Here is a 55810-nt window from a genome sequence, read left to right as displayed (position 1 = left end):
GGTATTTCGCCATTACGACGACGAGCATTACGCGTTGCAGGCGGTGCTGCATGGGCAGGGCATCGCGCTGCTCAGCTCCGTGCTGGCAGCCGAGCACGTCGCACAGGGGGCACTCACGCCGATCGAGCCGTCGGTGCGGCTCGATGGCGCACGTTTCGTCGCGCTGTGCAGGCCGGGGCGGGAGCGCGAGCCGCAGGTCAGGTCGTTTCTCGACTGGATCGAAGCGGAGATTGCGCAGACGCGGGAGGCAGTGGCGGGGATCCCGGGCGACGGACACGCGTGAGAAGGTTCGCGCGGATGACGTGGCCGGTTCGGAACTTGTGGTGCAGGCCCCCCGGCCCCTCCACCTGCGTGTTGGCGGAGCACGGCGCGAACGTGCATACCGACGCGTTGAAGACGGGGTCGCCGTTGCCGAGCGGCTTGCCGTTGTTGCTCTGGTTGTTGACGGAGGCGATCGACCTGTCGATCAGGCCGTCCTGCGTGACGCTGCTTTGCGCTTGCACACCGTCTGCGGTCGCCATGCCGACGAGCATCGATGCGACGAGTGATCCTGTCCGGGTGAAACTTGGTTTCGTCGTGTCTGGTAGTCGAGAGTGCGGCATGGCGTGGCGAAGGTGTCGGCCGGTGCTGCGGATCCGGCCGACGACGATCGCCACGCGCGATGGCTTTCAGTAACGCGCATCCAGGGGCTTGCCGCCCTTCGGCCAGTCGTGGATCTTGTCCGGGAAGTCCGGGCGCGGCCGAGTCGTAAACCACGCCGCCACATCGACTGCATCCTGGTCACTCAATCCGCCTTGTCCAAGCGGGAACCGGTTGTGCGAACCGATCGCCATGTTTTGCTTCACGAACGCGGCGGCGGTGTAGAGGCGCGCCATGCCGGCCCCGATGTTGAACGACTGGTCGCCCCACAGCGGTGGATAGATCGCGGTACCGTCGGCGCGTTGCATCCCGGCACCGCCCGTGCCGTGACACGATGCGCACTGCGCGGCATACACGTCCTTGCCGTGCGCGAGATCGGGTTTCAGCGCGGTATCGATCTTGCCGACCCCGCGGCCCGGAATCCGGTCCTTCGGATGTGCGCCGTTTCGCATCCAGTCGAAGTACGCGACCATCGCTTTCATGTCGTCCGAGTCGACCGGGAGCGGCTTGCCGTTCATCGAGCGCCGGAAACACCCGTTGATGCGATCCGCCAGCGACAGCACCTTGCCGGATCGCGGCGCGTAGCTCGGGAACTGGGACGACAGGCCGGCATACGGCGACGCGAGTGCCACGGTGCCGCCGCTCAGATGGCAGCTTGCACAGTTGAGCGAATTGCCGACGTTGTGCGGCAGCAGCGCCTTCGTCTCGAGATTCAGCCGCATGCCGCGCACCAGTTGCGCCGCGTTCGGCTGGTCCAGCAGCGCGGAGAAGCGGGGCGTCCTGAACGCGGCCGTTTCGCCGCCGGCGGCCAGCGACCTGCGCATCTTGCGGACGTCCATCGCGAGTACGGGGTCGTTGCGGCCGCCCCATGACGCGCGGACGAAGGTCAGTATCTCGGCCAGTTCCCGATCGGACAGCTGGTTGAACGCCGGCATCGTGTAGATGCGCGGATGGGTACCGGTCTGCGGCGTTTGCCAGCCGGTCAGCGCAATATGGATCAGCGAGTCGGTTTGCTTCGACAGCACGGCGGGATTGCCGGACAACGGCGGAAAGACTGGCGAGAAGCCGCGGCCGTCGACCTGGTGGCATGAGCTGCAGAACTGCACGTAGCCGAGTCCGCCCTTCGACGTGTACAGCGCCTCGGGGATATCGCGCGCCGGCTGGCCACCGGAGGCGGGTGCTGCCGCGGCCGGCCCGTTCGCGGTAGCGGCCGCGTTCGCGTTCGGCAGCGAATTCAGGTACACGCCGATCGCGGCGAGATCCGCGTCGCTGAAGTACTGGGTACTGTGGTGAACTACGTCCGACATGCCGCCGGCCGCGGTCGTGTAGCGATTGCGGCCGGTCTTGAGCAACGTGACCAGATCGTCGACGGGCCAGAGTGCGCGCAGATTGACGGCCCGCCATGATTCGACCGTCGCGCCGGACAGATACAGCGGCCCGCTGCTGCCCGACTCCGACATGGCCTTTTCCTGGAAGAAGATCCCGCGTGGCGTATGGCAGGCGCCGCAATGTCCGGCGGCTTGCGTCAGGTACGCGCCGCGATTCCAGGTCGCATCCTTGTCAGGGTTGGGCACGTAACGGGTGTCGTCGAGGAACAGGGCGTTCCAGAATGCGAGGCCCCAGCGCATGTTGAACGGCCATTTGATGCCGAGCGGTTTGTTCTCCAGTTTCACCGGCGCGACGCCGTCCTTCAGATACGCGAAGAGGGCGCGCATGTCGTCTTCGTCGAGTTTGGCGAAGGACGGGTAAGGCATGGCCGGATACAGGTGATGCCCGTCCGCCGCGATGCCTTTGCGCATGGCCCGGTCGAACTGCTCGAACGTATAGCGGCCGATGCCGGTAGCCTCGTCGGGTGTGATGTTGGTCGAATAGACCGCACCGAACGGCGTGCTCAACGCGAGGCCACCCGCGAGAGGCGGGCCGTTCGCCGAGGTGTGGCACGCGACACAGTCGCCGGCGCGTGCGACGTAGGCCCCTTTCCTGACCAGCTCGGTTGCGTCGACTTGCACCGGGGACGTCGCCGCTGCCGCGACGACGGGCAGCAACGCGGCGATCGACAGTGCGGCTTTGAGGCAGAACTGCGACAGACTGCGGATCGATGATCTCATTGCGCGTGATGGTTATTCTGGGGAGAGATGAGTCATCGTCCCCTTATTGGCCGTCCCCCGGTCTGACGGGAATCAACCGGCCATCACTCGATCACATAATTCATTTCTACGGCAACGGAGATTTCCGGATGCAGTCCGCGTGGCGCCGTGGCTTCCGACGTCCGGTTGCTTCGGAAGCGGGGCCGGTGCGGCGGCTGCGCAGAGGCGGGCACTCGATTCGCGCGATGGGCGGATGTCGTGTCGCGGGTCATCCGCCGACCACCGTCACCCGAACCTGACGCAATAAACCGGCGGTAAATGCGCCGACACCAGCCGCCAGTTTTCCCCGCCGTCGTCGGACGTCCACAACCCGCCGGTCGTCGACGCCATCGCGAGACGCGTGCCCGAATCGTCCACCGCGAGCCCGTGCCGATACACGAGGTCGTACGCCGGCGCGGGCGGCAACCCGTTCGTGAATGGCTCGAAACTGCGCCCGCCGTCGCGGGTGCGCGTGACGACGAAGCGGCCGTCCACCGGAATTCGGCACGCGTCCTTCACGGCCGGCACGAACCACGCGGTGTCCGGCTCGCGCGGATGCACGGCCACCGCGAAACCGAAGCTCGACGGCTGCGCCTCGATGCGCCGCCAGTGTTCGGCGCCGTCGGTCGAGCGGAAGATCGCGCAGTGATGTTGGGTCCACAGCACGTCCGGATTGGCCGCGCACTGCACGACGCGGTGCGGGTCCTGCGCGTTGGGTTCACCGCGCCGCTCGGGCGGCATGTAGTCGGCTTCCATGCCGTCGGCCGTCACGCGCCACGTCGCGCCGCCGTCGGCGGTCTGCCAGACGCCGCCGCACGAGATGCCGATCGTCACGTGCCGGCTGTCGCGCGGATCGACCATCACCGAATGGATGCCCGGCGCATCGTATCCTCCGCCGCCCCATTCGGCGCGTTCGGGGCGATCCCACAATGGCCGGTTGAGCACCCACGAACTGCCGGCGTCGCCGGAGCGGAACAGCCCGCCGGGAATCGTGCCGGCCCACAGCACGCCCGGCTCGTCGGCGCCGCCGGCTTCGAGCGACCAGATCTGCTGGAGCGTCCACGGTGGCGTCGGCGGGCCGGGCGGCGCGTCGCCCGTGTCGCCTGCGGCGCCCGCGCCCGCAGGCGCGCCGGCGGGCGGGACGTCGGCAGGCTGCGGCGGATACACGGGCACCGCGCATTCTTCCCAATCGGTGGCACCGGCGCGCCTGCGGTGCAGCTTGACGCCGAAATGACCGAGGTTCAGCGCGGCATACAGCGTGCCGTCGCGCGGGTCGGCGAGCGCCATGCTGACCGGCTCCCCGGCGAACTGCGGCTCACCGAGCGCCCAGCCGCCGTCGTGGTTGGGCTGCAGCACGAACAGGCCCTTGCGGGTGGCGACGAGCAGTCGATCGTTCATGTGCGATGTCTCCTGATGGCCCGGCCTGGCGTTCCGGTACGTGGCCTGCGCCGATGCATACGTCCCCTTATCCGCCCGTCAGCGCCTGGACGACATACACCCGGCTGGTGTCGCCGAGCCCGTCGGACAGGCGCTGACGGTCGCGTATCGGCTGGCCGTCGATGAATACCGACAGGTGTTTGCGCAGCGCACCCTGGTCGTCGAGGATGTAGCCGCGCAGTCGCGGCTGCTCGCTGAAAACGGTGTCGAATGCTTCGCCGAGCGTGTGGGCGTCGATTTCGCGCTCGGGCGTATCGACATGTCGCTGGATCGATGCGGCGAAGAAGAGGTGCGCCATGGCGGTGGCTGGCAGGAGCCGCGCGGAGGGGACGGTCTGTAGTTTAGGCGATCCGTCGCGGGCGCAAAGGTGGCGTCTCGTAGTCGCGGTGCGACGGCGAGCCCGATCCGTCCCGGTCGACACGGTCAGGCGAATCGGCAACAATCCTGCCCGTACCGTCATCGCGTGCCGGATTCGGTTGCCATGCCGATCGACGGTCGCGCGCGCTCCACTTGCCGATGAAGGAAAACCTTGCCATGCCGCGCTCCGCGTTATCGATCGTCAAGCCCGCCGTCGACGATATCGTCGCGGGCCGCAAGCGCGTGGAAATCCGCTCATGGGCGCCGCCGGCCATACCGTTGCGTGACCTCGTGCTGGTGCAGAACACGATCTTCCTGCGACAGGACGGGCAGGAGGATCCCGACGGGATCGCGCTCGCGTTGGTCGATGTCGTGGGCGTGCACGACTGGACACATGACGAAGCCCGCTGGCAAGGCAAGCAATGGTGTGCCGGATACGTGTGCTGGGAACTGACGAACGTGCGGGCGATCGATCCGCCTTTTCCATGTGTCGCGAGGCGCGGCATCTATGCGTTGGCGGATGATTTCGCGAAGGTATCCTGACGATTTTGCATGCATCCGGGGCAGGCAGAACTCGCTTTCGACACGCGAGAGGCTGGTCGAAACGATCGACCTCCCGGCATGCGCCGGCCGCCTGCGCTAAACCGGAATCGATCGCCCGCGAATCCTGATTCCAAGCCGTACCACGCCGATCACCGCATTCGACAGCCACGTGAGCAAGCGCGGCATCCCGCGCCGGCGGATATCGAGCAGCAGCACGATCCGCACGGCATCGCTGTCGTTCCACACCTCGTGCATGAACGTGTCGTCCCACAGCAGGAAACGGCCTTCCTCGAGCCGGTATTCGTGGCCGTCCACTTTCAGCACGGCGGCTGGCGTGCCGTCGGCGCGCTTCGGCATCGACAGCACGAGATAGCCGCGCAGGATGCCGCGGAACGGCCCGCGATGCGGTGGAATGTGCTTGCCGGGAGCGAGGAACGACAGCGAGGCGGACAGCACGTCCGGCGACGCCGCGACGATCGACGCGATCGTCGGGCAGCGCGACAGGTTGCGCGGAAACGGCTGGCCGTAGGCCTGCATGATGAACATGCGCCAGTCGCGGGCGTCGTTGGCCGAGATGTCGTACTGCTCGCGCATGATTTCGTGGAAGCGCGGAATGCGCGGCATGTCGCGCGCGACGTCGAATGCCTCTGCCTGGATGTCGGGCCACGCGCGGACGAAGCGCTCGGCGTCGGGAAACGCGGCCGTGTCGAGCACGGCGCCGCCGTCGATGTGGCGGTCGTACAGCGTGCGCAGCAGGCCGGCTGCATAGTCGTAAGCGACGGACATGGTCGATCGAAAGGCGATCCGTAAAGGGTGACATCAGTCTGCCCGAACCGCGGCGGGTGCTGCGTTACGTCAGGTTACGCCGACTGACGAAAGAATGACAGTTCAATGAACGCCCTGCCGTGCGGGAATAAACGCACACGCTCCGTCGTCATACGGGTGTAGCAAGTCGTTTCGTTGACTGATCGAGGAGTGGAACATGAACACGTACAGGCTGATGGCCGCCGCCGTGGCGGCGATTTCTCTCGCAGGTGTCGCGACGCAAGCGTCGGCGCAGGCGCTCACGCGCGCCCAGGTCACGCAGCAACTGATCGACGCCGAAAACCAGGGGCTGCGCTTCGTGACCGATACGTCGTATCCGGACGTGAGCCCGCTGTTCCGGCGGCAGGTCGAACAGATGCCGCAGCGTCAGGCCGGCACGGCGGTCGGCCGCGATCCGGCCGCGTCGTCCGAAGCGGGCAAGCCGGCGGCGATGGCGACGCACCCGCGCGCCGGCGCATGCGTCGGCCCGGCCAGCTTCTGCGCGATCTACTTCGGAAGCTGACGCAGCGGCCTGCGTTCGCCGGTCGGGCATTCACCACGGTCGGTCGATACGGAACATGGATGGGGTTCATCATGAAGATATATATCGCAGTCCTGATAATGATCGGAGCGATTGCCGGTCAACCGGCGTTCGCGCAATCGGACGCGCCGCTGACGCGTGCGCAGGTTCGCGACGAACTGATGCGCATGGAAGCGGCCGGGTACGACCCGGCGAAGGGGGACGACGCCGTGTATCCGGCGGACATCCAGGCGGCGCAAGCGCGGCTCGCCATGCAGGAGCGGGCGCGGATGGCGGCGTCCGACGCGCATGCGCCGATGCCCGGTACGTCGGCGCAGACCCGATGCCAGGTGTCGCCATGGTCGTGTGCGCCCTGACGCGGCCGTGTTCGCGGCCGGGCCGCGCGCGGGGCCTTCGCGCGGTGCGGCCCGGCGCGAGTGCGCCGGCCGCGCTGCCCGTCGTCGCGCGCCGCTTCGCGCGGCGGCGCGATCGTCTTGCCGGCCGGTCGCGGACAGCCGGCAGATCGATCGCACGATGATCCGGATATGGACGGCGATGGCGCGCAACGGCGCAATCCGGTTCGCGGAGGGATCGTCGCGCGGGCCGGCATCGTCATCGGGCGTTTCGCGCCGGTTTCGTTGTTTGCGCGGCGCTTACCCGACACATTTTTCACGACGATGACGTTTCGCATTCCGCTCGTCGTCGCGGTTGCCGCCGCGATCCTGTCGGTCCGCAAGCTTGCCGGTCCGGCATGCCGCGCCGCGCGGGCCAGCGGGAGGCGATGCACGTGCGACCCGAATCGATCGCGGCACGATAGTAGTGTCATCTGACTGGCGTACCGTCCGTGAGTCGTCCTTCATGTCCGGCTCAACGGGAATCGCTTCCGCTGCGCGCACGGGTGAGCCCGCCTTCGCGCGTGGCAGCCCCGGCGCTGCCGCGGCCCGACCGGGCCACCACCGGGGAGTTGCATGGTCTTGCTGCATCTGCTGCACGCGCTGGCCGGCGCGCTGTCGATCGTCTGCACGCTGGGCGTGTTGCTGGGCATCGCATACACGGTCGCGGCCAGCGTGCTGGTCGGCCGGTTCTTCTCCCGTCCGGCGGCGCGGCCGCGCGACTATCCGGGCGTCACCGTCGCGAAGCCGCTGCACGGCGACGAGTGGCAGCTCGTACAGCATCTCGAAAGCTTCTTCGTGCAGAATTATCCGGGGCCGGTCCAGCACCTGTTCGGCGTGCACGACGCGGACGACGCGGCGCTCGCCGCCGTCGAGACGCTGCGCGCGCGCTACCCCGACGCGAACATCAAGGTCGTCGCCGACGCGCGGCTGTACGGGCCGAACCGCAAGATCGGCAATCTCGTGAACATGCTCGAACACGCGGAGTACTCGGTGCTGTGTTTCGCCGACAGCGACGTGCTGGTCGGGCGCGAGTATCTGCGCGCCGTCGTCGGCGCGCTGCAGCAGCCGGATGTCGGCATCGTGACGAGCGTGTATCGCGGCGTCGCGGCGCCCGGTTTCTGGCCCGGCGTCGCCGTCGCGATGACGAACTACCATTTCCTGCCGGGCGTGATCACCGGGCTGTTCATCGGGCGCGCGCGGCCGTGCTTCGGCCAGACGATCGCGATCACGCGCGCGACGCTGGAGCGCATCGGCGGGCTCACACGCTTCGCGCATCACCTCGCCGAGGATCACGCGCTCGGCGAAGCGGTGCGGCAGGCGGGCGCGCAGGTCGTCATTCCGCCGTTCGTGGTCGGGCACGCATCCGTCGAGAAGACGTTCGCGCAGCTTTACGCACACGAATTGCGCTGGAGCCGCACGATCCGCGCGGCGGACCGGCTCGGTCACGCCGGCTCGGTGCTGATGCACCCGCTGCCGCTCGCGCTGCTGGCGCTGCTGTTCTCCGGCGGCACGGCCGTCGCGTGCGGGCTGGTGGTCGCGGCGCTCGGCGCGCGGGCGCTGCTGATGCTGAAGACGAGCCGGGCGACGGGCGCCGGCCTGCGCGGCGCGCTCTGGCTGCCGTTCGTCGATCTCCTGCAGTTCCTCGTCTTCGTGTCGAGCTTCTTCTCGTCGCATGTCGTGTGGCGCGGCACGCGTTTTCGCGTCGACCGGGAAGGGCTGCTGTCGCCCGCGAACGAAGCATGACGAAGGAGACGACTCCGGCCGACGACGCGGCGCGCAACGCCGCGAGAGGCGAGGCGCGGCTACGGCATGCGGGGCAGGCGGCCGCGCTGGGCGGGCTGGCGCTCGCCGTATGGCTGATCTGGCGCGAGCATCCGCTCGACATCCTGCACCGCCTGCAGATCGCCGGCGCCGGGTTGCTGGTCGCCGCGCTGGCGCACCTCCTGCCGATGCTCGCGAATGCGTGGGACTGGCGGATGCTGATCCGCGGCCCGCGCCGGCCGTCGTTCGCGACGATGCTCAAGCTCGTCTGGATTCGCGAATCGATCAACGGGTTGTTGCCGGTCGCGCGGATCGGCGGCGAGATCGTGTCGTTCGGTTTGTTGCGGCAGGCGGGCGTGCGGCCGGCGACCGCCGTGGCGAGCCTCGTCGCCGATACGCAACTGACGCTGATCAGCCAGTTGGTATTCGCACTGGTCGCGATCGGCTACGTGCTCGAACACGCGTCGTCCGATGCGGCACGGGTGGCCGGGAACCTCGCGATCGGCATGGCCGCGCTGGTGCCGGTGCTGCTGCTGTTCGCGCTGGTGCAGCATGCGCGGCCGTTCGAACGCGCGATGCGCGTGCTCAACCGCGTCACGAGCGGCAAGGTGGTGGCGCTCGTCGGCGAATCGGCGCGCACCGACCAGTCGATCCGGATGATCTGGAGACGGACCGGCGTCGTCGTGCGCTATCTCGCGATCTGGCAGACGTTGCAGTTCCTGGGCTACTCGCTGGAAATCTGGCTCGCGCTGCATTTCCTCGGCGCCGCGCCGACCTTCGCGCAGGCGCTGGCGATCGAGGCGCTGATCCAGCTCGTGAGCAGCATCGCGTTCCTGATGCCGGGCGGCCTCGGGGTGCAGGAGGGCGGGTTCGTGCTGATCGGCGGGCTGCTCGGGTTCGACCCGCCGACCTGTCTCGCGCTGGCCGGCGCGCGCCGCGTGCGCGACCTGCTGTTCTATCTGCCGGGCCTGCTGGCCTGGCAATGGGCGGCCGGCTCGGCGAACCGGCCGGGCGGCCCGACGCGCGCGTCGTTGCGCATCGGGGAATCCGCCGGGCCGCGTTGACGCGACCGGGCGGGCCGCTCGCGCCTCAGCGCCGTCCGTCGGCGAGATGGCTGCGGATCACGTCCGCGAACGACGTGTCGCCCTTCAGCCCGAGCGCCTCCGCGCGCGACGTGTCCCAGCGGCCCGGCCAGCTGCCGACGATCTGCTCGACGCGTGCGTCGGGCACATGGCGGATCCGCTTCACGGCCTCGTCGCCCGCGACCTCGCGCAGCGCCTCGATCATTTCGTCGACCGACACCGACAGGCCGGGCAGGTTGATCACGCGCCGGTTGCCGAGCTTCGCGCCGTCGAGTTCGCATCCGGCGACGAGCGCCTCGATCGCGCCGCGCGGCGACAGCAGCCACAGCCGCGTCGAACCGGGCACCGGGCACACGCTTTCCTCGCCGTTCAGCGGCTCGCGGATGATGCCGCTGGCGAACGACGATGCGGCCGCGTTCGGGCGGCCCGGCCGCACGCTGATCGTCGGCAGCCGCAGCACGCGGCCGTCGACGAAGCCGCGTCGCGCGTAGTCGCACAGCAGCAGCTCGGCGATCGCCTTCTCCGCGCCGTACGACGATTGCGGGTTCAGCGCGGTGTCGTCCTGCACGACGTCGGGCAGCGCGCCGCCATAGACCGCGACGGAGCTGGTGAACACGACGCGCGGCCGATGGCCGCGTGCGCGGCATACTTCGAGCAGCGTGCGCGACGCATCGAGGTTGATCCGCATGCCGAGATCGAAATCGGCTTCGGCCTGCCCGCTGACGATTGCCGCAAGGTGGAAGATCGCGTCCGTCCGCGTGTCGATCGCGCGTTCGAGTACCGCGCGATCGGCGATGTCGCCGACGATCGACGTCACGCGCGCATCGCCGAAATCGCCGCCCTCGACGACGTCGAGCAGCACCAGTTCGTCGATCTTGCCGGTCCGGCCGTCGGGGCCGGCCAGTTCGCCGCGCTCGAGCAGCTTGCGTGCAAGGCGCTGGCCGAGAAAGCCGGCGCCGCCGGTGATCAGTACTTTCATGTGGGTTCTCTCCAGGGAATGCCGGGATTACAGATACGGTTTGAGCCAGCCGAGCCCTTCCGACGTGCCGGCCTTCGGGCGGTACTCGCAGCCGATCCAGCCGTCGTAGCCGAGCGCGTCGATCAGCTCGAACAGGTACGGGTAGTTGAGTTCGCCGAGATCCGGCTCGTGGCGCTCGGGCACGCCCGCGATCTGGATATGGCCGATGCCCGCGAAATCGCGCCTGAGCTTCATCGCGAGATCGCCTTCGACGATCTGGCAGTGGTAGCAGTCGAACTGCACCTTCAGGTTCGGCGCGCCGACGTCCGCGCAGATCGCGTGCGCGTCGTCCTGACGGTTGAGGAAATAGCCGGGCATGTCGCGCGGGTTGATCGGCTCGATCAGGATCGTGACGCCGTGCGCGGCGGCGGCCTGCGCGGCATGGCGCAGGTTCGCGACGTAGGTGTCGCGATGGCGCGCGCGGTCCGCGCCCGGCGCGACCATGCCGGCCATCACGTGCAGCTTCCGGTTGCCGATCACGCGCGCGTAATCGAGCGCCTGGTCGATACCGCGCCGGAACTCGTCCTCGCGTCCGGGCAGCGACGCGATCCCGCGCTCGCCCGCGGCCCAGTCGCCGGGCGGCGCGTTGAACAGCGCCTGTTCGAGGCCGTGCGCATCGAGGCGCGCCCGGATGTCCCCGGCGGCGAAGTCGTACGGGAACAGATACTCGACAGCCTTGAAGCCGTCGTAGGCGGCAGCGGCGAAGCGTTCGAGGAACGCGTGCTCGGTGTACATCATCGAGAGGTTGGCGGCGAAGCGTGGCATGGCAGCGGGTCCTGTGAATGAATGGGCGGGGCAGGCGGCTGCCCCGCATCGAACGAGGGGAACCGGCTCAGCGGTTCACGAGTTTCGCGGGCGTGAGCCAGACGGCGATCGCGCCGATCACGAGCATCGCCGCCAGCACGTACATGCCGGAGGCCGTGCTGTGCGTGACGTCCTTCAGGTAGCCGATCACGTACGGGCTCGCGAAGCCGGCGAGGTTGCCGACCGAGTTGATGATCGCGATCCCGGCCGCCGCCGCGGAGCCCGCGAGGAACGCGGTCGGCAGCGACCAGAACAGCGGGGCGCAGGTCAGCACGCCGCCTGCCGCGAGCGACAGGAACACGATCGACACCGCCGTATTGTGCGAGTACGACGCGGCGACCGCAAACCCGACCGCGCCCATCAGCGCCGGCACGATCAGGTGCCAGCGGCGTTCGCGGCGCTTGTCGGCGCTGTGGCCGAACAGGTTCATCACGACGATCGCGACGAGGAACGGGATCGCCGACAGCAGGCCGATCTGCAGCGTATCGGTGATGCCGGTCGATTTCACGAGCGTCGGCATCCAGAACGTGAGGCCGTACTGGCCGGTGACGAACGCGAAGTAGATCAGCGACATCCACCACATGCGCGGGTCCGCGAACACGGCCTTCAGCGAATGGCCGTGCTGCTGCTGTTCCTGCGGCTGCGCGGCGATCTCGTCCTCCAGCAACTGCTTCTCGCGTTCGTCGAGCCACTTCGCGCCGCGGATGCTGTTGTCGAGATACAGGATCGTCGCGATGCCGACCAGCACGGCCGGCACGGCCTCGATCATGAACATCCATTGCCAGCCGTGGAAACCCGAGCCGCCGTGGAAGCGCTCCATGATCCAGCCCGACAGCGGGTTGCCGAAGATGCCCGACACGGGAATCGCGGACATGAACACCGCGATGATCTTCGCGCGGCGATGCGACGGGAACCAGTAGGTGAGGTACAGGATCACGCCGGGATAGAAGCCGGCTTCCGCGAGGCCGAGCAGGAAGCGCAGCACGTAGAACTGTGTCGGCGTCTTCACGAACGCGAACAGCGCCGACAGGAGGCCCCACGTGATCATGATCCGTGCGATCCAGATGCGCGCGCCGATGCGGTGCATCAGCAGGTTGCTTGGCAGTTCGAAAAGAAAGTAGCCAAGAAAGAAGATGCCGGCGCCGAGACCGAACACCGTTTCGCTGAACGCGAGATCCTGCGACATCTGCAGCTTCGCGAAGCCGACGTTCACGCGGTCGAGATACGCGACCACGTAGCAGAGCATCAGGAACGGCACGATGCGCCAGAACACTTTCTTGTAGGTGCGGTCGAGTTCCGCGGCATGGGCGGGCGCGGCGGGCGAGCGGCCAGCGGCCGCGTCGAGAGCAGTCATCGTCGTCTCCAGGATGTTGTTAGCCGGCGGCGCGCAGGCCGCCGGTTCGTGTGTGTGCTGACGGAAGGGCCCGCGCACACGGCGGGCATGGGAATCGTTGCGTGGTGCGCCGCTACCAGCGCGCGCCGAAGGCCTGGCGCAATTCGTCGAGCGCCGCGGCGGAAAGCGGTTCGGGCTTCGGGTGCGTCATCAGCCACAGCCGCGCGGTTTCCTCGAGTTCCTCGAGCGCGTACGACGCGTGCGACACCGACGGCCCCCACATCACGGGGCCGAGGCGCTCGAGCAGCACGCCGCGCACCTCGCAGGCGAGCGCCGCGACTTCGGCGGCGACGTCCGGATCGCCGGGGCGGCGGTAACGGATCAGCGGAATGTGGCCGACCTTCATCACGTAGTACGGCGTGATCGGCGGCAGCACGTCGCTGTCGCGCCACACGCCCGCGAGCGTCAGCGCGACGAGATGCGTCGAATGCGTGTGGACGACGCCGTTCGCGTCGGGATTGCGCGCGTATATGCCGCGATGCAGCGCCAGCGTCTTCGACGGCTTGCCGCCGGATACCGGCTGGCCGTCCGCACCGACCTTCGCGAGATCGTTCGGATCGAGCCGGCCGAGGCACGCGTCGGTCGGCGTGATCAGCCAGCCGTCGGGCAGCCGCGCGCTGATGTTTCCGGCGCTGCCGACCGCGTGGCCGCGCGCATGCAGGCTCGCGCCGACCACGCAGATTTCCTCGCGCAGTTTCGCTTCGTGGCTCATCGTGCAGCTCCGTCCAGCGCGCGCAGCGCCTTGTCGAAAAAGTCCGTCGTGCCGAAGTTGCCGGATTTCAGCGCGAGGCCGAGCGGCTGCGCGCCGGGCGTGGCCGTGGCCGGCACGCCCGGATCGATCTGCGCGCCGATCTGCAGCGACGCCACGTCGAGCGCCTGCACGACCGCGCCGGACGTTTCGCCGCCGGCGACGACGAACTTGCGCACGCCGAGTTCGCGCAGGCCGCGCGCGATCGCCGCGAGCGTGCTTTCGACGAGATGGCCGGCCGCGTCGATGCCGAGCGCCTGTTGCACGGCCTTCACTTCATCAGGCGTTGCCGTCGCATGGATCAGCACGGGCTGCGGCAGGTTCGCGCGCGCGAACGCGAGCGCCTCGTCGACCACGGGCTCGCCGCGCGCCGCCGCGAGCGGATCGATGCGGAAGCTCGGCCGCGTCGCGCGCCACGCGGCGACCTGGGCCTGGGTGGCCTTCGACGCGCTGCCGGCGAGCACCGCCGACAATCCGTCGATGCGCGGCAGCGCCGCCGCGTTGTCGCGCTCGGGCAGTTGTTCCGCGCGGCGGAAATTCGCGGGCAGGCCGAGCGCGATGCCCGAGCCGCCGGTGATGAGCGGCAGGCCCGCGCACGCTTCGCCGAGCACGTAGAGGTCGCGGTCCGACAGCGCGTCCGCGATGGCGAAGCGCACGCCTTCCGCGCGCAGCTGCTCGATCCGCGTGCGCACGGCAGCCGCGCCCAGCGCGATCGTGTCGTAGCGGATCAGGCCGACCGGCGACTTCGTCTGCCGCTGCAGCACGCGCACGAGGTTCGCGTCGTGCATCGGCGTGAGCGGATGGTTTTCCATCCCGGACTGGTTCAGCAGCACGTCGCCGACGAACAGGTGGCCGCGATAGATCGTGCGGCCGTTCTCGGGAAACGCCGGGCACGCGATCGTGAAGCCGCCGCCGGCCGCGTCGAGCAGCGCGTCGGCCACCGGCCCGATGTTGCCGGCGTCGGTCGAGTCGAAGGTCGAGCAGTACTTGAAGAAGAACTGGCGGCAGCCTTGCGCGCGCAGCCATTCGTACGCGGCGAGCGACTGCGCGACGGCGTCGGGCGCGGGAATCGTGCGCGACTTCAGCGCGACGACGATCGCGTCGGCCTCGGGCGACGCGCCGTCGGCGGGCACGCCGATCGTCTGCACGGTGCGCATGCCGTTCTTGACGAGCATGTTCGCGAGATCGGTCGCGCCGGTGAAATCGTCGGCGATGCAGCCGAGCAGGGGACGGGAAGCGGAAGCGGTCATGGCAGGTGCGTCGTTCGACTCAGCGGGCGGGCGGCAGCGTGATGCCGGGGAAAGTCTTGATCACGGCGGAATCGTCCTCGCCGCCGTGGCCGGCGCTCGACGCGCTCATGAACATCTGGTGCGCGGTGGCCGACAGCGGCAGCGGGAACTTGCTGCGGCGCGCGGTATCGAGCACGAGGCCGAGGTCCTTCACGAAGATGTCGACGGCCGACAGCGGCGTGTAGTCGCCGTTCAGGATGTGCGGCACGCGGTTCTCGAACATCCACGAGTTGCCGGCGCTGTGCGTGATCACGTCGTACAGCGCGTCGGCGTCGACGCCTTCGCGCAGGCCCAGCGCCATCGCCTCGGCCGCCGCTGCGATGTGCACGCCGGCCAGCAGCTGGTTGATGATCTTCACTTTCGAGCCGACGCCGTGCGCGTCGCCGAGGCGATAGACCTTGCCGGCGATCGCGGCGAGCACGTCCTCGCATGCGGCGTACGCGGCGGCGGGGCCGGACGTCATCATCGTCATCTCGCCGGAGGCCGCGCGCGCGGCGCCGCCCGACACGGGCGCATCGAGCATCTGCAGGCCGGCCGCCTCGATGCGCGCGCCGAGTGCGACCGCGAATTCGGGCGCGACGGTCGCGCTGGCGATCACGACGCCGCCCGGCTGCATCGCCGCGACCGCGCCGTGCTCGCCGAACAGCACGGTCTCGGTTTGCGCCGCATTGACGACGAGCGTGACGACGACGTCGCACTGCGCGCCGAGTTCGGCCGGCGTCGCGCACGCGATGCCGCCTTCGGCGGCGAACGCCTGCAGCACGGTGTCGCGCACGTCGCATGCGTGCACGCGCAGGCCGGCGCGCAGCAGCGAGCGCGCGACGCCGAGGCCCATCGCGCCGAGGCCGATGACTCCAACATTTCTTGACATGGTCTACCTTGATCGATTCGGGGGCAGGGCGTGACGGACGTGGCCGCCGGGTTCAGCAGATGCCGGCTTCCGCGAGACGGCGGGCGGCGTTGTACATGTGCGTGCGCGCCGCGTTGCGCGCGGCCATCGGGTCGCGTGCACGGATCGCGTCGGCGATCGCCGCGTGTTCCTCGCGCACCTGGCGCGAGAAGTCCTCGCGCGTCGCTTCGTTGCGCCGCGTGACCTTCACGCCGGCTTCGAGGTACTGGTTCAGGAACTGCAGCGTCTTGAGGAAATACGGGTTGCCGGTGACGGCCGCGATCGTGCGGTGGAACGCGACGTCTTCCGCGACGCCGTCGCGCCCTTCCGCCACGGCGTCGTCGATCCTGCGCAGCGCTTCGTCGATGTCGGCCATGTCGTCGTCGGTGTGACGCAGCGCCGCTTCGGCCGCGACCTCGGCCTCGATCGCGCGGCGCACCGCGAGCAGGTGCGGCAGCGAGGTGGCCTCGACCGCTTCCGCGTAGTCGATCCGCAGCGGCCGGATCGCGCCGTGCTGGTTCACGTACACGCCGCTGCCCTGGCGCGGCTCGACCACGCCCTCGTTCTTCAGCCGCGAGATCGCCTCGCGGATCACGGTGCGGCTCACGCCGAATTCCTGCGCGAGCACGGCTTCCGTCGGCAGCTTGCCGGTGGCCGAGAAACTGCCGACTTCAATCTGCTTGAGCAGTTGCTGCGCGACGTGGTCGCTCATCGCGCGGGCGGGAATCTTCTCGAACATGGCGGTCTGGTTTGTAAGGTGATGTGGTCATCATACAAATTTGACGGTGATGAAGCATCCGGGATAACCCTCGGTTAACGCGAGGCAACGTCGGTCAAGTTGATTGGAACCGGTTTCACTTGACGTGAAACCGGTGCGACCGCGTGTCGGCTTTGCGTTCGATCGGGCGGGCGGCCGGCCGATGCCGGTCGCGGTCAGTCGGCGGTGTCTTCGACCGGATCGGTCGCCGCCGCGGCATCGACTTCCGCCGCTTCCCCCCCGCGCTCCCGATACGCGGCAGGCGGCACGCCGAACTGCTTGCGGAACTCGCGCCCGAGGTGCGACGCATCGGCGAACCCGCAGCTCGACGCGATGTCGGCCACCGTGCGGTCCGAACTCGTCAGCAGCCACGCGGCCGTGCGCAGCCGCACCTGCTTCGCGAACGCCTGCGGGCTCTTGCCGGTCTCGGCCTTGAACAGCCGTTCGAGCTGCCGCGTCGACAAGTCGAGCTTGCTCGCGAGCTCGTCGAGCGACAGCGCGCGCCCGACATGCTGTTCCATCAGGAGAATCGCGCGCTTGACCTTCGGGTGCGTCGCCGGTTCGAGGCCCGGCGGATGCGGCTGCGGCGCATTGCCCTTCTGCATCTCGCCGACCAGCAAAATGCGCAGCGCCTTCTGTACGGTGGCGTGATCGAAATGGCGCAGCAGGATCGCGGCGGCGACGTCGATCGACGCGCGGCCGCCCGAGCAGGTGATGCGGCGCCGGTCGATCACGAACAGCCGGTCGGCGATCAGCAGGTCGGGGTCCGCGGCCGGAAAGCGCTCGATGAAATCCCAGTAGTGGAACCAGCTCACGCAGGTGCGGTGCCCGTCGAGCACGCCCGCGCGCATCAGCGTGAACACGCCGGTGCAGATGCCGACGATCGTCGCGCCGTCGGCCGCCGCGCCGCGAATGAAGTCGAGCGTCTCGGGGCCCGCCTGCGGCCCGGAATGCAGCAACCCGCCGACCACCACCACGTAGTCGAACGGCTCGGCCGCATCGAACGTTTCCCACGGCGTGATCTGGATCCCGCAACTCGCGCGCACCGGCGCGAGGGTCTCGCCGATCACGCTCCACGAACAGCGCACCGGCTTGCTGTAGTCGCCGTCGTCGGCCGACAGCCGCAGCATGTCGACGAAGCCCGAGAAAGCCGTCAGCGTGAAGTTCGGCAGCAGCACGATGCCGAAGCGGATGCGCCGCGGCGCGGGTTCGGCGAGGGGGGAAGCGGGTACGTCGGGTGTCATCGCGGCAAATCTCGTCACGCCGGGCGGGCGGTCTCACTCAGTCGACTCGGTTGATACGGGGACGGCAGCCGGGGGCGGCCGGGCGGCGCCGATGCAGCCAGCGTCGCCGATCGGCTCCGGCCCGACTTGTGGTTTTCCGTCGCGAACCATCGCCAAAACGCACTTCCGGCCGCGCCGGGCCCGGGTTTGGCGGCGGTATCCCACGCCGATGCCGTTTTTGTTCTATCGGCCGATTTTACGCTTTGGTGTACTGGCGTCCAACGTCACCACGCGCGCTTGCACGCAGAGGCATCCAGATGAACGTCAGTGTCTTCGACCTGTTCAAGATCGGCATCGGCCCGTCCAGTTCGCATACGGTCGGCCCGATGATCGCGGCGTACCGTTTCGCGTCGCACGTCGAGGACGCGAACCTGCTCGGCTTCGTGCGCCGCGTGCGGGTCGAGCTGTACGGCTCGCTCGGCGCGACCGGCAAGGGCCACGGCACCGACAAGGCCGTGCTGCTCGGCCTCGAGGGCCATCTGCCCGACACGATCGATCCCGACCTGATCGAGCCGCGGCTCGCCGCGATCCGCGCGGAGAAGTCGCTGACGCTGCTCGGCACGCAGGCGATCCGCTTCGACGAGAAGGAGCACATCGGCTTCTATCGCAAGCTGATGAGCGGCACGACCATCGTGCACCCGAACGGAATGCGGTTCCAGGCGTTCGACGAGCACGGCCAGCTGCTGGTGGAGAAGGAGTATTACTCGATCGGCGGCGGCTTCGTCGTGAACCGCGACGGCGATCGCGTCAACGGCGTGCGCGCGGCGGTCGAGGTGCCGTACCCGTTCCGCACCGGCGACGACCTGATGCGCCAGTGCCGCGAGCACGGGCTGTCGATCGCCGGGCTGATGATGCGCAACGAATGCGCGCTGCGCTCCGCCGACGAGGTGCGCGCCGGGCTGCTCGCGATCTGGCGCACGATGGCCGCGTGCGTCGAGCGCGGCTGCAAGGTCGAGGGCGACCTGCCGGGCCCGATGCGCGTGAAGCGCCGCGCGGCCGAGCTGTACAGCCGCCTGCGCGCGCGTTCGGAGGAATCGCTGCGCGACCCGCTGTCGATGCTCGACTGGGTCAACCTGTATGCGATGGCCGTCAACGAGGAGAACGCGGCGGGCGGCCGGGTCGTGACCGCGCCGACCAACGGCGCGGCCGGCGTGATCCCCGCGGTGCTGCACTACTACGTGAAGTTCGTGCCGGGCTCGAACGAGGCGGGCATCGTCGAATTCCTGCTGACGGCCGCCGCGATCGGGATCATCTACAAGGAAACCGCGTCGATTTCCGGTGCCGAAGTCGGCTGCCAGGGCGAGGTGGGCGTCGCGTGCTCGATGGCCGCGGCCGCGCTCGCCGCCGTGATGGGCGGCACGCCCGACCAGGTCGAGAACGCGGCCGAGATCGGCATGGAGCACAACCTCGGGATGACCTGCGACCCGGTCGGCGGGCTCGTGCAGATCCCGTGCATCGAGCGCAACGCGATGGGCGCGATCAAGGCGCTGAACGCGTCGCGCATGGCGCTCAAGGGCAACGGCCAGCACTACGTGTCGCTCGATTCCGTGATCAAGACGATGCGCGAGACCGGCGCCGACATGAAGACGAAATACAAGGAAACGTCGCGCGGCGGCCTCGCCGTGAACGTCATCGAATGCTAACGAAGGACCACAACATGAGCCGCTACTCGATATTCAGCCTGTTCCGCAACGGCCTTTCGTACCACGAGAACTGGGAAAAGCAGTGGAAGAGCCCGGAGCCGAAGAAGGAATACGACGTCGTGATCGTCGGCGGCGGCGGCCACGGCCTCGCGACGGCGTACTACCTCGCGAAGGAGCACGGGATCACGAACGTCGCGATCCTCGAGAAGGGCTGGATCGGCGGCGGCAACACCGCGCGCAACACGACGATCGTGCGCTCGAACTATCTGTGGGACGAATCGGCCGCGCTGTACGAGAAGGCGATGAAGCTGTGGGAAGGGCTGTCGCAGGACCTGAACTACAACGTGATGTTCAGCCAGCGCGGCGTGATGAACCTCGCGCACACGCTGCAGGACGTGCGCGACACCGAGCGCCGCGTGAATGCGAACCGGCTGAACGGCGTCGACGCCGAATTCCTCACGCCCGCGCAGATCAAGGAAATCGAACCGACCATCAACCTGAACAGCCGCTACCCGGTGCTCGGCGCATCGATCCAGCGCCGTGCGGGCGTCGCGCGCCACGACGCGGTGGCCTGGGGCTTCGCGCGCGGCGCGGATCGCGCGGGCGTCGACATCATCCAGAACTGCCAGGTCACGGGCATTCGCCGCGAGGGCGGCGCGGTGGTCGGCGTCGATACGGTGAAGGGCTTCATCAAGGCGAAGAAGGTCGCGGTGGTCGCGGCCGGCAACACGACGACGCTCGCCGACATGGCCGGCGTGCGGCTGCCGATCGAGAGCCACCCGCTGCAGGCGCTGGTGTCCGAGCCGATCAAGCCGGTCGTCAACTCGGTGATCATGTCGAACGCGGTGCACGCGTACATCAGCCAGTCCGACAAGGGCGACCTCGTGATCGGCGCGGGCATCGACCAGTACACGGGCTTCGGCCAGCGCGGCAGCTTCCACATCATCGAAAGCACGCTGCAGGCGATCGTCGAGATGTTCCCGGTGTTCTCGCGCGTGCGGATGAACCGCCAGTGGGGCGGCATCGTCGACGTGTCGCCGGACGCGTGCCCGATCATCACCAAGACCGACGTGAAGGGCCTCTATTTCAACTGCGGCTGGGGCACCGGCGGCTTCAAGGCGACGCCCGGCTCGGGCTGGGTGTTCGCGCACACGATCGCCCGCGACGAACCGCATCCGCTGAACGCGCCGTTCGCGCTCGACCGCTTCTACACGGGCCACCTGATCGACGAGCACGGCGCCGCCGCCGTCGCGCACTGAACCGACCATTGGAGAAAGAAACATGTTGCTGATCGAATGTCCGTGGTGCGGGCCGCGCGCCGAATCCGAATTCTCGTGCGGCGGCGAAGCCGACATCGTGCGCCCGGTCAATAACGAGAACATGACCGACCGCGAATGGGGCGAATACGTGTTCATGCGCGAGAACAAGCGCGGGCTGCACAAGGAGCAATGGCTGCACGCGCAGGGCTGCCGCCGCTGGTTCAAGGCCACGCGCGACACGGTGACCTACGATATCAAGGGCTACGAAACGTTCGACGGGGCTGCCATCGGCGGCGCGGCCGCCGGCAACGCACACGAAGAGGGCACGAGCAAATGAGCCAGAAAGACCGTCTTGGCACCGGTGGCCGCATCAATCGTGCGATTCCGCTGACGTTCACGTTCAACGGCCGCACGTATCAGGGCTTCCAGGGCGACACGCTCGCGTCCGCGCTGCTCGCGAACGGCGTGCACTTCGTCGCGCGCAGCTTCAAGTACCACCGCCCGCGCGGGATCGTGACGGCGGACGTCGCGGAACCGAACGCCGTCGTGCAGCTCGAATCGGGCCCGTACACGGTGCCGAACGCGCGCGCGACCGAAATCGAGCTGTACCAGGGGCTCGTCGCGACGAGCGTGAACGCGGAGCCGACGCTCGAGAACGACAAGTACGCGATCAACCAGAAGCTGTCGCGCTTCCTGCCGGCCGGCTTCTACTACAAGACCTTCATGTGGCCGCGCAACATGTGGCCGAAGTACGAGGAGAAGATCCGCGAGGCGGCCGGCCTCGGCAAGGCGCCCGAGGCGCTCGACGCCGATCGCTACGACAAGTGCTACGCGCACTGCGACGTGCTCGTCGTCGGCGGCGGCCCGTCGGGGCTTGCCGCCGCGCATGCGGCGGCCGTGGCCGGCGCGCGCGTGATCCTCGTCGACGACCAGCGCGAGCTCGGCGGCAGCCTGCTGTCGTGCCGCGCCGAGATCGACGCGAAGCCCGCGCTGCAGTGGGTCGAGAAGGTCGAGGCCGAGCTGCGCAAGCTGCCCGACGTGACGATCCTGTCGCGCAGCACCGCGTTCGGCTACCAGGATCACAACCTCGTGACCGTCACGCAGCGCCTGACCGACCACCTGCCGGTGTCGATGCGCAAGGGTACGCGCGAACTGCTGTGGAAGGTCCGCGCGAAGCGCGTGATCCTCGCGACCGGCGCGCACGAGCGGCCGATCGTGTTCGGCAACAACGACCTGCCGGGCGTGATGCTGGCGTCGGCCGTGTCCACGTACGTGCATCGCTTCGGCGTGCTGCCGGGCCGCAACGCGGTGGTGTTCACGAACAACGACCACGCGTACCAGACCGCGCTCGACCTGAAGGCGTGCGGCGCGAAGGTGACGGTCGTCGATGCGCGCCCGTCGTCGAACGGCGCGCTGCCGGCCGCCGCCAAGCGGCAGGGCGTGACAGTGATGAGCGGCGCGGTCGTGACGGCCGCGGCGGGCAAGTGGCGCGTATCGTCGGTCGACGTCGCGTCCAGTACGAACGGCCAGGTCGGCGGCAAGCTGCAGACGCTGCCGTGCGATCTCGTCGCGATGTCGGGAGGCTTCAGCCCGGTGCTGCACCTGTTCGCGCAGTCGGGCGGCAAGGCGTGCTGGAGCGACGAGAAGGCGTGCTTCCTGCCGGGCAAGCCCGTGCAGGCGGAGGCGAGCATCGGCGCGGCGGCCGGCGAATTCGGGCTGGCGCGCGCGCTGCGTCTCGCGGTCGACGCCGGGGTGGAGGCGGCGAAGGCGGCGGGCTTCACGGCCGGGCAGCGTCCCGTCGCGCCGCAGGTCGCGGAAGCCGTCGAGGGCCCGTTGCAGCCGCTGTGGCTCGTCGGCAGCCGCGAAGCCGCGGCGCGCGGGCCGAAGCAGTTCGTCGATTTCCAGAACGACGTGTCGGCCGCCGACATCCTGCTCGCCGCGCGCGAAGGTTTCGAGTCGGTCGAGCACGTGAAGCGCTATACGGCGATGGGCTTCGGCACCGACCAGGGCAAGCTCGGCAACATCAACGGGATGGCGATTCTCGCGGGGGCGCTCGGCAAGACGATTCCGGAAACGGGCACGACGACGTTCCGCCCGAACTACACGCCCGTGTCGTTCGGCACGTTCGCGGGCCGCGAGCTGGGCGATTTCCTCGATCCGATCCGCAAGACCTGCGTGCACGAGTGGCACGTCGAGCACGGCGCGCTGTTCGAGGACGTCGGCAACTGGAAGCGGCCGTGGTACTTCCCGAAGAACGGCGAAGACCTGCACGCGGCCGTGAAGCGCGAGTGCCTCGCGGTGCGCAACAGCGTCGGCATCCTCGACGCGTCGACGCTCGGCAAGATCGACATCCAGGGCCCGGATGCCGTGAAGCTGCTGAACTGGATGTACACGAACCCGTGGAACAAGCTCGAGGTGGGCAAGTGCCGCTACGGGCTGATGCTCGACGAGAACGGGATGGTGTTCGACGACGGCGTGACGGTGCGCCTCGCCGACCAGCATTTCATGATGACGACCACGACCGGCGGCGCGGCGCGCGTGCTCACGTGGCTCGAACGCTGGCTGCAGACCGAATGGCCCGACATGAAGGTGCGGCTGTCGTCGGTCACCGATCACTGGGCGACGTTCGCGGTGGTCGGCCCGAAGAGCCGCAAGGTCGTGCAGAAGGTGTGCCAGGACATCGACTTCGGCAACGAGGCGTTCCCGTTCATGAGCTACCGGAACGGCACCGTCGCGGGCGCGAAGGCGCGCGTGATGCGGATCAGCTTCTCGGGCGAGCTGGCCTATGAAGTGAACGTGCCGGCGAACGCGGGCCGCGCGGTGTGGGAAGCGCTGATGGCGGCCGGCGCCGAGTTCGACATCACGCCGTACGGCACCGAGACGATGCACGTGCTGCGCGCGGAGAAGGGCTACATCATCGTCGGCCAGGACACCGACGGCTCGGTCACGCCGTACGACCTCGGGATGGGCGGGCTGGTCGCGAAGTCGAAGGATTGTCTCGGCAAGCGTTCGCTCGCGCGCTCCGACACCGCGAAGGAAGGCCGCAAGCAGTTCGTCGGCCTGCTGACCGAGGACGCGCAGTTCGTGCTGCCGGAAGGTGCGCAGATCGTCGCGAAGGACACGCAGGTGTCGGCGGTCGATCCGACGCCGATGATCGGCCATGTGACGTCGAGCTACTACAGCCCGATCCTGAAGCGCTCGATCGCGCTCGCGGTGGTGAAGGGCGGCCTGAACAAGATGGGCGAGAGCGTCGTGATTCCGCTGGCCAACGGCAAGCGCATCGCCGCGACGATCTCGAGCCCGGTTTTCTACGATACCGAAGGGGTGCGCCAGCATGTGGAATGAAACGAGAAACCAGACGCAGGTGGCGGGCGCGGGCGGCGTGACGCTCGAATCGCCGTTCGTCGGCGCGGCCGACGTGCTGAAGCCGCACCAGGCGCGCGCATCGAAGAAGTTCACGCTGCGCGAGCGGCCGTTCCTCGACCTCGTCAACGTGCGCGGCGAGCTGGGCGATCCGGCGTTCGTGAGCGCGTTCGAGCGCGTGGTGGGCTGCCGCCCGCCCGCGGCGCCGAACACGGTCGCGCGCGGCGCCGAATACGACGTGCTGTGGCTCGGCCCCGACGAGTGGCTCGTGCGCTCGAACGGCCCCGTGCAGGCCGGCGCGCTGGAGGCGCAGCTTGCGCAGGCCGTGCAGGGTTCGTATGCGGCGGCCGTCGACGTCGGCAGCGGCTATACCGTCGTCGAGATCGGCGGCGAACGCGTGCGCGACGTGCTCGCGCGCGGCTGCCCGCTCGATCTTCATCCGCGCGCGTTCAAGCCCGGCCAGTGCGCGCAGTCGCACTACTTCAAGGCGTCGATCGTGCTGATCCCGACCGGTGACGACGTGTTCGAGATCGTCGTGCGGCGCAGCTTCGCCGACTACTTCGTGCGCATCATGCTCGACGCGGCCGCGCCGCTCGCATCATGAAGCCGTTCGACGACCCGTTCGTGGCGATCGACGCGCCGCGCCTGGGCGGGCGCGGCTGGAGCGTGTTCGTCGAAGAACTGAAGGTGCCCGCGCGGATCGGCATTCATGCGCACGAGCATGAAGCGCCGCAGCCGATCGTGATCGATGCGCGGCTCGGGTATCGCTGCGAGCCGAGCGAGCAGAACGCGTGGATCGATTACGACGGCTATTGCACGCGCGTGGCCGCGTTCCTGTCGCACAAGCCGCATACGCGGCTGCTGGAAACGCTCGTCGCCGATATCGCGGTGCTGTCGTTTCGCGAATGGCCTGCGCTGGAGTCGCTGACGCTGTCGGCGTACAAGCCGAAGATCCGGCCGGGCACGAAGCGCGTCGGCGTGTCGCTCGACTGGACCCGCGGGGATTATGCGCGGTGGACGGGAGAGACGGAGCGGGGGTGATGGCGGCCGCGGTGCCGCCGTAGCGGTTTGTCGCGGTCGGCGCGTGTGGGCCTGCGGAAAGGATCTCGCACGACACAGGCAATCGGCCCGAAAAGAGGCCACGTCTCGCGCCCGTGATTTCGAGGGCCGACACCGGCCTTCCATGATGCGCGGCGGCACGCGAACCGGCGCCGCGACACGCGTGTTCCGCGCGTCGCGGCGTCGCGCCGTGCGGATGCGTTACGCCGCGGCCGTACCGTCCAGCGCCGGATAATCCACATACCCGCGCGCATCGCCGCCGAAGAACGTGTCGCGCTGCGCGTCGTTCATCGGCGCGCCCGTCTTCAGCCGCGTGACGAAATCCGGATTCGCGAGCACCATCTGCCCGTACGCTTCGAGATCGGCGAGGCCCGTCGCGACATCCGAGCCGATCGCGTCGCGCGCGCGGCCCGGGCGGTTCACGATCAGCGTGCCGTTCCAGCGCGCGCGCAGGTCCGCGAGCAGCGGCTCGTCGCCCTGGTGCATCACGTGCAGGTACGCGAGGCCGAGCCGGTCGAGCTGCGTCGTCAGGTAGCGATACAGGTCCGGCCCTTGCGCGCCTTCGTCGATGCCCCACAGCGTGGTGCCGGGCGACAGGCGGATCGCGGTGCGGTCCGCGCCGATCTCGGCGGCGATCGCCTCGGCCACCTCGATCGCGAAGCGTGCGCGATGTTCGATCGGGCCGCCGTACGCGTCGCCGCGCGTATTCGCGTTCGGTGCGAAGAACTGCTGGACCAGGTACCCGTTCGCGCCGTGGATCTCGACGCCGTCGGCGCCGGCCTCGATCGCGCGACGCGCGGCGAGGCGGAAGTCGTTCACGGTGTCGCGCACTTCGTCCGTCGTCAGCGCGCGCGGCGCGGGAATCGGCTGCATCCCCTTCGACGTGAACATCGGCACGCCCGGCGCGATCGCCGACGGCGCGACGCCCTGCCGGTGATGCGGCGTATTGTCGGGATGCGACATGCGCCCGACGTGCATCAGCTGGATGAACAGCCGGCCGCCGCGCGCGTGCACCGCGTTGCCGACGGCCTGCCAGCCGGCAACGTGCGCGTCGGTGTAGATGCCGGGCGTGGTCAGGTAGCCTTGCCCGTCGTCCGACGGCTGCGTGCCTTCGCTGACGATCAGGCCGAGATCCGCGCGCTGCGCATAGTACTCGGCCGCCAGTGCGCCGGGCGTGCCGTCGAACGCGGCGCGGCTGCGCGTCATCGGCGCCATGACCAGGCGGTTCTGCAGCGTGTAGCGGCCGACACGGGCCGGGGTGAACAGTGCGTCCATGATGCGTGCTCCTCGAGGGTCGGGTAACGGCGCCGGGGTGGCGCCGTATCGGGCGCCGGCCGCGCACCGTTGCGCCGGCCTCGCCGCCATGGACACATCATCCATTGCTTCTTTTTCGAGATAAATGGGGTATTCTGGATCGCATTGATCCATTGATGGAGCGGTCGGCGTGGAATTGCTGAACGACATGGCGCTGTTCGTGGAGGTCGTGAAGGCGAAGGGCTTTCGCAGCGCGGCCGACGCGCTGGGGATGCCGAATTCGACGCTGTCGCGGCGCATCGGTGCGCTGGAAAAGGCGATCGGGTTGCGGCTGCTGCATCGCACGACGCGCCGCATCGAGCTGACCGAGGCCGGGCAGCTGTATTTCGAGCGCTGCAAGCGCATCGTCGACGAGGCGCGGCTCGCGCACGAACAGCTCGGCGAACTGCTGGCCGAACCGTCGGGCGTGCTGCGCGCGTCGTTTCCGGTCGATTTCGCGGTGATCTACCTGACGCCGCTGATCGCTGAATTCGCGAACCGCTACCCGAAGCTGACGTTCGATTTCGAACTGACGTCGCGGCGCGTCGATCTGGTGAGCGAACCGTTCGACGTCGCGATCCGCATGGGCGAATCGGCGGATTCCCAGCTCGTCGCGCGGCGGCTCGCGACGTTCCGCAATCACCTGTATGCGTCGCCGCGCTATCTCGAGCGCGCGGGCGAGCCGCGCGAGCCGGGCGACCTGACGCGGCATCAATGCCTGAGCGTGCAGCGTGTGGGCAAGTGGACGCTGCACGACGCTGCGCGGGAGGTCGAGGTGCCGGTGGGCGGGCGCTTCGTCGTGAACAGCGTCGGCATGATCCGGCAACTGGCCGTGAACGATGCGGGCGTCATCCAGATGCCGGAGGAAGTGGTGGCCGACGACGTGGCCGCGGGCCGGTTGCGGCGCGTGTTGCCCGCATGGGAGGGCGCGCCCGTTCCGATCTACGCGATGACGGAGACGCGCCTGCTGCCGGCGAAGACGCAGGTCTTCATCGAATATCTGCGCGCGCATTTCGCGCGGCGGTGACGGGCGGCGTGCCGGAGTGCGCCGTGCGTGCGCGGCAGGACGGGGCTCGCGCACGGATGTGCGCGGCTGCGCTTACTGCGTGTCGCGCGCCGAGGACGTGTCGCTGACCGGCATCATGCGGCCCTTCGCGTCGTTCGCGGGTTTCACGGCTTTCGCGTCGTCGTCCGGTTCGAGCACGAACCGGAACGAATCGACCCGCTGCATCACCTTCGCCGCATACGCGTTCGACCCGCCGTAGCTCTTCAGCCCGGCCTGCACGTTGCCGCCGGCCGCCCTCACGTAGCCCGACAGGATCGCGGAGCCGGCGTCGACGTTCGCGTTCGGCTCGGTCAGGTCCTTCACGTTGCGCAGCAGGCCGCGATGCGCGGCCGGCACGACCTGCATCAGCCCGGTCGCGCCGTGCTGGCCGCGCGCCTTTTCCTGAAAGCGCGATTCGATCGAGATGATGGCGTAAACGAGTGCGGGCGGCAGCGAATATTTCGTCGCAGTAACGCTCACGATATCGGCCAGCTTCGCGGCGCGTTCCTTCGCGACACCGAATTTCCGCGTCAGGTAGGACGTGATGCGGCGGTTTGCTTCGTTCGGCTGATTGTTGGCATCGGCGAGCGGCGCGGAGGCGACGAGCGGCGCCGACGCGGCCGTTTCGGGCGCGGACGCAGACAGTGCGGGCGCCTGCTGCGCCGACGCCTGTTGTGCGATGCCGAGCGATACCACGATCAGCCAGAGAAACCGTCGCATGGTGGAAGGTGGGGAACTGGGAGGGGCATAGTATATCGGCCAATCGCCGCCGATGGTCGAACGCCGGTTTGAATGAAAGCGACGTGTAGGCTTGTATCGATTCGCGGGCCGATCGTTGCACGGATACGCATCGGAGTCCGGATGAATGTCGCCTGGCACGGCGCCTGTTGGTTGCGACAGGCGCGAGATCGGATGCGGCCCGCGCGCGTTATGCGCGCCGCGCGGTCGCGATCCGGGCAAGCGCGCCGATCGCATCGCTGACGAGCACCGCGAGCAGCCCGACGATCAGGCCGCCCTGCAGCACGAACGCGGTGTTCGACGTCTGCAGGCCCGCGATGATCACGTCGCCGAGCCCGCGCGCGGCGACCGTCGAGCCGATCGTCGCGGTGCCGAGATTGATCACGACGGCGAGCCGGATGCCGTTGACGATCACCGGAAACGCGAGCGGCAGCTCGACCGATACCAGTTGCTGCCAGCCGCTCATCCCCATGCCGCGCGCGGCGTCGACGACGTCGCGCGGCACGTCCTCGAGCCCGGCGATCGTGCTTTCGAACACGGGCAGGAGGCCATACAGCACCAGCGCGATCAGCACGGGCTTCAATCCGAAGCCGACGGCCGGCACCGCGAGCGCGAGCACCGCGACGGGCGGGAAGGTCTGGCCGATGTCGACGACGCTGCGTGCGACCGGCAGGAAATCCGCACCCCACGGCCGCGTGACCGCGATCCCGGCCGCGACGGCGACGAGCGTGCCGAGCGTGCTCGACAGCGCGACGGTGCCGAGATGCGCGAGCGTGAGATCGAGCAGGCTCGCACGATCGTAGATGACCGGCGCGCCGTTGTCCGCGAACGGCGCGAACAGCCCCTGCAGCCACGCGGGGCGCAGCAGCAGCACGAGCAGCAGCGCGAGTGCGGCCGCGCGTGCCGCATGGGCCGGGAATGCGGAGCGCGCGGGCCGCGCGCGGTGCGCCGTCATGCGGGCTGGCGCGCGTGCGCGCGGATCGCGTCGAGCGTGATGCGGCGCGCGTGGTTGCCGTTGCCGTCGTCGACCGGCAGCGCATCGACGCCGCGCCACAGCAGTTCGGACACCGCATCGCGCAGCGTGCGCGTCGCGGCGATCGGGGCGCCGTCGGCATGACCGGGTTCGGCCACCGTGTCGATCGGCGTCAGGGCGAGCAGGCGCAGCGGCCGGTCGACGCCCGCGACGAGCTGCTCGACGACGCCCGCTGCCGGCTTGCCGAGAATCTCGGCCGGCGGCGCGACCTGCAGCAGGCGCCCGCCGTCCATCACCGCGATCGTGTCGCCGAGCTTCAGCGCTTCCTCGATATCGTGCGTGACGATCACGACCGTGATGCCAAGGCGGCGCTGCAACGCGAGCAGGTCGTCCTGCGCCTTGCCGCGAATGATCGGGTCGAGCGCGCCGAAGGGCTCGTCCATCAGCAAGATCGCGGGCTCGGCCGCGAGCGCGCGCGCGACGCCGACGCGCTGCTGCTGTCCGCCCGACAGTTCGTGCGGCAGCTTGCCGGCGAACTCGGCCGGTGCGAGATGGAACAGGTCGAGCAGCGCGTTCACGCGCGCGTCGATGCGATCGGCCGGCCAGCCGAGCAGGCGCGGCACGGTCGCGATGTTGCGCGCGACGCTCCAGTGCGGAAACAGCCCGTGCCCCTGGATCGCATAGCCGATGCCGCGCCGCAACTGCTCGGGCGCGACGGTGGCCGTATCGACGCCGTCGATGCGGATCGTGCCGCTGGTGGGCGCGATCAGCCGGTTGATCATGCGCAGCAGCGTCGACTTGCCGCTGCCCGATGCGCCGACGAGCGCGGTGATCGTGCCGCGCTGCATCGTCAGCGACACGTCGTCGACGGCGAGGGTTGCGCCGAAGCGCTTGCCGGCGCGTTCGATCTCGATCATGCGGTACGTCCCTTCGCGAGCGAGGTCGCGGCTTCGAACACGATAGCGGCCGCCAGTGCGAGCGCGATCGTCGGGATCGCGCCAAGCAACACGAGATCGGCGGCCGACTGCCCGATGCCCTGGAAGATGAAGGTGCCGAACCCGCCGCCGCCGATCAGCGCGGCGACCGCGGTCAGGCCGATGTTCTGCACGAGCACGATGCGCACGCCGCTCAGGATCACCGGCAACGCCAGCACGAGGTCGACGCGCAGCAGCCGCTGCATGCGCGTCATGCCCATCGCGCGTGCGGCTTCGGTCACGTGCGGCGGCACTTGCCCGAGCCCGACCACGACGCTCGACACGATCGGCAGCAGCGAATACAGGAACAGCGCGAGCGCGGCCGGCGCGACGCCGATTCCGCGGATGCCGAGCGCGGCCGCGAGCGGCACGCGTGCGGCAAGCGCGCCGAGCGGCGCCATCATCAGCCCGTACATCGCGATGCTGGGGATCGTCTGCACGATATTGAGCACCGGCATCGAGACGGTCCGCGCCGCCGCGATGCGCGCGCATGCGATGCCGAGCGGCACGCCCGCGATCAGCGCGGCGGCCACCGAGCCGCCCGCGAGCGCCACGTGCCGGATCGCCTCGCGCCAGAAGTCGTCGCTGCGCACCGCGTATTCGCGCATCACGGAGAGCCCGTCCCACCAGCCGCTCGCGAGCGGCACCGCGATCGCGGCCACCGCGACGGCGAGCGCGGCGAGGCGCCGCCACGGGCCGAACGCGAGCCGCGCGAGCGCGTCGGCGACGAGCACCGCCCATGCGAACAGCAGCAGCCAGACGCCTGAGGAGGGCGACACGCGGGCGAGCACGTCGTCGGGTGCGACGACGTGCGTCGCGGCCGCGCCGACCGCGTACGCCAGCGTCGCGAGCCATGCGCAGCCGGCCGCGAGCCGCCACGCGGGGCGGCTCGCCGTCATCGCCCACAGCGCGCCGACGATCCACAGCGCGGCGAGCGCGGCGCCCTGCCGGGCCGGCAGCGCGGCGAACACGGACAGATCCGTGCCGGCCGCGATGCGATTCGGGCGCAGCACCGCGAACGGCAGGCCGAGCACGGCGGCGATCGTCAGGACGCCGATCAGAATGCCGACCTTGTCGGCCGTCATGCGCCGCGCGGACGTCGCCGCGCGTTCCGTCATTTGACGAAGCCCTTCGACTTCAGATAGCGCTGCGCGACGCCGGCTGCCGGCTCGCCGTTGATCTGGATGCGTGCGTTCAGCGTCTGCAGCGTTTTCAGGTCGAGGCTCGCGAACACCGGCTTCAGGTAGTCGGCGATCTGCGGATGCGCCTTCAGCACGGCCTCGCGGATCACCGGCGCGGGGGCGTAGACGGGCTGCACGTGCTTGTCGTCGTCGAGCACCGCGAGGCCGCTCGACGAGATTCCGCCGTCGGTGCCGTAGACCATCGCGGCGTTCACGCCGTCGGTCTGGTTCGCGGCGGCCTTGATCGTCGCGGACGTGTCGCCGCCCGACAGCACGACGAGCTGCTCGGGCTTCAGCTTGAAGCCGTATGCCTTCTCGAACGACGGCAGCGCGGACGCGCTGTTCACGAACTCGGCCGATGCCGCGAGCTTCACCTTGCCGCCGCCCGCAACCCACTTGCCGAAATCGGAGAAGGATTTCAGGTGCTGCGATTGCGCGACGGGCGCGAGCACCGCGACGCCCCACGTGTTGTTCGCGGGCGCCGGTGTGAGCCACACGAGATGGTTGGCCGCGTAGTCGAGCTGCTTCGCGGTGTCGTAGCCTTTCGCGGCATCCTTCCAGACCGGGTCGTCGGCCTTGTTGAAGAAGAACGCGGCGTTACCGGTGTATTCCGGGTAGATGTCGATCTCGCCGCTCGTCAGCGCCTTGCGCACGATCGGCGTCGCGCCGAGCGCGATTCTTTCGGTGACCGGAATGCCGTGGGCCTTCAGCACCTGCGCGATGAGGTTGCCGAGCAGGTTGCCTTCGGTGTCGATCTTCGACGACACGACGACGGGCGTGTCGGCATGCGCGCCGGGTGCGGCAAGGGCGGCGGCGATTGCGAGGCCCAGGATCCGGGCGGGTAGGGCGAGCTTCATACGGGCCATTCTCCAGGACGGGGGCGTACGCCGAAACTTACTTGACTGGGCCCGCTTTGGCAAACCGCTTGCTGCGGCGCGTCCACAGCCCGCGTGGGGATAACCCGCGTCCGTCGTGCAGGCTTGCTACACTGGAATCCGTTTCTGCCTTGCCGACGAGAGTGCCTCACATGAAGCCCGAGCTGCTTGTCCTCATCGCGTTGCGCGGCGATGCGCAACGCGAGATCGCCGCGTCGTTCGACGTGCACCACGCCCCGACTCCCGAAGAGCGCGAACGCGCGATCGCCGCCCGCGGCGGCACGATACGCGCGGTACTGACCAACGGCAGCACGGGGCTCACCGCCGCCGAAATCGATCGTCTTCCGCAACTCACGTTCGTCAGCGCGCTCGGCGCCGGCTACGAGCACATCGACGTCGCGCATGCGAAGGCGCGCGGGATCGCCGTCGTCACGGGCGCCGGCACCAACGACGATTGCGTGGCCGATCACGCGTTCGCGCTGCTGCTCGCGGCGGTGCGCCACGTCGTGCCGCTCGATGCGAAAACCCGCGCGGGCGTCTGGCGCGACGGCCTGGCGATGCCGCCGAACGTGTCGGGCAAGAAGCTCGGCATCGTCGGCCTCGGCAAGATCGGCGAGAAGTGCGCGCGCCGCGCGGCGGGCTTCGACATCGAGATCGGTTATCACAACCGCTCGGAAAAGAACGTTCCTTACCGCTATTTCGACCGCGTCGACGCGCTCGCGCAGTGGGCCGATTTCCTGATCGTCGCGACGCCGGGCGGCGCGGGCACGCGGCACCTGATCGACCGCGCGGCGCTCGATGCGCTCGGGCCGGGCGGCTTTCTCGTCAACGTGTCGCGCGGCAGCGTTGTCGATACCGCTGCTTTGGCGGAGGCGTTGCGCGAAGGGCGCATCGCCGGCGCGGGGCTCGACGTCTACGAAAGCGAGCCGGAGCCGCCGCGCGCGCTGACGGATCTCGACAGCGTCGTGCTGACGCCGCACATGGGCGGCTGGTCGCCCGAGGCGCTGGATCGCTCGGTCCGGCAGTTTCTCGACAACGCGGCGCGGCATTTCGCGGGGCAGCCGGTGCTGACGCCGCTCTGAGCCGCATCCGAAGCGCCGCTTGCGGCGACCGGAAAGCATCGAGGGCGGCCGGCGTCGGGAAGACGCCGGCCGCCCTCGGCCCTGTGCGGGGCGCGCCCGCTTACGACGCCACCAGCGGCACCGTCACCGACGTGCCGGCCGGATCGAGCGTCAGGCCCGTGCCCGGCGTCGGCCGCAGTGTCGCCTCGTTGTCGCTGGACAGCACGACGAGCCCGAGCCGGTGGCCGGCTTCCAGCCGGTAGTCGCGCGGCATGAACGTCAGCTTCAGGTCGTACGGCATCCCCGGCAGCACGGGTTCCGAGCGCCACTCGGACAAGCGGTTGCGCGGGTCGGTCCACGCCCGCGTGACGATCGTGGCCGTGCCGTCCGGTGCGCGATCGACCAGCAGGGCCGTCACGTTGGCCACCGCCGTGAAGGTCAGCCTGACGCGCGCGGTCGCGGCGCCGGACAGGCGCGTGGTCGCCGTCAGCGGCGCGGTCTCGAAGCGGCTGCGGTTTTCTCCCGTCGACGCGTTCGCCAGCGTGAGCGCGGGAATGCGCGCATCGTCGGCGAAGCGCGCGAGCGGGCCGCCGGTCGGCAGCCGCAGCAGCGTGCCGGTGCCTGCGCCGTCGCCGCCCGCGAAATACGTGACCGGCGTAGCGCGGCGCGCGGCCCAGTCCGCTTCCTTCAGCAGCGTGCCGTCCGCCTGCTCGATCACCGCGCGCGGATCGCGCTCGACGCCGTTGTCAACGCCGATCAGGTAGCGCGTAAACCACCGGTTCACCTCCGCGGTCCACGCATCGGCCATCGCCGGCACGCGGGTCGGGTCGGTGTGCTTCAGGCGATGCAGCCACAGCTGCGTCGGCACGCCCTGGCGCCGCATCGCCAGATGCCACGACGTCGACTGGTCGACGCGCACGTTGTCGTCGGTCAGCCCCTGCGCGACGAGCGCCGGCGCGACCGCGAGCGCGGTCGGGATGTCGCGCGCGGCCCAGAACCGCGAATAGTCGCCGGTCTTGCGGTCTTCCTGCTGCAGCGCCTCGTCGATCAGGTGTGTGCAGCGCTCCGGGTGCGCGTTCGTCAGCAGCGCCTTGATGTACACGTCGACGTCCTCGCCCTGGTAGCCTTCCGGCGCGCGCACGAGCCCGCCCGAGCGGTAGTAGCCGTACATGTTCGACAGTCCGGCGACCGGCACGATCGCGTCCAGCCCGCGCGTGCGCAGGCTCGCGACCATCTTCGGCAGCGTGCCGTCGTACGACACGCCGTACATGCCGACGTGGCCCGTCGACCAGCTCGCGACGACCGCCTTGCCGTTCGCGTCCTTCGCGGTCGCGTCGCGGCCGAGCCAGCGGATCACCGACGCCATCGCGACCGATTCGTCGCGCGTCAGGATCGTCGGGCAGCCGTCGGAGCCGGCGGTGCCGAGCGAATCCGCATAGACGATCGTGAAGCCGCGCGGGATGAAGTAGCTCTCGATCCACGAGCGCCCGGCGGCGGCTGCTTCGACCTGCTGCAGGATCCGCACCTGCGGCGCGGCGGCCATGATGCGTGCGGACACCGAGGCGGCGGCCGCCGGGGCAGGGGCGGCAGGATGCGGCGTGCCGTCGAGTTCGACGTCGACATCGTGGTCGGGGCTGTCGGCGAGCCCGGCGTAGTACGGGCTCGCGAGCACGATGACGGGCGTGCGGGCGCCGTTCGCGGTTTCGGCCGGGCGCACGACGCGCACGTGGATGCGGTCGCGCGTGCCGTCGCCGTCGGAATCGACCGGCGTATCGACCCACGCGTTCTCCTCGATCGTGCCGCCCGACAGCGACGGCTGGACCTGGCCGTTCGCGATCACGGGCCGGTAGCGCCCGCTGCCGGCCGGGTTCGCGTACGGGACGCCGGACGGCGAGATGCGCGACGCGAGCGATTGCGTGTCGGCCGCGGCGGCGGCCCCCTCCTGCGGGCTCTGGGCAAGCGCCGATACGCCCGCCACGCTGCCGCCGTCGTCGCCGCCGCATGCGGCGAGCGTCACGGCCGCGGCAAGCGCGGGAAGCCACGCGCGCCGCATTCCGGTTCGATGAATGTTCATTGTCGACCTCGTTCTTGTTCGTGATTGTCCGGAACCGGCCGGCCCGCGGTATGTCCCCCCCGAGGCCCGGCCGGGTGCTGCATCGGATGAAGCGGAACTGCACCTTCGAACGCACCGGGCGCGATGCCCGGATGTGGCGGCCGGCGTCGATGCCGGCCGCGCGGCGCGCACCCCGGCGGTTGCCGGGGCGGCGACGTCGCGCCGACCGTGGAGCGTCGGCGCGGCGGCCGATACGGATCGCCCGGCCGAAGCACGGCGGGCGGCCCGAAAAGAGCAGAGGAGTACGAATCGAGCGCGGCAGTGCCCGATCTTCCTTCAGGTTTCGGATGAAACGGAACGGCGCAATGCGATGAGGCGGGGATGTTGCGAACGGCGGTGCTGCAACGGCGGGAAAGCGCGACGCGAGTCGCGCGCGGCTGGCCGGATTGCTTTCCGGAAGCTTGCGCAAAACTTATCCCAGTGAAATCTTCATGTCAAACTTTTTTAGTTTGTGTCAAACAAAGTTTTGAAGAGATCGACGGGCGCTTCGAAACGGGGGACGGCCCGCCGCTGACGTCAGGGTGGTCAGCCGGCCGCGCGCGGCCCCCGGATTGCCGGATACCGGCCGCCGGCGGTCGTCGGGCGCGGCGACCGTCGTCTACGACCGGCGGGCAGGATGTGCGGCGCGGCGCGCGAATCCGCGCGGCGTCTGCCCGCGGTTCGCGTTCGAAGGCATCCTGAACGGCCGCGACAGCGTCGGTTTCCGCGAGATCGCGTGAGGCCGCGCCGGACGCCGCGCCTACTCGTCGCGCAACGCCTCGGCCGGCCGCACCCGCGCGGCGCGCCAGCTCGGGTACAGCGTCGCGACGCACGACATCAGGAACGCGGCCGCGGCGATCCCGATCACGTCGGGCGCCGCGAGCTTCGACGGCAGCGAGCTGAGGAAGTACACCGACGGCGTCAGGAAGCGGATGCCGAGCACCTGCTCGATCGCCGGCAGCACCCACGGGATGCTCACCGCGATCGCGCAGCCGAGCGCGACGCCCGCCAGCGTGCCGGCGAGGCCGATCGTCATTCCCTGGATCGCGAAGATCTTCGTGATCGAGCCGGGCGGCGCGCCGAGCGTGCGCAGGATCGCGATGTCGCCCTGCTTCTGCGTGACGGTCATCACGAGCGACGACACGAGATTGAAAGCGGCGACCGCGACGATCAGCATCAGGATCAGCGACAGCATGCGCTTCTGCAGCCGCTCGGCTTCGAACCAGGTCCGGTTCTGCCGCGTCCAGTCGCGGATATAGAGATCGCCCGACAGCGAGCGCGACAGTTCCAGCGCGACTTCCGGCGCGCGCTGCAGATCGTCGAGGCGCAAGCGGATGCCGGTCGGCGCGGGCACGTTGAACAGCGTCTGCGCATCGCGGATATGGATGTAGGCCAGCGCGCTGTCGTACTGGTAGTGGCCGGATTCGAACGTGCCGACCACGTTGAACTGCCGGAACCGCGGCAGCGCGTCGCCGATGCGCGCGGCGTTGCCGGGCGCGAAGAACGTGAGGCGGTCGCCGATCTTCACGTGCAGCGCGTCGGCCAGCGCCGAGCCGAGCACGATGCCCATCTCGCCCGGCGCGAGCGCGTCGAGGCGGCCGGTCTTCAGCTTGCGGGCGATCGCCGACACGCGCGGCTCGAGCACGGGATCGATGCCGCGCAGCGCGACGCCCGTCACGTTGCCCGCGTTCGTCAGCAGCGCCTGCGCGTCGACATAGGGCGCGACGGCGCGCACCGCCGGATTCCGCAGCGATTCGTGCGCGGTGAGCCGCCAGTCGGGCATCGCGCCGGCCGGCGAAAAGATCTCCACGTGCGCGAGCACCGACAGCATCCGGTCGCGCACTTCGGTGCGAAAGCCGTTCATCACCGACAGCACGACGATCAGCGCGGCGACGCCGAGTGCGATGCCGGCCATCGCGGCGCCGGCGATGAACGACACGAAGCCGTCGCCGGCCGAGCGCCGGCCGCCGCGCGCATAGCGCAGCCCGATCTGCCATTCGAACGGGAGTTTCAAGCGGATTCCTTTCATTTCGATTCGCATCATGCCTGGCCGCGCATTCTAGCGAACGGCGCGCAACCTTGTGCAGCGGTCGCGCGCGGGCCGAAACCCGCCCGGCCGGCGTTGCGCGCCGGCACACCGATATTTCCATCGTTTCGGGTCTGATCGATAATGGCGCCCAGCATCCGGTCGAACATACCCGGTATCTACGGCGCAACCGGGCCGCGCCGTCACAGACCCATAACAATTCGGGGAAGGTTGCCGCTGCGGGCAGCATGTCCTTGACAAGGAAACAACCCATGGATTTGCTGCGCTTCCTGCTGCTCCTGCCGATTCGCGTGGCGGGCTTCGTCTGGTGGCTGCTCGGCTGCGCGCTGCGGCCGTTGGTCGGCGACGTGACGTGGACGGCGCCCGCGTGGATGGGCGTCACCGCCGCGGCCGTGCGCCGCCGCCCGTGGCATGCCGGCGGCCTCGTGCTGCTCGCCGCCGCGCTCGGCTACGGCGGGTACTGGCTCAAGCATCGCCCGAGGCCGCCCGAGCCCGCGACGGTCGGTTTCACCGTGAAGGCGCCGGCGATCACGTCCTACGAGGTGGACGATACCGACAAGCCGAAGATCACCGTGCATCCGCTCGAAGTCGTGTTCGCGCAATCGGCCGCGCCGATCGAGCGGGTCGGCAAGCCGGCCGGCGACGGCATCGAGATGACGCCCGCGCTCAAGGGGGCGTGGGAGTGGGCCGACGACAAGACGCTGCGCTTCACGCCGGCGGCGGACTGGCCGGTCGGCGCGCACGTCGAGGTGCGTTTCGCGGTGCACCGGGTGTTCGCGCCGCAGGTGACGATGCGCGACGACCGCTTCGCGTTCGACCTGCCGGCGTTCGCCGCGACGTCGGGCGACAACGAGTTCTACCAGAACCCCGACAATCCGGCGGAAAAGCAGGCGCTGCTGCAGTTGCGCTTCAACTACCCGGTCGATCCGGCCGAGTTCGAGAAGCGCATCGGCCTGGTGCTGGTCGGCCGCGACGGCAAGACCGTGTCGCCGCTGCGCTACACGGTGAACTACGACAAGACGAAGACGAGCGCGTGGGTCCATTCGCAGCCGCTCGACATTCCGCGCGATCCGCTGTCGGTGCGGCTCGACGTCGACAAGGGCGTGAAGAGTGCGCGCGGCGGCAACGGCACGCCGGACGTGCTGCACGCGTCGGTCGCCGTGCCGGGGCTCTACAGCCTGTCGATCGCCAATATCGCGCCGACCCTCGTCGACAACGAGCGCTACGAGCCCGAGCAGGTGCTCGTCGCGGAAGCGTCCGACGGCGTGCGCAGCGCCGATCTCGCCGCGCGCGCGAAGGCATGGGTGCTGCCGAAGCGCAAGCCGGGCGTCGATCAGCAGGACGACGATCCGCCGTACGAATGGAACGTGGCCGACATCAGCGACGCGGTGCTGAAGCAGTCGAAGCCGCTGCCGCTCGAAGCGGTGCCGACCGAGGACGATTACGCGACGCTGCAGAGCTTCAAGTATCACGCGACGCCGGGCGACCGCATCGTCGTGCGCTTCGAAGGCGACCTGAAATCGGCGGGCGGCTACCTGCTCGGCCAGCCGGTGACGACCGCGTTCACGGTGCCCGACTATCCGAAGCTGCTGCGCTTCATGGCCGACGGCTCGCTGCTGTCGATGAGCGGCAGCAAGCGCCTGTCGGTCGTATCGCGCAACCTGCCGGGGATGAAGGTCGAGATCGGTCGCGTGATGCCCGACCAGCTCCAGCATCTGGTGAGCTTCAACAACGGCAGCTACGCGCGGCCCGAGCTGTCGTACTCGTTCAGCGAGGATCACATCGTCGAGCGCTTCGTGCAGACGCGCGCGTTCCCGGCCGGCGACCCCGGCAAGGCGCATTACGAAGGCATCGATCTCGGCCAGTACCTGAAGGGCGGCAAGCGCGGCGTGTTCCTGCTGCACCTGACGAAGTACGACCCGGCCGCCGAGAAGAAGAAGGCCGACGATGCGAAGGACAGCGACGCATCGTCCGGCGACGGCAGCCAGGACCCGTCCGACAATGCCGATTCGGGCGACGGCAACGGTAACGGCGACGACAGCGACAACGCGCTCGGCGACACGCGCCTGATCGTCGTGACCGATCTCGGGATGCTGGTCAAGCGTGCGCTGGACGGCAGCCAGGACGTGTTCATCCAGTCGATCCGCACGGGCCGGCCGGTTGCGGGCGCCACCGTGTCGGTGCTCGCGGTGAACGGCCAGGCGTTGTTCACCCAGATGACCGGCGCCGAAGGCGTCGTGCATTTCCCCGCGTTCAAGGGGCTCGACCGCGAGAAGCGGCCGCAGCTGTACATCGTGAAGAAGGACACCGACCTGTCGTTCCTGCCGGTGGCCGGCCGTGACCGCCAGCTCGACTTCTCGCGCTTCGACGTCGACGGCGAACGCAACGCGACGGGCCAGGGGCAGCTGTCCGCCTACCTGTTCTCGGATCGCGGCCTGTACCGGCCGGGCGATCCGTTCCACATCGGCCTGATCGTGCGCGCGGCGAGCTGGGCGCGCAGCCCGGCCGGCGTGCCGCTGCAGGCGGAGATCGTCGACCCGCGCGGGATCACCGTCGAGCGCAGGCCGGTGAGCGTCGACGCGACGGGCTTCACCGAGCTCGGCTATACGACGGCCGAGACGGCGCCGACCGGCACGTGGACGGTCAACCTGTACATCATGAAGAACGGCGAGCCCGGCGACGAGCCGATCGGCAGCACGACGGTGCAGGTGAAGGAGTTCCTGCCCGACCGGATGAAGGTCGACGCCCGGCTGTCGCAGCAGGTCGTCGAAGGGTGGGTGAAGCCGAAGGGGCTGAAGGGGGTCGTCGATGCGCAGAACCTGTTCGGCACGCCGGCCGAGAAGCGCCGCGTCGCGGCGACGCTGACGCTGCGCCCCGTGTGGCCTTCGTTCCGCAGCTGGCAGGGCTATCACTTCTTCGACGCGCGCCGCGCGAAGGAGGGCTATACGACCGCGCTGCAGGACGGCACGACCGACGACAAGGGCCATGCGGAGTTCGACCTCGAGCTCGACAAGTACGCGGACGCGACCTACCAGCTCTACTTCCAGGCGAAGGCCTATGAGGCGGAGGGCGGGCGCAGCGTCGCCGCGAACGCGCAGGCGCTCGTGTCGAACAACGACTGGCTCGTCGGCTACAAGTCGGTCGACGATCTCGGCTACGTGAAGCGCGGCAGCCCGCGCACGGTGCGGCTCGTCGCGATCGATCCGAACGCGAAGGCGATCGACGTGAAGGACCTGCGCGCGCAGCTCGTCGAGGAACGCTACGTGTCGGTGCTGACCAAGCAGGATTCCGGCGCGTACAAATACGATTCGCGGCTGAAGGAGGTGCCGGTCGACGAGCAGCCGCTGTCGATCCCGGCGGCCGGGCTCGGCTACGCGCTGCGCACCGACAAGCCGGGCAGCTATGCGCTCGTGATCCGCCGCGCGGACGGCGCGGCGGTGAACCGGATCGAATACACGGTCACGGGCGACGCGAACGTCACGCGTTCGCTCGACCGCAACGCCGAGCTGCAGGTGAGCCTCGCGAAGCACGACTTCAAGCCGGGCGAGCAGGTCGAGATCGCGATCCGCGCGCCTTACGCGGGCAGCGGCCTGATCACGATCGAGCGCGACAAGGTGTATGCGCACGCGTGGTTCCATGCGGACACCACGAGCTCGATCCAGCACATCACGGTGCCGGCCGGCTTCGAGGGCAACGGCTACATCAACGTTCAGTACATCCGCGATCCGTCGTCGGACGAGATCTTCATGAGCCCGCTGAGCTACGGCGTCGTGCCGTTCTCGGTGAACCTCGACGCGCGCCGCAACGCGCTGTCGGTCGATGCGCCGGCGCTCGTGAAGCCGGGCGACACGGTCAACTTCACCGTGCACTCGGCGAAGCCCGCGAAGGTCGTCGTGTTCGCGGTCGACGAAGGCATCCTGCAGGTCGCGCGCTACAAGCTCGGCGATCCGCTGAAGTTCTTCTTCCGCAAGCGGATGCTCGAAGTCGGCACGTCGCAGATCCTCGACCTGATCCTGCCGGACTTCGAGAAGCTGATGGCGATGGCCGCGCCCGGCGGCGACGCCGACGACGCGATCGGCCGTCAGCTGAACCCGTTCAAGCGCAAGCGCGACAAGCCGGTCGTGTACTGGTCGGGGATCGTCGACGTGAACGGCGACACGCGCCTGAGCTACACGGTGCCCGACTACTTCAACGGCAAGCTGCGCGTGATGGCCGTGTCGGTGTCGCCCGACCTGGTCGGGACGTTCGAGGGCGCGACGACCGTGCGCGGCGATTTCGTGCTGTCGCCGAACGTGCCGACGACGCTTGCGCCCGGCGACGAGGCCGACGTCAGCGTCGGCGTCGCGAACAACCTGACAGGCGCCGGCAACCAGCCGGTGCCGGTCGCGGTCACGCTGAAGACGGGCCCGCAGCTGCAGGTGATCGGGCCGGCCACGCAGAACGTCGCGCTCGCGCCGCAGCACGAGGGCGTCGCGCTGTTCCGCGTGAAGGCGACCGACACGCTCGGCTCCGGTGCGCTGTCGTTCGGCGCGCGCTACGGCGCGAAGGGCGCGCAGCAGCGCGTCGACGTGTCGGTGCGGCCGGCCGCCGCGTTCCGCACGCAGCTCGACATCGCGCGGCTCGATCCGGGCAAGAAGGCGAGCGTGCCGAACCTGCGGCCGATGTATGACGCCTATGCGTCGCGCGACGCGAGCATCTCGACCGCGCCGCTCGTGCTGTCCGAAGGGCTGTCGTCGTATCTCGTCAACTTCGAGCACTACTGCAGCGAGCAGCTGGTGAGCGCGGCCGTGCCGCGCGTGTTCGCGGCGAAGTGGCTGTCGGTGCGCGCGCTGACGAGCGCGATGCATGCGACCGACGCGGGCGCCGACGCCGACGCGACCGGCGCGGCGGCGATCGCGCAGTTCCTCGACGTGCTGCGCGGCCGGCAGAACGCGCAGGGCGGGTTCGGCCTGTGGAGCGCGACGCCGGACGCCGATCCGTTCGTGTCCGCGTACGCGATGCACGTGCTGCTCGACGCGCGCGAGCGCGGCGTCGCGGTGCCGAAGGACATGTTCGACGCGGGCAACCAGTATCTGCAGAAGCTCGCGGCGAACGATTTGCTCGGCTCGCTCGACCTGCTGCGGCAGCGCGCGTACGCGGTGTACCTGCTGACGCGCCAGGGCAACGTGACGACCAACAGCCTCGCGGCCGTGCAGAAGCGGCTGCAGGATGCGTATCCGAACGACTGGAAGAACGATCTCGCGGCCGCGTGGCTCGCCGCGTCGTATCAACTGCTGAAGCAGGACAAGGAGGCCGCCGCGCTGATCGCCGGGCCGCAGGCGCTGCTCGAGCGCAAGCGCGCGTCCGACGGCGGCTACGCGACGGGCTACTACCTCGATCCGCTGACGCGCGACGCGAGCGTGCTGTACCTGATCGCGAAGCACTTCCCGGAGCGCGTGCGCAAGCTGTCGCCGCGCGCGATGGACAACCTCGCCGCGCCGCTCGTCGACAACCGCTACAACACGCTGTCGTCGGCGATGACGATCCTCGCGCTCGACGCGTACGCGGCGTCGAGCGCCGGCCAGCTCGACCAGCTCGCGATCGACGAGGTGCGCCCGGGCGCCGCGCCGAAGGACGTCTCGTCGATCCAGGCGAACCTCATGCGCTCGGGCACGTGGGCCGCCGGCGCGTCGCGCGTCGACTTCGTGAACGGCGGCACGCTGCCCGCGTGGTGGGTCGCGAGCCAGTCGGGCTACGACCGCGGCACGTCGACGAAGGCGATCAGGAACGGGCTCGAGATCGTGCGCGACTACACCGACACGAACGGCCGGCCGCTCGACAGGATCACGCTCGGCCAGGAGATCGACGTGCACCTGAAGATCCGCGCGACGGGCTCGGCGAGCGTCGGCAACATCGCGATCGTCGATCTGCTGCCGGGCGGCTTCGACCCGGTGATCGCGCCGCCGCCCGTGACCGACGCGCAGGATGGCGACGGCAACGCGGACGCCGGCGCGTCCGCGCCGGTGGCCGATGCGCCGTGGCGCTCGCCGATCGGCGTGGCGGGTTCGACGTGGCAGCCGCAGTTCGCGGACGTGCGCGAGGATCGCGTGGTGATCTACGGCACCGCGACGACCGAGGTGCGCGAGTTCGTGTACCGGATCAAGGCGAGCAACGCGGGCCGCTTCGTCGCGCCGCCCGCCTACGGCGAGTCGATGTACGACCGCCGCATACAGGCGCAGGCGCCCGGCGGCAAGACGCTGACGGTGGAGCGCGTGCGATGACGCGGCGGCTGCGGCGGCCCGGCCGGCGGGGCCGGGCGCGGGGAGCCGCCGGGCATGGCTGACGCATCCGCAATCCGGCGCGCGCTGCACGGCGCCGGCCGCTGGCTGCGGCGCTGGCAGAACTGGCTGGCCGGCGCGCTGCTCGTGTTCGGCGCGCTCGCCGCGTGCCGGCTGTGGCCGCATCCGCCGTTGCGCGACTGGAAGCCGTCGTCGGTCGCGGTGGTCGACGCGCAGGGCCGGCTGCTGCGGCTCACGCTCGCGCGGGACGACCGCTACCGGCTGTGGGTGCCGCTCGACCGGATGTCGCCGCAACTCGTCGAAGCGGTGATGCTGCACGAGGACCGCTGGTTCCGCTGGCATCCCGGCTTCAACCCTTACGGCCTCGTGCGCGGCGCGTGGATCACGTACGTGCGCGGCGGCAATCCGCAGGGCGGCTCGACGCTGACGATGCAGCTCGCGCGCTCGCTGTGGCGGCTGAACACGCGCACGCCGGCCGGCAAGCTCGAACAGATCGGGCGCGCGCTGCAGCTCGAACTGTTCTACTCGAAGCGGCAGATCCTCGAAGCCTATCTGAACGACGCGCCGTACGGCCGCAACGTCGAAGGCGCGGGCACCGCGAGCGTGGTCTATTTCGACCGGATGCCCGATGCGCTGACGCTGCCCGAGGCGCTCGCGCTCGCGGTGATTCCGCAGGACCCGGCGCGGCGCGTGCGCGGCGGGCAGGACGAGATCAACCGTGCGCTGGCCGCGTCGCGCAACCGGCTGTATGCGCGCTGGCTGACGCGGCACCCGGGCGACGCGTCGCTCAGGCCGTTGTTCGCCTTGCCGCTCGCGATGCGGCCGCTGTCCGCCTTGCCGTTCGACGCGCCGCACGCGGTCGGCCAGGCGCTCGCCGCGCGCGACGCGTGGCGCGCCCCGCCGGGCCGCGCGATGGACGGCGGCGACGACGACGGCGGCGCGCGACTCGTGACGACGCTCGATCTCGATCTGCAGCGCACGCTCGAACGGCAGATCGCGCGCTATGTCGCGCGCAACGACACGCGCGGCGTGCGCAACGCGGCCGCGATCCTCGTCGATACGCGCGACATGGGCGTGAAGGCGCTGGTCGGCTCCGCGAACTTCTTCGACCGCTCGATCGACGGGCAGGTGAACGGCACGCTCGCGCGGCGCTCGCCGGGCTCGACGCTCAAGCCGTTCATCTACGCGCTCGGCTTCGACCAGGGCGTGCTGCATCCGCAGACCGTGCTGCGCGACGTGCCGACCGCATTCGGCCCGTATGCGCCGGAGAATTTCGACGGGCACTTCCTCGGGCCGATCACGGCGACCGACGCGCTGAACCGCAGCCGCAACGTGCCGGCCGTGTGGGTCGCGTCGCAGCTCAAGTCGCCCGATCTGTACGGGTTCCTGCAGGCGGCCGGCGTGCGGCGGCTCGCGAGCGCGCAGCACTACGGGCTCGCGCTCGTGCTCGGCGGCGGCGAGGTGACGATGCAGGACCTCGCCGCGCTCTACGCGATGCTCGCGAATCGCGGCGAGTTCCGGCCGCTGCGGCTGCGCGCCGATGCGCCGGTGGCGCCCGGGCGGCGCCTGCTGAGCGCCGAGGCGAGCTACATGACGATGGACATGCTGCGCCAGCACCTGCGCCCCGACGAGACGAGCGGCGCGCAGCCGTCGAGCGTGCCGGTGTACTGGAAGACCGGCACGTCATGGTCGTTCCGCGATGCGTGGACGGCCGGCGTGTTCGGCCCGTACGTGCTGGTCGTGTGGGTCGGCAACTTCGACAACTCGACGAATACGGCGTTCGTCGGCGTCGACGCGGCCGCGCCGCTGTTCTTCCAGGTCGTCGATGCGCTGAACGCCGAGCGCACGCTCGTCGAGCCGCCGCGCCCGGTGCCGCCGCACGTGAAGCGCGTGCGGATCTGCCTCGCGAGCGGCGATCTGCCGAACCAGTGGTGTCCGCAGCAGGGCTGGACGTGGTTCATTCCGGGCACGTCGCCGATCCGCGTGAGCACCGTGCATCGGCCGGTCGTGATCGACGACGCGACGGGGAAGGCGGCGTGCCCGCCGTACGACGGCAAGCGCACGCATACGGAGATCTTCGAGTTCTGGCCGTCGGATCTGCAGCAGGTGTTCGCGCAGGCCGGCATTCCGCGCCGGCGGCCGCCGCAGAACGCCGACTGCCGCGACGCGGGGCAGGTCGAGGGCGATTCGCCGCGCATCACGTCGCCGCTGCGCGGGAGTACCTATGCGATGCGGGTGAAGAGCACGGAGGAGACGCGCATCGCGTTCAACGCGACGGCCGATGCGAGCGCGCGTGTGCTTTACTGGTTCGTCGACGATGCGTTCGTCGGGCGCAGCGCGCCGGGGGAGGCGCTGTTCTGGCAGCCGGGGACGGCCGGCAGCCATACGGTTCGCGTGGTGGACGATCACGGGCGCGGCGACCAGCGGCCGCTGGCGGTGGGGCTGGAGCAATAGCGCGCCGCGGCTCGTTCGGCGGCTGGCCCGGCCGCGCGTATGCGCGCCGGGCGGCGCGCGCATTCAGTGCAGGGAAGGCGGTAGCGCACGCCCATGCGCGCGCGTCGGTGTGCGTCCCGGCGGTACGGCGCGCGGCCGCCGGTCGCCCGGTCAGGGCTTGGGTACGCGGATCCGGCTGATCATCAGCGAGCCCGACAGCGCGAAAAGCAGCGTCAGCGGGTGCAGCGTGGCGCCCCAGATCTGGATCTGGCCGAGCCACATGTTCGGGCCGATCGCGTCGAACCATGCCGCGACGGCCAGCAACAGCACGAGGACGATCGAGGTCGGAATCGGCGTGCCCTCGAAGTAGGACACCTTGCCCGACTCCTGGGACAGCGCTTCCGCCGTCACGTTGTAGCGGGCCAGCCTCGATACGCCGCAAGCCACGAAATACACGAGGATCAGGCGGTCGTACAAGCCCCGCATCCCGCATCCATAGCCGATGACGGCAGGCGCGACGCCGAACGAGATCACGTCCGCGAGCGAATCGAGTTCGCGGCCGAGCGCGGACGATTTCTGCCGCCAGCGGGCGATTCTTCCGTCCAGCACGTCGAACACCAGCGCGCCGAGAATCAGGCCGCTGGCGTAATGGATGTGCAGCGTATCGCCGGACGCGATGTACGAGATGATCGAGAACAGCGCGCCGGTGCCGCACACCGCGTTGCCGAGCGTGAACCAGTCGGCCAGATGAAACTCGCGGATCATGGAAAATCGTCGGGTGTTTTTGGTCATTCTGATATCGGCTGGATTGAGGAGCGTTCCATGGTGTCGGGCCGCTGAACGGGTTGGCGGGCGGATGCAAGGCGCAGGGCATGCGGCCCGCCGCGCGAGGCGATCCACTTCGGCGCAATGCGCGGGCAGGCGACATTCACGGGAATTCGCGAGGCGCCTTCTTTCTCGCCCGCCCGATTCCAATTGCGGCCGCGCGCAGGCTCCGCCCCGCGTCTGCCTTGGTTACCCGTCGTCCGCCTTCGCCTGCAATCCCTTCAACCCCTGGATCACGACCAGCAGCGCGCGCCCGTGCTCGTCCGATCCATCCCACGCGTCGACGATCGCGTCGCGCAGCAGGTCGTTATAGCGGCGGCGCGACGGCCCGGTATCGACACCATAGAAACTGCATAGTTTATTGAATGGCGCGCTACGGCGCAGCCGCTGCCCGTTCGACAGCCGCAGGCGCGACACGGTCGGCTGGCTGACCCCGGAAAGTCGCGCAATTTCGCTGGACGAGCGTGTATCTGCCATCAAGCGGCGCAACAGGTCTTGAACGGGAAAATCTGGGTCCGGGGCTTCCATGCGATGCATTATACCTATACAGTTACGGCTGTTGAATGGGCTTGCTGTCACCAGCGAGGCTGTATCCCGAGATAGTTGATGACACTGAAACACCTCCCCCCCACGTTCTGCTGGACCAAGATCGGTACCGAGTCCGGCGAGGAACTGCCGACCGTCGTGCTCCGCAAGGAATGGGAGCGGCGGCTCGGGGGCGGGCGTTTTCTGTGGGGCATCAACCAGCCGCTCGGCAGCAGCGCGCAAGTCGCCGCGCATCGCACGGGCTCGCTGCTCGCGCTGTTTTCGCCGGTCGCGTCGCGCCCGCGCGCGGGCGAGCGCAAGGACGCGCTGCTGTGGAATGCGTGGGTCGACGCGAGCGGGCAGGTGCGGCCGTTGCCGCCGCACACGTTCATCGCCAGCCGCTCGACCCTGCCGTCGGGCCGGCGCCGCGAGCAGCACTACGCGCTCGTGTGCGCGTCCTCCACCGCACTGACGGTCGGCACGCAGTTGCGCGTGTTTCCCGATCACCTGCGCAGCGTGAGCAGCGGCAAGCCGCTCGGCGCCGCGCAGGGGGCGGCCGTGGTCGATTGCGTCGGGCGCGCGAAGGAGCAAACGGGCAAGAGCTATCCGCTCGCGCTGTCGGTCGAGCTCGAAGCACCGTATTTCGTGCGGCTCGCGCAGCCGTGCGTGCTGAAGGCGCGCGATCTCGTGGAAGTGAACAAGGCGACGCGCGCGGGCGATTTCGATCGCTTCGTCGAACTGGTCGCGCGCTTGCGCGGCCGTTCGCCGACGGACGCCGTGCGCGGCGTCACGCGCGATCTGTTCGACGTGCCGCCGATCGAAACCGCGGCCGCGTATGTCGCGCCCGCGCAGGCCACGCGGTTGCGCAACCGGCCGGCGGCCGAGCATCCGCGCGATCTCACCGGCGATCTGTTCGACCTGTCGCCGGCCGAGGCGGCCGCGTTCGCCGGCCTCGTGCATCCGCGCGTCGGGCGCGCGTGACGGCAGGCGCGACGCAGGTCGCGCCGGAATGTGTTGCAATCCCGCCCTGGCGCAGCGGCGGGCGCGGGGGGACAATCGGCACGAAGCGCGCCGCGCGGCGGCCGATGCATCGCCGCCCGACGGGCCGTGGTTCACGCCGCCGACATGCGTGCCGCGCACACTGAATGTCGGCAAGCTTCACACTGCAACCCTGAGGGAGGAGTGTCGATGTCGATCCACATCCGTTCGCGGGAAGCCCTGGCCGCGCAACGCTTCGTCGAAGCGACGCGCAACGTCGATCAGGCCTTTCGCGCCGTGCGCGGCGAAAGCGACGACGAAGGTTCGTCGGCCGAATACGCCCGCGCGATGTCGCGTCTCGATCGCGCGCTCGACGAGCTGGCGCTTGCGCAGGAGTGCTTCGACCGCGCCGTCGGCGGAGGGGCGGCGCGCGACAACTGACTGCGCCGCTTTCATTGCTTCCACCGGTTTCACCGGTTCCGCGCGCCGGGTGCGCGCATCCATCCGCATGCCGGGCCAGCCGCCCGGCACGTCATCCGGTTCTTCCGTTCCGACTTCAGACCTGACGGCCTTCGACCGGATACCCGGGATCGGTGTAGCCGTGCGTCGACGCGTGCCCGGGCGGCACGAGCGAATCGACGAAGCGTTCGTCGTCCGGGCCGAGTTCGAGCGTCAGCGCATCGATGTAGCTGTCCCAGTGCGCCTCGGTGCGCGGCCCCGCGATCGTCGAGCTGACGATCCGGTTCTTCATGACCCATGCCAGCGCGAACGCGACGGACGTCGTGCCGCGCGAAGCCGCATGTTCGGCCACCTGCTGCGCGATGTGCAACGATTCGGGGCGCCATTCCGTTTGCCGGATCCGCCGGTCGCCGCGGCCCGCGCGTGAATCGGCGGGCGGTTGCGCATCCACCGCGTATTTGCCGGTCAGCACGCCGCGCGCGAGCGGGCTGTACGGCACGACGCCGATCCCGTAATGCGCGGCGGCCGGAAGCTGTTCGACCTCGGCCGTGCGATCGACGAGGTTGTACAGCGGTTCGCTCGCGACCGGACGATCGATGCCGAGCTGGTCCGCGAGCCGCACGATCTCGGCGATGCGCCAGCCCTTGAAGTTCGACAGCCCGAAGTAGCGCACCTTGCCTTGCCGGATCAGGTCGGCGATCGCGCGCATGGCTTCGTCGAGCGGCGCGTCGGCGAGCGCGCGATGGAAATAGAGGATGTCGATGTAATCGGTGCCGAGCCGCTTCAGGCTCGCGTCGACCGATTCGACGATCCATTTGCGCGACTGGCCCTGCCGGTTCGGCCCGGCGTCCGGCCCGGCCGGATAGCCGAACTTCGTCGCGACGATCCAGCTGTCGCGGCGCGGCGCGATCGCGCGGCCGACGACCTGTTCCGAGCGGCCGGCGTGATACACGTCGGCCGTGTCGATGAAGTTCACGCCCTGGTCGAAGGCCTTGTCGACGATGCGCGCCGACGTCGCTTCGTCGGTCTCGCCGCCGAACATCATTGCGCCGAGACACAGCGGCGACACCTTGAGCGCGCTGCGCCCGAGATAGCGGTAATCCATGGAGTTACTCCCTGCGGGCCGGTGCCCGCCGGTTGAGTGAAGGGCAGCCGCGCTTATACGCCGGCTTCGTCGAACGCGCGCTGCGCGATCGGCAGCGCGGAGCTGGCGGTCGGCCAGCCCGAGTAGAACGCGAGGTGCGTGATCGCCTCGATCAGCTCGTCGCGCGTGAGGCCGTTGTCGAGCGCTTTCTTCAGGTGGAACGGCAGTTCGTTCACGCGATACAGCGATACGAGGCTCGCGACCGTGACGAGGCTGCGGTCGCGCGGCGACAGGCCGGCGCGCTGCCATACGTCGCCGAACAGCACGTTGTCGGTGTAGTCGGCGAGGGCGGGCGCGATGGCGCCGAATGCCCGGCGCGCGGGGGTGGTCGGTTCGGACATCGAGGGCTCCGGAAGACGTTGGGGAACGCCGACGATGGTAGCCGCCGGTGTGCCTGACGATAATCCCCGGCAATGCGCATGCACTTATCGACCGGATTCATGAATCGCGCGCACGCCCGGCCCGCGGGCCGCTCATGCGCGATGGCGCAGCGCGTCGACGATCACCGCGAGCGCGCGCGACGATTGCCGCCGGCTCGCGTAGTACAGGTGATGGCCGGGAAACGTCGGGCACCAGTCGTCGAGCACGCTGTCGAGCCGGCCGGCGGCGACGTGCGGCGCCGCGAGTTCGGCCGGCACGTATGCGAGCCCGTAGCCGGCGAGCGCCGCGTCGAGCATTTCGTACGTGCCGCTGAACGTGAGCTGCCCTTCGACGCGCACCTGCAGCGACGCGTCGCCGCGTGCGAGTTCCCATGCATACAGCGCGCCGTGCGTGGGCAGGCGCAGGTTGATGCAGTCGTGCGCGACGAGATCCTGCGGCGATTCGGGGCGGGCGCGCCCGGCGAAATACGCGGGCGCGCCGACGATCGCCATCTTCAGGTCGGGCGAGATGCGCACGGCGATCATGTCCTTCGCGACCTGGTCGCCGAGCCTCACGCCGATGTCGAAGCGCTCCGCGACGATGTCGGACAGTCCGTAGTCGGTCACGAACTCGACCTTCAGGTCGCGGTAGTCGCGCAGGACGGGCGCGAGCTTCGGCCACAGCAGCGTGCGGATCACGAAGTCGGTCGCGTTGATGCGCACGGTGCCGGCCGGCTGGTCGCGCAGTTCCGCGAGCGCGGCCAGCTCGGCCTCGATCTCGTCGAAGCGCGGCGCGAGGTTGTGCAGCAGGCGCTCGCCGGCCTCGGTCGGCGCGACGCTGCGCGTCGTGCGCGTGAGCAGCCTCACGCCGAGGCGCGTCTCGAGCGCGCGGATCGTGTGGCTGAGCGCCGATTGCGATACGCCGAGCCGGGCGGCGGCGCGCGTGAAGTTGCGCTCGCGCGCGACGGCGATGAAGGCGATCAGGTCCGCAAAGTTGTCGCGCGGCATGGCGGGAGTCGGAGGGTCGATGCCCGCGCATCGTACCACCGCGCTTGCCGGGCCGCGCGGCGGCGGCGGCGTGGCGCGGGTGTCAGCCCGCGCGCGTGACGCCCGGCGCGGCAGGCGCGGGGCGGTATGCGTAGCCGCTGTGCTGGAACGACGTCGCGAAGAACCGCATCTGGTAGCGGATCGCATTCGCCCAGTAATCCCACGTATGGCCGCCGGGCCGCTCCGCGTAGTCGTGCGGCACGCCGAGCGCGACGAGCCGTTCGTGCAGCGTGCGGTTCGAGCCGACGAACGCGTCGTCGCGGCCGCAATCGATCGTCAGGTCGAGATGCGTATGGAGGAACGCGTCGGCGCTGGCGACGATCACGTTGCGGTTCCAGAACGACGGATGGCGGCCCGGATCGCCGAATACGTGGTCGATGCCCGGCTCGTCCTCGCAGCAGCGCGGATCGACCGCGCCGCTGATGCTGCCGACCGCGCCGAACGTGTCGGGCCGGTCGAGCGCGATGCGCAGCGCGCCGAAGCCGCCCATGCTGAGCCCGGTGATCGCGCGCGCGTGGCGCGTCGCGATCGTGCGGAAATGCGCGTCGACATAGGACACGACTTCATTGCCGATGAAGGTTTCGTAGCGGCTGCCCGAGTCGAACGGGCTGTCGATGTACCAGCTTTCGTGCCCGCCGTCGGGCATCACGAGGATCACGTGGTAGCGGTCGGCCAGCGCGGCGATGTGCGTGTTCGACGTCCAGTCGGTGTGGTCGCCGCCCGAGCCGTGCAGCAGATAGACGACGGGATAGCGTTCGTCGGCACGGTTGCCGCGCGAGTAATCGTCGGGCAGCACGACGGTCGCCTTCAGCGTCTCGCTCATCGCGGCACTGGGAATCGCGACGACGCGTGCATGAAACGCGAGAGCCGGGCCGGAAACGGCGAGCAGCAGAAGCAGCCAGATGGCGCGCGCCAGGTTCTTCGATCCTCGCATGTGTCGACCTTGTCGGGCGCCGTGCGCCGGGAAACCTCGTTCGGACGACTCTAGCAATCGGGCCTTTCAACCATATTTCGGCGAATCCTACGGGTTGTCAGGCGCGCGGACGATGCGCCTGAGCGCGTCGCGAAACGCAGCGGGCCGCTCGGCCGGGATCAGGTGCCCGCAGCGCTCGATCGTGTCGAAGCCGGCGCAGCGCGCGAGCGCCCAGTCGGGCACGTGCCAGCCCGCACGCGAGCGTTCGCCGGCGATCAGCCAGACCGGGTGGCGCTCGAACACCCGTGCAAGCGCCTGCAGGTAGCCGGGTTCGCCGGTCGTCGCGACGACCGAGCGGCCCATCGCGCGCAGCGTCGATGCGGGCTGATGCGCGAGCCAGCGGCGGGCGTCGTCGAGCAGGCCGGGCGACGGCGCGTCGATCGCGCCGCGCAGCCAGCCGAGCGGATCGGCGCGCAGGCCGTGGAGCATCGCGTCGGCCTCGCCGGGCGTCATGCGGCCGACCGACGCCGACCAGAACGCGTCGTCGAGCGTGAAGTTGCCTTCGACGTTGACGATCCGCCGCACACGATCGGGATGCGCATGCGCGAACAGCATCGCGATGGCGCCGCCGACCGAGTGGCCGACGACATTGACGGGCCTGGCGCCGAAGTGCGTGTCGACCGCGCGGCGGACCTGCTCGACCTGCGCGGCGAGCGTGATCGCGTCGCTTGGCGCCGCACGATGCGCGCCGTAGCCGAGCAGGTCGGGGGCGAGATGCGGGCCGTGCCAGCCGTGCACGTCGAACGTGCCGATGAAACCGTGGATGAAGACGACGGGCGTGGGCTCGATCATGGGGCGGGCGCGGAAGGAAGGGGCGGCAGCTCGAGTTCGGCGAGCAGTTCGTCGAGTTCGAGCACGTGCGTGCGGTCGTGGTCGAGCAGTTCGCGCACGAGTTCGTCGAGCGACATGCGGCGCAGGCCGTCGCGCAGCCCGCAGCGGGCGAGTTGCGCGGGCGTCAGCGCGGCCGCGGTGGCGCACAGCGCGGCGCGGCCCGTGCGGAACGCCGCGACGGCGGGGGCGAGCGGCTGCGCGGCATAGTCGCGTTGTGCGGCGAGCACGGTGCCGTCGACCGACGCGATCGCCGGCAGGTCGCGCGTACGCACGGCGTCAATGCGTTCCGCGAACACCGCGTCGAGATCGCGCAGGTGGCACGCATGCTCGACGAGCGAGAAGCCCGTGCCGGCCGGGCGGCGCGTCCGCAGCGCGGCCGGCACGTGCGCGACATAGGCGGCAAGCCGTTCGGGCAGGTGGGCCAGCGCGGCGACGACCCCGGCGAACGGCAGCCGTTGCGGATACGCGCTGAATACCGCGCCATAGCTGAACAGCGTGCCGTCGAGCCGCCCGCGCGCCTGCACGACGTCGTGGCCGTGGCGGCGCATGACTTCCGCGACCATCGCGCCGCAGAACTGGCGGGCGGTCGTGTCGGTGTCGATTTCGGGGAATTTGACGGCAATCTCGTGCTGGATCGCGCCGATCGCGGCGACGCCCACGCGCGACAGCGCCGCGAATTCGGCGTAGCGCGCGGATTGCGCGATCAGGGCCTCGAGCTGGGCGCCGAGCGGGGTGCTGCGAAAGCGGTCGAAGCGGGAGTGCATGGCGGAAAGGTCTCGTACAGTAACGTTTCAAAACGATACGTTACTGTACGATTGGCGTCAACGCGGGGGAGTCGGGCAATGCGCGGCATTACTCGTTGCCGGCGTTCCTGGCAGCCTGTTCGATCAGCTTCGCGACTTCGGCCGGATGCGAGATGTAGGCCACGTGGCTCGATTTCAGCTCGATCGTCTTGCTGCCGGCGCGTTGGGTCATGAAGCGTTCGAGCTCGGGGTTGATCGCGCGATCCGCGGTGGCGACCACCGCCCAGCTCGGTTTCGTCCGCCATGCGGCGTGCGAGATCGGCACGCCGAACGACTGCGCCGCCGGCGTCACTTGCGAGATCGCCATGAATTTCGCTTCGGCGGCCGGCACGTCGGCCGCGAAGTCGGCGTGGAACGACGCTTCGTCGAAATACAGGTGGCCGTCCTCGGTGGCCTTGATCGCCTTCGTCGCGGGCGGGGTCTTCTTCGTCAGGTCGAGCGGGCTTTCGCCGGTGTCGGGCTGGAACGCGGCCACGTAGACGAGGCCCGCGACCTTGTCGTCGTTGCCGGCTTCGGTGATCACCGCGCCGCCGTAGCTGTGGCCGACGAGGATGCTCGGGCCGTCCTGCGCGTCGACGACGCGCCGGGTGGCCTTCACGTCGTCGTCGAACGACGTTTCCGGCTGCTGCACGACGGCGACCTTGTAGCCGTCGCGCGTCAGGATGTTCGAGACGGCTTGCCAGCCCGAGCCGTCGGCGAAGTAGCCGTGAACCAGCACGACGTTCTTGACGGGGGCGGCGACGGCCGCATGCGAGCCGAAGGCGGCGGCGGAAACGGCGAGTGCCGCGGCGATCGTGCGGATGTGGGACAGGCGCTTCATTTTCATTCTCCAGAAGAAAAACAGGGTAGGGACCGTCGGATATCGACAGGCATCTTGTTTCGTCGATGTAGTCATCCTACTAGTAGGTAGGGTGGTGTTCAAGGAGAAATCGCGGCTGGAAAAGAGTTTCTCGGGCCGGTAAACTATCGCTGTTTTTCATCCGACTAGATGGTAGACAAACGTGACGACAATGGGCGACAGTACCGCCGGCCGCATTCTCGAGGCGGGACGGCAACTGATCATGCGGCGCGGCTACAGCGGCTTCAGCTATGCCGACATCGCCGACGCGATCGACATCCGGAAGGCGAGCATTCATCACCACTTCCCGACGAAGGCGGACCTGGCGGTCGCGGTGCTGCAACAGTCGCAGGCGGGATTCGACGCCGACATGGCGCTGCTCGACGCGAGCGGCGCCGACGCGCTGGTGCAGATGCGCGCATACATCGGCTACTGGGAGCGCTGCATCGCGGACGACAGCGCGCCGTTTTGCGTTGCCGGCATGCTCGGCGCGGAGTTGCCGGCGCTGCCCGACGAGGTCGCGCGGGCGGTGAGGGCGCATTTCGACGCGCTCGCCGCATGGCTGGTGCGCGTGCTCGACGCGGGGATCAAGGACGGCATCGTGCGGCCGGGCGTGTCGGTGCAGACCGAGGCCGCGACGTTCGTGTCGCTGGTGTACGGCGCGATGCTTGCCGCGCGGGCTTACGGCAATGCCGCGCTGTTCAGGGACGTGACCGGCGGCGCGGTCGAGCGGATCGCGGCGCCGCGCGGCGGCGCGTGAGCCGCGGGGGCGCGGCAACCCGGGCGTGCGGCGCAAGCGTCCGCCCGCCCGCCGGCCTGACGCCGCACGGCTTACGTGCGCTTCCCGGCCTCGGCTTGCGCGCCCAGCC

At 69.4% G+C, this 55810-nt stretch carries 52 protein-coding genes (2 of these 52 only partly in view); 21 read left to right on the top strand and 31 right to left on the bottom strand.

The features are described 5' to 3' along the window. Positions 1–283, top strand: the end of a protein-coding gene (locus GQ57_RS14540; RefSeq protein WP_034198213.1) for a LysR substrate-binding domain-containing protein. Its footprint begins 647 nt before the window's first position; 283 of the gene's 930 nt are visible here — the last part of the coding sequence; its start codon lies beyond the left edge, outside the window; the stop codon is at positions 281–283. A gap of 92 nt (positions 284–375) precedes the next feature. Further along, positions 376–675, top strand: a complete 300-nt coding sequence (locus GQ57_RS14535) for a hypothetical protein (RefSeq protein ID WP_152603253.1) — start codon at positions 376–378, stop codon at positions 673–675. On the opposite strand, the gene GQ57_RS14530 is transcribed toward GQ57_RS14535, so the two are convergent. The 3 genes from GQ57_RS14530 to GQ57_RS14520 form a co-directional block, all read right to left on the bottom strand. Next, positions 669–2747: a c-type cytochrome gene (locus GQ57_RS14530; protein WP_034198211.1), complete on the bottom strand. Its 2079-nt coding sequence runs from the start codon at positions 2745–2747 to the stop codon at positions 669–671. The genes GQ57_RS14535 and GQ57_RS14530 overlap by 7 nt on opposite strands. A gap of 264 nt (positions 2748–3011) precedes the next feature. Further along, complete coding sequence (locus GQ57_RS14525; RefSeq protein ID WP_034198210.1) at positions 3012–4163, bottom strand: WD40/YVTN/BNR-like repeat-containing protein; 1152 nt, start codon at positions 4161–4163, stop codon at positions 3012–3014. Between the two features lie 67 nt (positions 4164–4230). After that, positions 4231–4500 (bottom strand): MoaD/ThiS family protein, encoded by a 270-nt coding sequence (locus GQ57_RS14520; protein ID WP_031399956.1) that lies wholly within the window; start codon positions 4498–4500, stop codon positions 4231–4233. Between the two features lie 236 nt (positions 4501–4736). On the opposite strand from GQ57_RS14520, the gene GQ57_RS14515 reads away from it, so the two are divergent. Further along, a complete protein-coding gene (locus GQ57_RS14515; RefSeq protein ID WP_034198222.1) occupies positions 4737–5102 on the top strand; it encodes an ASCH domain-containing protein in 366 nt (121 codons plus the stop codon). A 96-nt stretch (positions 5103–5198) separates the two neighbouring features. Here GQ57_RS14515 and GQ57_RS14510 read toward each other — a convergent pair whose 3' ends face one another. Further along, positions 5199–5888, bottom strand: a complete 690-nt coding sequence (locus GQ57_RS14510) for an aspartyl/asparaginyl beta-hydroxylase domain-containing protein (RefSeq protein WP_031399954.1) — start codon at positions 5886–5888, stop codon at positions 5199–5201. Between the two features lie 196 nt (positions 5889–6084). Here GQ57_RS14510 and GQ57_RS14505 point away from each other — a divergent pair, with 196 nt between their 5' ends. From GQ57_RS14505 to GQ57_RS14485, 5 genes are all read left to right on the top strand, one after another. Continuing rightward, positions 6085–6429 carry a DUF4148 domain-containing protein gene (locus GQ57_RS14505; protein WP_031399953.1) on the top strand — a complete coding sequence of 115 codons (345 nt, stop codon included), beginning with the start codon at positions 6085–6087 and terminating at the stop codon, positions 6427–6429. Positions 6430–6500: 71 nt separating this feature from the next. After that, positions 6501–6803, top strand: coding sequence for a DUF4148 domain-containing protein (locus GQ57_RS14500; protein ID WP_052001321.1), 303 nt, complete (start codon positions 6501–6503; stop codon positions 6801–6803). Between the two features lie 168 nt (positions 6804–6971). Beyond that, positions 6972–7256, top strand: a complete 285-nt coding sequence (locus GQ57_RS14495) for a hypothetical protein (protein ID WP_034198209.1) — start codon at positions 6972–6974, stop codon at positions 7254–7256. 138 nt (positions 7257–7394) lie between these two features. Continuing rightward, positions 7395–8564, top strand: a complete 1170-nt coding sequence (gene hpnI / locus GQ57_RS14490) for a bacteriohopanetetrol glucosamine biosynthesis glycosyltransferase HpnI (RefSeq protein ID WP_034198208.1) — start codon at positions 7395–7397, stop codon at positions 8562–8564. Then, on the top strand, positions 8561–9646 hold the full coding sequence (locus GQ57_RS14485; RefSeq protein ID WP_034198207.1) for a lysylphosphatidylglycerol synthase domain-containing protein: 1086 nt from the start codon (positions 8561–8563) through the stop codon (positions 9644–9646). Before hpnI ends, GQ57_RS14485 begins: the two co-directional genes overlap by 4 nt. A gap of 25 nt (positions 9647–9671) precedes the next feature. On the opposite strand, the gene denD is transcribed toward GQ57_RS14485, so the two are convergent. The 8 genes from denD to GQ57_RS14445 form a co-directional block, all read right to left on the bottom strand. After that, positions 9672–10643 (bottom strand): D-erythronate dehydrogenase, encoded by a 972-nt coding sequence (denD, locus tag GQ57_RS14480; RefSeq protein ID WP_034198206.1) that lies wholly within the window; start codon positions 10641–10643, stop codon positions 9672–9674. Positions 10644–10670: 27 nt separating this feature from the next. Beyond that, positions 10671–11447, bottom strand: a complete 777-nt coding sequence (gene otnI / locus GQ57_RS14475) for a 2-oxo-tetronate isomerase (RefSeq protein WP_034198205.1) — start codon at positions 11445–11447, stop codon at positions 10671–10673. 67 nt (positions 11448–11514) lie between these two features. Next, positions 11515–12840 carry an MFS transporter gene (locus GQ57_RS14470; protein WP_031399946.1) on the bottom strand — a complete coding sequence of 442 codons (1326 nt, stop codon included), beginning with the start codon at positions 12838–12840 and terminating at the stop codon, positions 11515–11517. 112 nt (positions 12841–12952) lie between these two features. Beyond that, positions 12953–13591 (bottom strand): 3-oxo-tetronate 4-phosphate decarboxylase, encoded by a 639-nt coding sequence (otnC, locus tag GQ57_RS14465; RefSeq protein ID WP_031399945.1) that lies wholly within the window; start codon positions 13589–13591, stop codon positions 12953–12955. Beyond that, positions 13588–14877: a 3-oxo-tetronate kinase gene (gene otnK, locus GQ57_RS14460; RefSeq protein WP_034198204.1), complete on the bottom strand. Its 1290-nt coding sequence runs from the start codon at positions 14875–14877 to the stop codon at positions 13588–13590. The genes otnC and otnK overlap by 4 nt, the downstream gene beginning before the upstream one ends. Before the next feature lie 19 nt (positions 14878–14896). Then, positions 14897–15787: an L-threonate dehydrogenase gene (ltnD, locus tag GQ57_RS14455; protein WP_031399943.1), complete on the bottom strand. Its 891-nt coding sequence runs from the start codon at positions 15785–15787 to the stop codon at positions 14897–14899. Between the two features lie 52 nt (positions 15788–15839). Then, a complete protein-coding gene (locus GQ57_RS14450) occupies positions 15840–16544 on the bottom strand; it encodes a FadR/GntR family transcriptional regulator (RefSeq protein WP_034198203.1) in 705 nt (234 codons plus the stop codon). A gap of 194 nt (positions 16545–16738) precedes the next feature. After that, a complete protein-coding gene (locus GQ57_RS14445; protein WP_034198202.1) occupies positions 16739–17806 on the bottom strand; it encodes a GlxA family transcriptional regulator in 1068 nt (355 codons plus the stop codon). A gap of 296 nt (positions 17807–18102) precedes the next feature. Here GQ57_RS14445 and GQ57_RS14440 point away from each other — a divergent pair, with 296 nt between their 5' ends. From GQ57_RS14440 to GQ57_RS14415, 6 genes are read left to right on the top strand one after another with little or no spacing between them, the layout of a single operon-like run. Beyond that, complete coding sequence (locus GQ57_RS14440) at positions 18103–19488, top strand: L-serine ammonia-lyase (protein ID WP_031399940.1); 1386 nt, start codon at positions 18103–18105, stop codon at positions 19486–19488. A gap of 14 nt (positions 19489–19502) precedes the next feature. Continuing rightward, the gene (locus tag GQ57_RS14435) at positions 19503–20747 is read left to right on the top strand and encodes a sarcosine oxidase subunit beta family protein (RefSeq protein ID WP_006480591.1); all 1245 of its coding nucleotides are present in this window, start codon (positions 19503–19505) and stop codon (positions 20745–20747) included. 22 nt (positions 20748–20769) lie between these two features. Then, on the top strand, positions 20770–21084 hold the full coding sequence (locus GQ57_RS14430; protein WP_034198201.1) for a sarcosine oxidase subunit delta: 315 nt from the start codon (positions 20770–20772) through the stop codon (positions 21082–21084). After that, positions 21081–24092 (top strand): sarcosine oxidase subunit alpha family protein, encoded by a 3012-nt coding sequence (locus GQ57_RS14425; protein ID WP_034198200.1) that lies wholly within the window; start codon positions 21081–21083, stop codon positions 24090–24092. Before GQ57_RS14430 ends, GQ57_RS14425 begins: the two co-directional genes overlap by 4 nt. Continuing rightward, complete coding sequence (locus tag GQ57_RS14420; RefSeq protein WP_034198199.1) at positions 24082–24714, top strand: sarcosine oxidase subunit gamma; 633 nt, start codon at positions 24082–24084, stop codon at positions 24712–24714. The genes GQ57_RS14425 and GQ57_RS14420 overlap by 11 nt, the downstream gene beginning before the upstream one ends. Then, a complete protein-coding gene (locus GQ57_RS14415; RefSeq protein WP_034198198.1) occupies positions 24711–25151 on the top strand; it encodes a dihydroneopterin aldolase in 441 nt (146 codons plus the stop codon). Before GQ57_RS14420 ends, GQ57_RS14415 begins: the two co-directional genes overlap by 4 nt. 219 nt (positions 25152–25370) lie before the next feature. Here the strand turns inward: GQ57_RS14415 and GQ57_RS14410 are convergent, their stop codons facing one another. After that, entirely contained in the window at positions 25371–26444 is a 1074-nt protein-coding gene (locus GQ57_RS14410; protein WP_034198197.1) for an alkene reductase, read from the bottom strand. A 169-nt stretch (positions 26445–26613) separates the two neighbouring features. Here GQ57_RS14410 and GQ57_RS14405 point away from each other — a divergent pair, with 169 nt between their 5' ends. Further along, positions 26614–27489, top strand: coding sequence for a LysR family transcriptional regulator (locus GQ57_RS14405; RefSeq protein WP_034198196.1), 876 nt, complete (start codon positions 26614–26616; stop codon positions 27487–27489). 72 nt (positions 27490–27561) lie between these two features. Here GQ57_RS14405 and GQ57_RS14400 read toward each other — a convergent pair whose 3' ends face one another. The 5 genes from GQ57_RS14400 to osmF form a co-directional block, all read right to left on the bottom strand. Next, positions 27562–28227 carry a lytic transglycosylase domain-containing protein gene (locus GQ57_RS14400; RefSeq protein ID WP_031399933.1) on the bottom strand — a complete coding sequence of 222 codons (666 nt, stop codon included), beginning with the start codon at positions 28225–28227 and terminating at the stop codon, positions 27562–27564. 208 nt (positions 28228–28435) lie between these two features. Continuing rightward, positions 28436–29200 carry an ABC transporter permease gene (locus tag GQ57_RS14395; protein ID WP_034198195.1) on the bottom strand — a complete coding sequence of 255 codons (765 nt, stop codon included), beginning with the start codon at positions 29198–29200 and terminating at the stop codon, positions 28436–28438. After that, the gene (locus GQ57_RS14390) at positions 29197–30135 is read right to left on the bottom strand and encodes an ABC transporter ATP-binding protein (protein ID WP_031399931.1); all 939 of its coding nucleotides are present in this window, start codon (positions 30133–30135) and stop codon (positions 29197–29199) included. The genes GQ57_RS14395 and GQ57_RS14390 overlap by 4 nt, the downstream gene beginning before the upstream one ends. Beyond that, positions 30132–31310: an ABC transporter permease gene (locus tag GQ57_RS14385; RefSeq protein ID WP_034198194.1), complete on the bottom strand. Its 1179-nt coding sequence runs from the start codon at positions 31308–31310 to the stop codon at positions 30132–30134. The genes GQ57_RS14390 and GQ57_RS14385 overlap by 4 nt, the downstream gene beginning before the upstream one ends. Then, on the bottom strand, positions 31307–32230 hold the full coding sequence (gene osmF / locus GQ57_RS14380; protein WP_034198193.1) for a glycine betaine ABC transporter substrate-binding protein OsmF: 924 nt from the start codon (positions 32228–32230) through the stop codon (positions 31307–31309). The genes GQ57_RS14385 and osmF overlap by 4 nt, the downstream gene beginning before the upstream one ends. 170 nt (positions 32231–32400) lie before the next feature. On the opposite strand from osmF, the gene GQ57_RS14375 reads away from it, so the two are divergent. After that, the gene (locus GQ57_RS14375) at positions 32401–33330 is read left to right on the top strand and encodes a 2-hydroxyacid dehydrogenase (protein ID WP_031399928.1); all 930 of its coding nucleotides are present in this window, start codon (positions 32401–32403) and stop codon (positions 33328–33330) included. A 100-nt stretch (positions 33331–33430) separates the two neighbouring features. Here the strand turns inward: GQ57_RS14375 and GQ57_RS14370 are convergent, their stop codons facing one another. The 3 genes from GQ57_RS14370 to GQ57_RS43060 form a co-directional block, all read right to left on the bottom strand. Continuing rightward, the gene (locus tag GQ57_RS14370; protein ID WP_034198192.1) at positions 33431–35383 is read right to left on the bottom strand and encodes a Xaa-Pro dipeptidyl-peptidase; all 1953 of its coding nucleotides are present in this window, start codon (positions 35381–35383) and stop codon (positions 33431–33433) included. A gap of 778 nt (positions 35384–36161) precedes the next feature. After that, entirely contained in the window at positions 36162–37415 is a 1254-nt protein-coding gene (locus tag GQ57_RS14360; RefSeq protein ID WP_031399925.1) for a lipoprotein-releasing ABC transporter permease subunit, read from the bottom strand. A gap of 26 nt (positions 37416–37441) precedes the next feature. Further along, complete coding sequence (locus tag GQ57_RS43060; protein WP_160257523.1) at positions 37442–37597, bottom strand: hypothetical protein; 156 nt, start codon at positions 37595–37597, stop codon at positions 37442–37444. Between the two features lie 102 nt (positions 37598–37699). Between GQ57_RS43060 and GQ57_RS14355 the strand changes: the two genes are divergently transcribed. Both GQ57_RS14355 and pbpC read left to right on the top strand, forming a co-directional pair. Beyond that, a complete protein-coding gene (locus GQ57_RS14355) occupies positions 37700–43708 on the top strand; it encodes an alpha-2-macroglobulin family protein (protein WP_034198191.1) in 6009 nt (2002 codons plus the stop codon). A gap of 54 nt (positions 43709–43762) precedes the next feature. After that, entirely contained in the window at positions 43763–46180 is a 2418-nt protein-coding gene (gene pbpC / locus GQ57_RS14350; protein WP_031399923.1) for a penicillin-binding protein 1C, read from the top strand. A 150-nt stretch (positions 46181–46330) separates the two neighbouring features. On the opposite strand, the gene GQ57_RS14345 is transcribed toward pbpC, so the two are convergent. Continuing rightward, positions 46331–46951, bottom strand: coding sequence for a CDP-alcohol phosphatidyltransferase family protein (locus GQ57_RS14345; protein ID WP_034198190.1), 621 nt, complete (start codon positions 46949–46951; stop codon positions 46331–46333). Between the two features lie 222 nt (positions 46952–47173). Next, positions 47174–47512 carry a helix-turn-helix domain-containing protein gene (locus GQ57_RS14340; protein ID WP_031399921.1) on the bottom strand — a complete coding sequence of 113 codons (339 nt, stop codon included), beginning with the start codon at positions 47510–47512 and terminating at the stop codon, positions 47174–47176. Between the two features lie 78 nt (positions 47513–47590). Between GQ57_RS14340 and GQ57_RS14335 the strand changes: the two genes are divergently transcribed. Both GQ57_RS14335 and GQ57_RS14330 read left to right on the top strand, forming a co-directional pair. Then, positions 47591–48490, top strand: coding sequence for a hypothetical protein (locus GQ57_RS14335; protein WP_034198189.1), 900 nt, complete (start codon positions 47591–47593; stop codon positions 48488–48490). Positions 48491–48697: 207 nt separating this feature from the next. Beyond that, the gene (locus tag GQ57_RS14330) at positions 48698–48928 is read left to right on the top strand and encodes a hypothetical protein (RefSeq protein WP_031399919.1); all 231 of its coding nucleotides are present in this window, start codon (positions 48698–48700) and stop codon (positions 48926–48928) included. A 115-nt stretch (positions 48929–49043) separates the two neighbouring features. On the opposite strand, the gene GQ57_RS14325 is transcribed toward GQ57_RS14330, so the two are convergent. From GQ57_RS14325 to GQ57_RS14295, 7 genes are all read right to left on the bottom strand, one after another. Next, the gene (locus GQ57_RS14325) at positions 49044–50051 is read right to left on the bottom strand and encodes an aldo/keto reductase (RefSeq protein ID WP_031399918.1); all 1008 of its coding nucleotides are present in this window, start codon (positions 50049–50051) and stop codon (positions 49044–49046) included. Between the two features lie 53 nt (positions 50052–50104). Beyond that, positions 50105–50431 (bottom strand): carboxymuconolactone decarboxylase family protein, encoded by a 327-nt coding sequence (locus GQ57_RS14320; protein WP_031399917.1) that lies wholly within the window; start codon positions 50429–50431, stop codon positions 50105–50107. A gap of 132 nt (positions 50432–50563) precedes the next feature. Next, positions 50564–51457 (bottom strand): LysR family transcriptional regulator, encoded by an 894-nt coding sequence (locus tag GQ57_RS14315; RefSeq protein ID WP_034198188.1) that lies wholly within the window; start codon positions 51455–51457, stop codon positions 50564–50566. Positions 51458–51539: 82 nt separating this feature from the next. Further along, positions 51540–52430, bottom strand: coding sequence for an alpha/beta hydrolase (locus GQ57_RS14310; RefSeq protein WP_034198187.1), 891 nt, complete (start codon positions 52428–52430; stop codon positions 51540–51542). Between the two features lie 87 nt (positions 52431–52517). Next, complete coding sequence (locus GQ57_RS14305) at positions 52518–53261, bottom strand: alpha/beta fold hydrolase (protein ID WP_034198186.1); 744 nt, start codon at positions 53259–53261, stop codon at positions 52518–52520. Further along, positions 53258–54064, bottom strand: coding sequence for a DinB family protein (locus tag GQ57_RS14300; RefSeq protein ID WP_031399913.1), 807 nt, complete (start codon positions 54062–54064; stop codon positions 53258–53260). The genes GQ57_RS14305 and GQ57_RS14300 overlap by 4 nt, the downstream gene beginning before the upstream one ends. 88 nt (positions 54065–54152) lie before the next feature. Then, the gene (locus tag GQ57_RS14295; protein ID WP_031399912.1) at positions 54153–54923 is read right to left on the bottom strand and encodes an alpha/beta hydrolase; all 771 of its coding nucleotides are present in this window, start codon (positions 54921–54923) and stop codon (positions 54153–54155) included. Between the two features lie 190 nt (positions 54924–55113). Between GQ57_RS14295 and GQ57_RS14290 the strand changes: the two genes are divergently transcribed. Beyond that, positions 55114–55701 carry a TetR/AcrR family transcriptional regulator gene (locus GQ57_RS14290; protein ID WP_031399911.1) on the top strand — a complete coding sequence of 196 codons (588 nt, stop codon included), beginning with the start codon at positions 55114–55116 and terminating at the stop codon, positions 55699–55701. 71 nt (positions 55702–55772) lie between these two features. Here the strand turns inward: GQ57_RS14290 and GQ57_RS14285 are convergent, their stop codons facing one another. Then, positions 55773–55810, bottom strand: partial view of a YciI family protein gene (locus tag GQ57_RS14285; RefSeq protein ID WP_031399910.1) — the 3' end only. Its footprint extends 394 nt past the window's final position; only the last 38 of its 432 coding nucleotides appear in the window; the start codon falls outside the window, past its right edge; the stop codon is at positions 55773–55775.

Source organism: Burkholderia sp. MSh2 (assembly GCF_000731655.1).
GTDB classification, from domain to species: Bacteria; Pseudomonadota; Gammaproteobacteria; order Burkholderiales; family Burkholderiaceae; genus Burkholderia; species Burkholderia paludis.
The sequence above is the reverse complement of the archived record's forward strand: the minus strand, read 5'-3'. Positions and strand labels throughout refer to the sequence as shown.

Coding starts and splice junctions, on each gene's coding strand:
- GQ57_RS14530 (WP_034198211.1), bottom strand. CDS start 2,747: ATGAGATCATCGATCCGCAGTCTGTCGCAGTTCTGCCTCAAAGCCGCA.
- GQ57_RS14525 (WP_034198210.1), bottom strand. CDS start 4,163: ATGAACGATCGACTGCTCGTCGCCACCCGCAAGGGCCTGTTCGTGCTG.
- GQ57_RS14520 (WP_031399956.1), bottom strand. CDS start 4,500: ATGGCGCACCTCTTCTTCGCCGCATCGATCCAGCGACATGTCGATACG.
- GQ57_RS14515 (WP_034198222.1), top strand. CDS start 4,737: ATGCCGCGCTCCGCGTTATCGATCGTCAAGCCCGCCGTCGACGATATC.
- GQ57_RS14510 (WP_031399954.1), bottom strand. CDS start 5,888: ATGTCCGTCGCTTACGACTATGCAGCCGGCCTGCTGCGCACGCTGTAC.
- GQ57_RS14505 (WP_031399953.1), top strand. CDS start 6,085: ATGAACACGTACAGGCTGATGGCCGCCGCCGTGGCGGCGATTTCTCTC.
- GQ57_RS14500 (WP_052001321.1), top strand. CDS start 6,501: ATGAAGATATATATCGCAGTCCTGATAATGATCGGAGCGATTGCCGGT.
- GQ57_RS14495 (WP_034198209.1), top strand. CDS start 6,972: ATGGACGGCGATGGCGCGCAACGGCGCAATCCGGTTCGCGGAGGGATC.
- hpnI (WP_034198208.1), top strand. CDS start 7,395: ATGGTCTTGCTGCATCTGCTGCACGCGCTGGCCGGCGCGCTGTCGATC.
- GQ57_RS14485 (WP_034198207.1), top strand. CDS start 8,561: ATGACGAAGGAGACGACTCCGGCCGACGACGCGGCGCGCAACGCCGCG.
- denD (WP_034198206.1), bottom strand. CDS start 10,643: ATGAAAGTACTGATCACCGGCGGCGCCGGCTTTCTCGGCCAGCGCCTT.
- otnI (WP_034198205.1), bottom strand. CDS start 11,447: ATGCCACGCTTCGCCGCCAACCTCTCGATGATGTACACCGAGCACGCG.
- GQ57_RS14470 (WP_031399946.1), bottom strand. CDS start 12,840: ATGACTGCTCTCGACGCGGCCGCTGGCCGCTCGCCCGCCGCGCCCGCC.
- otnC (WP_031399945.1), bottom strand. CDS start 13,591: ATGAGCCACGAAGCGAAACTGCGCGAGGAAATCTGCGTGGTCGGCGCG.
- otnK (WP_034198204.1), bottom strand. CDS start 14,877: ATGACCGCTTCCGCTTCCCGTCCCCTGCTCGGCTGCATCGCCGACGAT.
- ltnD (WP_031399943.1), bottom strand. CDS start 15,787: ATGTCAAGAAATGTTGGAGTCATCGGCCTCGGCGCGATGGGCCTCGGC.
- GQ57_RS14450 (WP_034198203.1), bottom strand. CDS start 16,544: ATGTTCGAGAAGATTCCCGCCCGCGCGATGAGCGACCACGTCGCGCAG.
- GQ57_RS14445 (WP_034198202.1), bottom strand. CDS start 17,806: ATGACACCCGACGTACCCGCTTCCCCCCTCGCCGAACCCGCGCCGCGG.
- GQ57_RS14440 (WP_031399940.1), top strand. CDS start 18,103: ATGAACGTCAGTGTCTTCGACCTGTTCAAGATCGGCATCGGCCCGTCC.
- GQ57_RS14435 (WP_006480591.1), top strand. CDS start 19,503: ATGAGCCGCTACTCGATATTCAGCCTGTTCCGCAACGGCCTTTCGTAC.
- GQ57_RS14430 (WP_034198201.1), top strand. CDS start 20,770: ATGTTGCTGATCGAATGTCCGTGGTGCGGGCCGCGCGCCGAATCCGAA.
- GQ57_RS14425 (WP_034198200.1), top strand. CDS start 21,081: ATGAGCCAGAAAGACCGTCTTGGCACCGGTGGCCGCATCAATCGTGCG.
- GQ57_RS14420 (WP_034198199.1), top strand. CDS start 24,082: ATGTGGAATGAAACGAGAAACCAGACGCAGGTGGCGGGCGCGGGCGGC.
- GQ57_RS14415 (WP_034198198.1), top strand. CDS start 24,711: ATGAAGCCGTTCGACGACCCGTTCGTGGCGATCGACGCGCCGCGCCTG.
- GQ57_RS14410 (WP_034198197.1), bottom strand. CDS start 26,444: ATGGACGCACTGTTCACCCCGGCCCGTGTCGGCCGCTACACGCTGCAG.
- GQ57_RS14400 (WP_031399933.1), bottom strand. CDS start 28,227: ATGCGACGGTTTCTCTGGCTGATCGTGGTATCGCTCGGCATCGCACAA.
- GQ57_RS14395 (WP_034198195.1), bottom strand. CDS start 29,200: ATGACGGCGCACCGCGCGCGGCCCGCGCGCTCCGCATTCCCGGCCCAT.
- GQ57_RS14390 (WP_031399931.1), bottom strand. CDS start 30,135: ATGATCGAGATCGAACGCGCCGGCAAGCGCTTCGGCGCAACCCTCGCC.
- GQ57_RS14385 (WP_034198194.1), bottom strand. CDS start 31,310: ATGACGGAACGCGCGGCGACGTCCGCGCGGCGCATGACGGCCGACAAG.
- osmF (WP_034198193.1), bottom strand. CDS start 32,230: ATGAAGCTCGCCCTACCCGCCCGGATCCTGGGCCTCGCAATCGCCGCC.
- GQ57_RS14375 (WP_031399928.1), top strand. CDS start 32,401: ATGAAGCCCGAGCTGCTTGTCCTCATCGCGTTGCGCGGCGATGCGCAA.
- GQ57_RS14370 (WP_034198192.1), bottom strand. CDS start 35,383: ATGAACATTCATCGAACCGGAATGCGGCGCGCGTGGCTTCCCGCGCTT.
- GQ57_RS43060 (WP_160257523.1), bottom strand. CDS start 37,597: ATGTTCGACCGGATGCTGGGCGCCATTATCGATCAGACCCGAAACGAT.
- GQ57_RS14355 (WP_034198191.1), top strand. CDS start 37,700: ATGGATTTGCTGCGCTTCCTGCTGCTCCTGCCGATTCGCGTGGCGGGC.
- pbpC (WP_031399923.1), top strand. CDS start 43,763: ATGGCTGACGCATCCGCAATCCGGCGCGCGCTGCACGGCGCCGGCCGC.
- GQ57_RS14345 (WP_034198190.1), bottom strand. CDS start 46,951: ATGACCAAAAACACCCGACGATTTTCCATGATCCGCGAGTTTCATCTG.
- GQ57_RS14340 (WP_031399921.1), bottom strand. CDS start 47,512: ATGGAAGCCCCGGACCCAGATTTTCCCGTTCAAGACCTGTTGCGCCGC.
- GQ57_RS14335 (WP_034198189.1), top strand. CDS start 47,591: ATGACACTGAAACACCTCCCCCCCACGTTCTGCTGGACCAAGATCGGT.
- GQ57_RS14330 (WP_031399919.1), top strand. CDS start 48,698: ATGTCGATCCACATCCGTTCGCGGGAAGCCCTGGCCGCGCAACGCTTC.
- GQ57_RS14325 (WP_031399918.1), bottom strand. CDS start 50,051: ATGGATTACCGCTATCTCGGGCGCAGCGCGCTCAAGGTGTCGCCGCTG.
- GQ57_RS14320 (WP_031399917.1), bottom strand. CDS start 50,431: ATGTCCGAACCGACCACCCCCGCGCGCCGGGCATTCGGCGCCATCGCG.
- GQ57_RS14315 (WP_034198188.1), bottom strand. CDS start 51,457: ATGCCGCGCGACAACTTTGCGGACCTGATCGCCTTCATCGCCGTCGCG.
- GQ57_RS14310 (WP_034198187.1), bottom strand. CDS start 52,430: ATGCGAGGATCGAAGAACCTGGCGCGCGCCATCTGGCTGCTTCTGCTG.
- GQ57_RS14305 (WP_034198186.1), bottom strand. CDS start 53,261: ATGATCGAGCCCACGCCCGTCGTCTTCATCCACGGTTTCATCGGCACG.
- GQ57_RS14300 (WP_031399913.1), bottom strand. CDS start 54,064: ATGCACTCCCGCTTCGACCGCTTTCGCAGCACCCCGCTCGGCGCCCAG.
- GQ57_RS14295 (WP_031399912.1), bottom strand. CDS start 54,923: ATGAAGCGCCTGTCCCACATCCGCACGATCGCCGCGGCACTCGCCGTT.
- GQ57_RS14290 (WP_031399911.1), top strand. CDS start 55,114: ATGGGCGACAGTACCGCCGGCCGCATTCTCGAGGCGGGACGGCAACTG.